The 57,671-nt window shown below is 47.7% G+C and carries 48 protein-coding genes and 1 pseudogene (1 of these 49 running past the window's edge); 23 read left to right on the top strand and 26 right to left on the bottom strand.

The window, feature by feature from the left end; genetic code table 11:
* The 3 genes from C9J03_RS08935 to C9J03_RS08925 form a co-directional block, all read right to left on the bottom strand.
* Positions 1-403 carry the 5' portion of an adenosine deaminase gene (locus tag C9J03_RS08935; RefSeq protein WP_044620727.1) on the bottom strand. It extends 617 nt beyond the left edge of the window, so 403 of the gene's 1,020 nt are visible here — the first part of the coding sequence; the start codon lies at positions 401-403; its stop codon lies off the left edge, out of view.
* A gap of 181 nt (positions 404-584) precedes the next feature.
* The gene (locus C9J03_RS08930; RefSeq protein ID WP_039465613.1) at positions 585-863 is read right to left on the bottom strand and encodes a hypothetical protein; all 279 of its coding nucleotides are present in this window, start codon (positions 861-863) and stop codon (positions 585-587) included.
* Between the two features lie 232 nt (positions 864-1,095).
* Positions 1,096-1,875: a lipid-binding SYLF domain-containing protein gene (locus tag C9J03_RS08925; RefSeq protein WP_044620726.1), complete on the bottom strand. Its 780-nt coding sequence runs from the start codon at positions 1,873-1,875 to the stop codon at positions 1,096-1,098.
* Positions 1,876-2,166: 291 nt separating this feature from the next.
* Between C9J03_RS08925 and C9J03_RS08920 the strand changes: the two genes are divergently transcribed.
* Together C9J03_RS08920 and C9J03_RS08915 are read left to right on the top strand one after the other, a co-directional pair.
* Complete coding sequence (locus C9J03_RS08920; RefSeq protein ID WP_197078565.1) at positions 2,167-2,601, top strand: hypothetical protein; 435 nt, start codon at positions 2,167-2,169, stop codon at positions 2,599-2,601.
* A 172-nt stretch (positions 2,602-2,773) separates the two neighbouring features.
* Complete coding sequence (locus C9J03_RS08915) at positions 2,774-3,238, top strand: hypothetical protein (protein ID WP_044620725.1); 465 nt, start codon at positions 2,774-2,776, stop codon at positions 3,236-3,238.
* A gap of 113 nt (positions 3,239-3,351) precedes the next feature.
* Here C9J03_RS08915 and mog read toward each other — a convergent pair whose 3' ends face one another.
* Positions 3,352-3,885 (bottom strand): molybdopterin adenylyltransferase, encoded by a 534-nt coding sequence (mog, locus tag C9J03_RS08910; protein ID WP_039465743.1) that lies wholly within the window; start codon positions 3,883-3,885, stop codon positions 3,352-3,354.
* Positions 3,886-4,015: 130 nt separating this feature from the next.
* Positions 4,016-5,464, bottom strand: coding sequence for an NAD-dependent succinate-semialdehyde dehydrogenase (locus tag C9J03_RS08905; protein ID WP_044620724.1), 1,449 nt, complete (start codon positions 5,462-5,464; stop codon positions 4,016-4,018).
* Between the two features lie 250 nt (positions 5,465-5,714).
* Between C9J03_RS08905 and C9J03_RS08900 the strand changes: the two genes are divergently transcribed.
* From C9J03_RS08900 to C9J03_RS08885, 4 genes are all read left to right on the top strand, one after another.
* Positions 5,715-6,638, top strand: coding sequence for a M14 family metallopeptidase (locus C9J03_RS08900; RefSeq protein WP_044620723.1), 924 nt, complete (start codon positions 5,715-5,717; stop codon positions 6,636-6,638).
* A 141-nt stretch (positions 6,639-6,779) separates the two neighbouring features.
* Positions 6,780-8,309 carry a hypothetical protein gene (locus C9J03_RS08895; RefSeq protein WP_044620722.1) on the top strand — a complete coding sequence of 510 codons (1,530 nt, stop codon included), beginning with the start codon at positions 6,780-6,782 and terminating at the stop codon, positions 8,307-8,309.
* Between the two features lie 98 nt (positions 8,310-8,407).
* Positions 8,408-9,697, top strand: a complete 1,290-nt coding sequence (locus C9J03_RS08890; RefSeq protein ID WP_044620721.1) for an alpha/beta fold hydrolase — start codon at positions 8,408-8,410, stop codon at positions 9,695-9,697.
* Positions 9,698-9,914: 217 nt separating this feature from the next.
* Positions 9,915-11,783, top strand: a complete 1,869-nt coding sequence (locus C9J03_RS08885) for an ATP-dependent zinc protease family protein (RefSeq protein ID WP_044620720.1) — start codon at positions 9,915-9,917, stop codon at positions 11,781-11,783.
* A 367-nt stretch (positions 11,784-12,150) separates the two neighbouring features.
* Here the strand turns inward: C9J03_RS08885 and C9J03_RS08880 are convergent, their stop codons facing one another.
* A complete protein-coding gene (locus tag C9J03_RS08880) occupies positions 12,151-12,738 on the bottom strand; it encodes a sugar O-acetyltransferase (protein ID WP_044620719.1) in 588 nt (195 codons plus the stop codon).
* Positions 12,739-13,418: 680 nt separating this feature from the next.
* Between C9J03_RS08880 and C9J03_RS08875 the strand changes: the two genes are divergently transcribed.
* Positions 13,419-14,744 (top strand): SLC5/6 family protein, encoded by a 1,326-nt coding sequence (locus tag C9J03_RS08875; protein WP_044620718.1) that lies wholly within the window; start codon positions 13,419-13,421, stop codon positions 14,742-14,744.
* Between the two features lie 490 nt (positions 14,745-15,234).
* A pseudogene (locus tag C9J03_RS08870) lies at positions 15,235-16,668 on the top strand (chitinase); the annotation flags it as partial.
* A 77-nt stretch (positions 16,669-16,745) separates the two neighbouring features.
* On the opposite strand, the gene C9J03_RS08865 reads toward C9J03_RS08870, so the two are convergent.
* Complete coding sequence (locus C9J03_RS08865; RefSeq protein ID WP_044620717.1) at positions 16,746-17,123, bottom strand: RidA family protein; 378 nt, start codon at positions 17,121-17,123, stop codon at positions 16,746-16,748.
* Between the two features lie 182 nt (positions 17,124-17,305).
* On the bottom strand, positions 17,306-18,202 hold the full coding sequence (locus tag C9J03_RS08860; protein WP_044620716.1) for a LysR substrate-binding domain-containing protein: 897 nt from the start codon (positions 18,200-18,202) through the stop codon (positions 17,306-17,308).
* A 180-nt stretch (positions 18,203-18,382) separates the two neighbouring features.
* Between C9J03_RS08860 and C9J03_RS08855 the strand changes: the two genes are divergently transcribed.
* A complete protein-coding gene (locus C9J03_RS08855) occupies positions 18,383-19,297 on the top strand; it encodes a DMT family transporter (RefSeq protein WP_044621834.1) in 915 nt (304 codons plus the stop codon).
* Positions 19,298-19,343: 46 nt separating this feature from the next.
* Here the strand turns inward: C9J03_RS08855 and C9J03_RS08850 are convergent, their stop codons facing one another.
* A complete protein-coding gene (locus C9J03_RS08850; RefSeq protein WP_082060440.1) occupies positions 19,344-20,363 on the bottom strand; it encodes a bile acid:sodium symporter family protein in 1,020 nt (339 codons plus the stop codon).
* 198 nt (positions 20,364-20,561) lie between these two features.
* Between C9J03_RS08850 and C9J03_RS08845 the strand changes: the two genes are divergently transcribed.
* Positions 20,562-21,368, top strand: coding sequence for an AraC family transcriptional regulator (locus C9J03_RS08845; RefSeq protein ID WP_044620714.1), 807 nt, complete (start codon positions 20,562-20,564; stop codon positions 21,366-21,368).
* A 90-nt stretch (positions 21,369-21,458) separates the two neighbouring features.
* A complete protein-coding gene (locus C9J03_RS08840; protein ID WP_044620713.1) occupies positions 21,459-21,956 on the top strand; it encodes an SRPBCC domain-containing protein in 498 nt (165 codons plus the stop codon).
* A gap of 67 nt (positions 21,957-22,023) precedes the next feature.
* Here C9J03_RS08840 and C9J03_RS08835 read toward each other — a convergent pair whose 3' ends face one another.
* Positions 22,024-22,923: a LysR family transcriptional regulator gene (locus C9J03_RS08835; RefSeq protein ID WP_044620712.1), complete on the bottom strand. Its 900-nt coding sequence runs from the start codon at positions 22,921-22,923 to the stop codon at positions 22,024-22,026.
* A gap of 128 nt (positions 22,924-23,051) precedes the next feature.
* Between C9J03_RS08835 and C9J03_RS08830 the strand changes: the two genes are divergently transcribed.
* Together C9J03_RS08830 and C9J03_RS08825 are read left to right on the top strand one after the other, a co-directional pair.
* Complete coding sequence (locus C9J03_RS08830; RefSeq protein WP_044620711.1) at positions 23,052-23,360, top strand: monooxygenase; 309 nt, start codon at positions 23,052-23,054, stop codon at positions 23,358-23,360.
* A 7-nt stretch (positions 23,361-23,367) separates the two neighbouring features.
* A complete protein-coding gene (locus C9J03_RS08825; protein ID WP_044620710.1) occupies positions 23,368-23,739 on the top strand; it encodes a hypothetical protein in 372 nt (123 codons plus the stop codon).
* Between the two features lie 153 nt (positions 23,740-23,892).
* On the opposite strand, the gene yghU is transcribed toward C9J03_RS08825, so the two are convergent.
* A complete protein-coding gene (yghU, locus tag C9J03_RS08820; protein ID WP_044620709.1) occupies positions 23,893-24,759 on the bottom strand; it encodes a glutathione-dependent disulfide-bond oxidoreductase in 867 nt (288 codons plus the stop codon).
* Between the two features lie 288 nt (positions 24,760-25,047).
* Here yghU and C9J03_RS08815 point away from each other — a divergent pair, with 288 nt between their 5' ends.
* Positions 25,048-26,049, top strand: coding sequence for a substrate-binding domain-containing protein (locus tag C9J03_RS08815; protein ID WP_044620708.1), 1,002 nt, complete (start codon positions 25,048-25,050; stop codon positions 26,047-26,049).
* 52 nt (positions 26,050-26,101) lie between these two features.
* Here C9J03_RS08815 and C9J03_RS08810 read toward each other — a convergent pair whose 3' ends face one another.
* The 4 genes from C9J03_RS08810 to C9J03_RS08795 form a co-directional block, all read right to left on the bottom strand.
* Positions 26,102-27,679, bottom strand: a complete 1,578-nt coding sequence (locus C9J03_RS08810) for a glycoside hydrolase (protein ID WP_231580617.1) — start codon at positions 27,677-27,679, stop codon at positions 26,102-26,104.
* Positions 27,680-27,724: 45 nt separating this feature from the next.
* The gene (locus tag C9J03_RS08805) at positions 27,725-28,687 is read right to left on the bottom strand and encodes a hypothetical protein (protein ID WP_044620706.1); all 963 of its coding nucleotides are present in this window, start codon (positions 28,685-28,687) and stop codon (positions 27,725-27,727) included.
* A gap of 22 nt (positions 28,688-28,709) precedes the next feature.
* Positions 28,710-30,062 carry a melibiose:sodium transporter MelB gene (gene melB / locus C9J03_RS08800; RefSeq protein WP_044620705.1) on the bottom strand — a complete coding sequence of 451 codons (1,353 nt, stop codon included), beginning with the start codon at positions 30,060-30,062 and terminating at the stop codon, positions 28,710-28,712.
* Positions 30,063-30,131: 69 nt separating this feature from the next.
* Positions 30,132-33,188, bottom strand: a complete 3,057-nt coding sequence (locus tag C9J03_RS08795) for a beta-galactosidase (RefSeq protein ID WP_044620704.1) — start codon at positions 33,186-33,188, stop codon at positions 30,132-30,134.
* A gap of 426 nt (positions 33,189-33,614) precedes the next feature.
* Between C9J03_RS08795 and C9J03_RS08790 the strand changes: the two genes are divergently transcribed.
* From C9J03_RS08790 to C9J03_RS08780, 3 genes are all read left to right on the top strand, one after another.
* Entirely contained in the window at positions 33,615-33,926 is a 312-nt protein-coding gene (locus C9J03_RS08790) for a discoidin domain-containing protein (RefSeq protein WP_044620703.1), read from the top strand.
* A gap of 110 nt (positions 33,927-34,036) precedes the next feature.
* A complete protein-coding gene (locus C9J03_RS08785; protein ID WP_044620702.1) occupies positions 34,037-35,653 on the top strand; it encodes a phytoene desaturase family protein in 1,617 nt (538 codons plus the stop codon).
* Entirely contained in the window at positions 35,626-36,885 is a 1,260-nt protein-coding gene (locus tag C9J03_RS08780) for an FAD-dependent oxidoreductase (protein WP_044620701.1), read from the top strand. The genes C9J03_RS08785 and C9J03_RS08780 overlap by 28 nt, the downstream gene beginning before the upstream one ends.
* An 88-nt stretch (positions 36,886-36,973) precedes the next feature.
* Here the strand turns inward: C9J03_RS08780 and C9J03_RS08775 are convergent, their stop codons facing one another.
* From C9J03_RS08775 to C9J03_RS08745, 7 genes are all read right to left on the bottom strand, one after another.
* A complete protein-coding gene (locus tag C9J03_RS08775; RefSeq protein ID WP_044620700.1) occupies positions 36,974-37,609 on the bottom strand; it encodes a 2-dehydro-3-deoxy-6-phosphogalactonate aldolase in 636 nt (211 codons plus the stop codon).
* Positions 37,599-38,522: a 2-dehydro-3-deoxygalactonokinase gene (locus tag C9J03_RS08770; RefSeq protein WP_044620699.1), complete on the bottom strand. Its 924-nt coding sequence runs from the start codon at positions 38,520-38,522 to the stop codon at positions 37,599-37,601. The genes C9J03_RS08775 and C9J03_RS08770 overlap by 11 nt, the downstream gene beginning before the upstream one ends.
* Positions 38,523-38,583: 61 nt before the next feature.
* On the bottom strand, positions 38,584-39,729 hold the full coding sequence (locus C9J03_RS08765) for a mandelate racemase/muconate lactonizing enzyme family protein (protein ID WP_044620698.1): 1,146 nt from the start codon (positions 39,727-39,729) through the stop codon (positions 38,584-38,586).
* Between the two features lie 12 nt (positions 39,730-39,741).
* Entirely contained in the window at positions 39,742-41,010 is a 1,269-nt protein-coding gene (locus C9J03_RS08760) for a TRAP transporter large permease (RefSeq protein ID WP_044620697.1), read from the bottom strand.
* An 11-nt stretch (positions 41,011-41,021) separates the two neighbouring features.
* On the bottom strand, positions 41,022-41,519 hold the full coding sequence (locus tag C9J03_RS08755; protein ID WP_044620696.1) for a TRAP transporter small permease: 498 nt from the start codon (positions 41,517-41,519) through the stop codon (positions 41,022-41,024).
* Between the two features lie 67 nt (positions 41,520-41,586).
* Positions 41,587-42,498, bottom strand: a complete 912-nt coding sequence (locus C9J03_RS08750; RefSeq protein ID WP_231580615.1) for a TRAP transporter substrate-binding protein — start codon at positions 42,496-42,498, stop codon at positions 41,587-41,589.
* 197 nt (positions 42,499-42,695) lie between these two features.
* On the bottom strand, positions 42,696-43,421 hold the full coding sequence (locus C9J03_RS08745; RefSeq protein ID WP_044620694.1) for an IclR family transcriptional regulator: 726 nt from the start codon (positions 43,419-43,421) through the stop codon (positions 42,696-42,698).
* 406 nt (positions 43,422-43,827) lie between these two features.
* Between C9J03_RS08745 and alaE the strand changes: the two genes are divergently transcribed.
* Together alaE and C9J03_RS08735 are read left to right on the top strand one after the other, a co-directional pair.
* On the top strand, positions 43,828-44,283 hold the full coding sequence (alaE, locus tag C9J03_RS08740; RefSeq protein WP_052829573.1) for an L-alanine exporter AlaE: 456 nt from the start codon (positions 43,828-43,830) through the stop codon (positions 44,281-44,283).
* 322 nt (positions 44,284-44,605) lie between these two features.
* The gene (locus C9J03_RS08735; protein WP_044620693.1) at positions 44,606-45,481 is read left to right on the top strand and encodes a 5'-methylthioadenosine/S-adenosylhomocysteine nucleosidase; all 876 of its coding nucleotides are present in this window, start codon (positions 44,606-44,608) and stop codon (positions 45,479-45,481) included.
* 74 nt (positions 45,482-45,555) lie between these two features.
* Here the strand turns inward: C9J03_RS08735 and C9J03_RS08730 are convergent, their stop codons facing one another.
* Positions 45,556-46,572 (bottom strand): LacI family DNA-binding transcriptional regulator, encoded by a 1,017-nt coding sequence (locus C9J03_RS08730; RefSeq protein ID WP_044620692.1) that lies wholly within the window; start codon positions 46,570-46,572, stop codon positions 45,556-45,558.
* A gap of 408 nt (positions 46,573-46,980) precedes the next feature.
* Here C9J03_RS08730 and C9J03_RS08725 point away from each other — a divergent pair, with 408 nt between their 5' ends.
* The 4 genes from C9J03_RS08725 (at position 46,981) to C9J03_RS08710 (ending at position 54,911) form a co-directional block, all read left to right on the top strand.
* Entirely contained in the window at positions 46,981-48,249 is a 1,269-nt protein-coding gene (locus tag C9J03_RS08725) for an oligosaccharide MFS transporter (RefSeq protein ID WP_039465548.1), read from the top strand.
* Positions 48,250-48,333: 84 nt separating this feature from the next.
* Positions 48,334-50,589 carry a beta-galactosidase gene (locus tag C9J03_RS08720; protein WP_044620689.1) on the top strand — a complete coding sequence of 752 codons (2,256 nt, stop codon included), beginning with the start codon at positions 48,334-48,336 and terminating at the stop codon, positions 50,587-50,589.
* Positions 50,590-50,700: 111 nt separating this feature from the next.
* Complete coding sequence (locus C9J03_RS08715) at positions 50,701-51,990, top strand: carbohydrate porin (RefSeq protein ID WP_044620688.1); 1,290 nt, start codon at positions 50,701-50,703, stop codon at positions 51,988-51,990.
* 53 nt (positions 51,991-52,043) lie between these two features.
* The gene (locus tag C9J03_RS08710) at positions 52,044-54,911 is read left to right on the top strand and encodes a beta-galactosidase (protein WP_044620687.1); all 2,868 of its coding nucleotides are present in this window, start codon (positions 52,044-52,046) and stop codon (positions 54,909-54,911) included.
* A gap of 90 nt (positions 54,912-55,001) precedes the next feature.
* Here C9J03_RS08710 and C9J03_RS08705 read toward each other — a convergent pair whose 3' ends face one another.
* The 3 genes from C9J03_RS08705 to C9J03_RS08695 all read right to left on the bottom strand — a co-directional run bounded on the left by C9J03_RS08705 (position 55,002) and on the right by C9J03_RS08695 (position 57,549).
* Positions 55,002-56,018 carry a LacI family DNA-binding transcriptional regulator gene (locus tag C9J03_RS08705; RefSeq protein ID WP_044620686.1) on the bottom strand — a complete coding sequence of 339 codons (1,017 nt, stop codon included), beginning with the start codon at positions 56,016-56,018 and terminating at the stop codon, positions 55,002-55,004.
* A 90-nt stretch (positions 56,019-56,108) separates the two neighbouring features.
* Positions 56,109-56,375 (bottom strand): SemiSWEET transporter, encoded by a 267-nt coding sequence (locus C9J03_RS08700; RefSeq protein ID WP_039465535.1) that lies wholly within the window; start codon positions 56,373-56,375, stop codon positions 56,109-56,111.
* 10 nt (positions 56,376-56,385) lie between these two features.
* On the bottom strand, positions 56,386-57,549 hold the full coding sequence (locus tag C9J03_RS08695) for an iron-containing alcohol dehydrogenase (protein ID WP_044620685.1): 1,164 nt from the start codon (positions 57,547-57,549) through the stop codon (positions 56,386-56,388).
* Between the last annotated feature and the right edge of the window lie 122 nt (positions 57,550-57,671).

Raw genomic sequence — 57,671 nt, 5'->3', positions numbered from 1 at the left:
TAATCAAGCCTGATGAGACGCCCAGACAAGCTTCGCCATCTGCCAGGGCACGGATGATCCCTTCTATCACGGTTTCAAAAGCGACACCGTTTTGACTATGGGTTTGGGGATCAAAGAAAACCTCAGTGTGGAGAATATGTTCTCTCTTGCAGCGTTCTAGGTAAGCATAAGTGAGGTCGTAAAAATCTTGTTCGGTTCGCAGTACTGCCGCACCTTGGTAGTAAAGCTTGAGAAAAGCTTGAAGATCATCAAACTGATAAGCCGCCTTGAGTGACTCAACTGAGGAAAAGGGAAGTGCCACATTGTTCCGCTCGGCCAACGCGAGCATCAACTCTGGCTCAAGAGTGCCTTCAAGGTGAAGATGCAGTTCAACTTTGGGTAGCCCACTAATAAAGCCTTTCATCACACGCCTCCATATAGAGAGCAAGTCACCTTACCCTTTATATCCAAGTCGCTTCAGAGACTTGGTTGAACCAAGCCAACTCGCTCTTTAGGAGCTCATCTGCTTGAAGACACTTGGATATACATGAAAGTAGTGTAGTTAAACTTGAGGTCTTCCCCAAGTGATGGACTAGCCGTTATATTCAGTATCGCTGCCACTGGCCACGCATCATCAGTCCGCCGATAGCCATCATGGCGATACCGCTACTAAGCAGCAATTGGTATTTATGCTTAATTTCCGTTGCCGCATAATCGGGACTGAATGCATGAAAATAGTCCCCGCCCCCCGATGAAATGAAGGTGTCCATATTGGAGACAACCTGTGTCTGCCCAATCATTCCGCTGATGGTAATAAAACCAAAAATCAAAGAAACGCTACCGATTAGCAGCGAAAGAAATCCCCAAGTACGTTTTGTGTCCATTTCTAGCCTGATTTTTTTACTTTTGTTTATATATAAAGACGTCTGACGCCTACTAGAACTTAACATAACGCGTAGTAATAAAATTATCAGGCTCTATTGATAATTTTGTGGACAAGCATCAAATAAAGACTATGAATGGTTACAACCTAAAGCAGTTATATAGGCAATAACGGTACGAAAACCAATACCTGCCAATAGATGCTCAGTACTCATCATCCGCAGGTGTTCCGCGCTATTCAGTCAAGTCGGTATCCACCCAGTACTTCGATCCTGAGATATTGGCATCGAGCAACAAGCCTTTCTCGCCAATTTGGTAAATGGCCATACCGCCATTGTATTTGGCGGTCAGCTCGGCGCTTTCAGTACCCGCCACAACGCCTGCTTCCGAAGTTGCCTCCCAGCCTTCGGTCACAAAGCCCTCAAAGGTGTGTTGGTCTTCGAAGAAAATCACTTGCTGGTAGAATTTCCCCCCCAAGCCAACGGCCAACCCGGCACCAAACATCTTCATGTAAGTGTGTTTGTCCGTTTCGCGGTTAACCGCCACACCCGCGCCCTGGTTGGTATGGAGCATAAGAGAGAACTTACGCGAATCAAATACCGCATAACCATAGGCGCTATCAAACAGCAATTTGGCTGAAGGCTGCTCGTTGAATAGGCGCACTAAAGCGGTATCGGCCATGGTATCCAAGGCCAGGCGAGCGTCTTCCGGGCTCTCAGGCTCGAGCATCTCATCCAACTTGGCATCGGCCACATCCAGCCACTCTTTGCTTTTCTCGATAGAGGCGTCCGTCCACTCGCCCGCCGTGTTATAGGCATCCTCACCCCACTCCGAGACAGAATCCCAAGTCTCCTTGGAGAAATCCGACACGGAATCCCAAGCTTCTTTAGAGCCCTTACCCACTTCCTCGCCAAGTTTAGAGGCAGCGTCTTTGATCTCATCCCAGCCAGCATGGACTGGAGATGAAGTGGCCATCACGAGTGCCAAAGCAATAACAACTTTATTTAGCTTCATTTTGTCTCTCCTAGCGCCTTGTCACCCTAAGCTAGCAATCGCAGCTTACGATGACAATAAAGCTTTGCACGTTGTTGTTAAGAGTAGCGACTCTGCTGAGTGTAACAACAAGGTTTTCAATGCTAATTCTAAACGAGTCCGTTATGACGCCGTGTAAAGTACGCATTGGGAATACTCCCCTCTGAGGGCTCTTTGATAAAGATGATAGCTGTAATTGACATCAATCATTGTCAATAAGGCATAACTAATATAGCATGAACTAAATAAGTAAAACCTAATTTAGCAAGGTAAATGGAGAAGTGGCAGATGTTCATGATAGAGCTAAATGATACAGGCTGGAGATACTGGCTGATAACGGCTGTACTGCTTAGCTACGGAGTAATCGCCGATCCGATGGGGTTTGTGTTTGCTATAGGCCTGACCGTCATTCATCTACTCCACTTTATCATCAACAAACGGAGTATTACCGCATTTCCGATACAGGTTCGATTCTGGTACTTATCGTTGCTGTTGTTGGCACAGTTCGAGGGGCTGGCTTGGATATATTGGATCCCGACGATAGGCACTTGGGCCCAGGTACTATTTGGATACTGCGCCATGGCGCGTCTTGTTTCACTGTTGCCCTGGAATCGCAATGAACTTTTTTCAATTGCTCTGCTCAAACGAACAATACTTGCCCGCCCAGTTAAAGGTAACATCAAGCAAAAAGTTGCCACTAGCAGTTAATCGACCGAGGGGCTGACAAAGGGATCGGAGTCTGAACCCTTTGTCCTATAATGGCTGGCAGTAGTTTTGTATTGCTTGGCCTAATATCCCTCCACTTCGGCCCATTTCCCAACGGCCATGTGTTAGCATGCATATTACAACCTGTTATTTAGCTGGAGGGAGCTAGTTATCGATGAACAAGATACTTTTTCTAATCACAGGCCTGTTGACCTTTACATGTCCAGTTATTGCCGATGACTTTGTGACTATAGATGCATCAGAAAACCCGCTGTTCCAAGCCATTATTGAGCCAGTCAGAGTCGGTCACGGTCATGAACAAAGAAGTACTTTTGCAATCAACATGGAAGATTCTGCCACCTTTAAACTGGGGGATGACGGCGCAGATAACAGCACAATATTCGTGACACGTTCGGATATACCTGACAAAGATTATACTGTCTTTCTTGACACCTCCGTAATATTTGCAAGTGACGAGACAATGGGATTTATCCGCTCAGTCCAGAAACTGTCAACGCGATTACCTTTGTCTGACGGCGAGCGCATAAGGATCGGTGGAAACCGGATGATTACCGAACAAGATGGTGTCACCAGCGAAGTCGTTACTGAAGTGTGGTTTACCTTAAATAAGTCTGGGTGATTCAATAGAAGGGGTACGGAACAAGAAACATTGTTAGCCGAATACCCAATATTACATACAAAAACGCCGACAAATAACGTCGGCGTTTTATCAATCAAGCTACTGAGTGTTCTTTACTTTTTCTTCGGACGGAAAGGCTTCATCACCGCTTCGTTACACTCGAGGTATGGCCCTTCCATCAGATCGATACAGTAAGGAATAGCTGGGAACACGGCATCCAGGCATTCACGAATCGATTTTGGTTTACCCGGCAGGTTAACAATCAAGCTATCGCCACGAAGGCCAGCGGTCTGGCGCGACAGAATTGCGGTCGGTACAAACTTCAACGACTCAGCGCGCATCAGCTCACCAAAGCCCGGCATCATGCGATCACATACCGCTTCAGTAGCTTCTGGGGTCACGTCACGCTTAGCAGGACCGGTACCGCCTGTCGTTACAATAAGGCTGCAGTCTTGCTCATCGGCCATTTTGATCAGCGTCGCTTCAATCACATCCTGCTCATCAGGAATAACTTCGTATACTGGCTCCCACTCCGAGGTCAGGTAGTCATTCAATGTATCGATAATCGCCTGTCCAGAGATATCTTCATAAACACCTGCGCTGGCGCGGTCGCTAACAGTCACGATGCCGATTTTTGCTTTAGTCATTGGTTGTTCCTCAGGCTGAGCCTTGTAATCCATCTCTACTTTCATGCAAGCAGGAAAGAAATGTTTCGTCATGCATGCAAGTTTAAAAAATTCTCTTGAATTGTTAAACACCTAATCGGAGTTAACTCAGCTACAAACCGCCCATTAGGGTATATTTAGTCTCCAGAAAATCTTCCATTCCTTGCCTTGCGCCTTCGCGGCCCAGGCCTGACTCTTTAACCCCACCAAAAGGCGCGGCCTCAGTGGAGATCAAGCCTTCATTGATACCAACCATCCCATACTCCAGTGCTTCGCTGAATTTAAAAGCACGGGACAGTGATTGGGTATAGGCATAGGCCGCCAGTCCCGAGCTGGTGTGGTTAGCCCGACGGATCACATCAGCGTCGTCACTGAAGCGGAACAAGGCTGCGACCGGACCAAAAGTTTCTTCCGTGGCAATCCGCATGGTGTCATCCATTTCCGTCAATACCTGCGGCGGGAAGAAATGGGTACCTTCTGGCTGGGGCTCACCATAGGCGAGCTTAGCCCCCTTGGCCTGCGCATCGTCGACATGAGCTTGAACTTTCTCGACCGCGGCAGCATTGATCAGAGGCCCAAGGTTCGCGCCGGGCTCAAAGCCATCAGCGACTTTCAGAGCTTTGACCCTGTCGACCAACTTGGCTGCAAACTCGTCATAGATACTGTTATGGACATAAATACGGTTGGCGCAAATGCAGGTTTGCCCGGCATTGCGGAATTTGGCAATCATGACGCCATCGATGGCTTTGTCGAGATCAGCATCATCGCACACAATGAACGGGGCGTTGCCACCCAGTTCTAAGGCTAACTTCTTCACCGTATCAGCCGACTGCGACATCAAGAGCTTGCCGACACCCGTTGAACCGGTAAACGAAATTTTCTTCACTGTCGGGCTTTCGGTCAGCGCACCGCCAATGGCTACCGCATCGCCCGTGATCACGCTAAACAAACCGGCAGGGATCCCGGCTCTACCGGCCAACTCAGCCAGCGCCAGCGCCGTCAGCGGTGTATCCGGCGCCGGTTTGAGTACCACCGCACAACCCGCAGCAAAGGCAGGACCACATTTACGGGTGATCATCGCGGCCGGGAAATTCCATGGTGTGATAGCCCCGACCACACCAATCGGCTGCTTGGAAACCAAAATTCGCGCATCTGGTTTATGACTAGGTATTAACTCACCATAGGCGCGTTTCGCTTCTTCGGCATACCATTCGACGAAGCTCGCGGCATAAGTTATCTCCCCCTTGGCTTCCGCCAGCGGTTTCCCTTGCTCAGAGGTCAGGATGGTTGCCAAATCTTCGGTATTTTCGACAATCAGTTCATACCAGCGGCGCAATACTGTCGCCCGCTCTTTTGCCGTTCGTGCCGCCCAGTCGCCCTGAGCCTTATCGGCCGCATGAATAGCCGATGATGTTTCCTGTTTGCCCAACGCAGGTACTGTGGCTATCAACTCTCCTGTTGAAGGGTTGGTCACCGATGAACAGGCATCATCAATCGCGGTCACCCAGTTACCTGCCACGTAGCAGGCCTGTTTCAATAATTGGGGATCATTAAGCTTCACGGAATATTCCTCTCGACGGCATCAGTTTATGTGACAGCATAATGACTTAGCGGAAATTAATGAAGTTAGCTTGATCGTGTTTTCTCACACTGGTGACAATTTATGACTGAGTACCCCGACAATTCGTCACATCTGCTCACAAAATAGTAACGAACTAATTATATCAGCACATTGAATACGATTGCGTCGGCATACACAGTCAATTACTCTGTTTGAACAAAGACAAATACACACAACAAAAGACAATCTAATGAAACGCGAACACAACTATCCGATCGGGACTCCGGGCAAGCCATGGGGCGATGAAGAAAAAGCACAATGGCTGGCACAAACAACCATCAAGCGCTCGTACCAGCAAGAAGTCGTCTCTAAAATCCAGGCGCTTGAAACAGACTTCGACCTCTTCCAGTACGGCGCACTAAGCTACGACGTCGATAAATACCCGCTCTTAGCCATCAAAACCCGCAACTGGGATAGCAGCAAACCAGTTGTGCTGGTAACCGGTGGCGTGCATGGTTACGAAACCAGTGGGGTACACGGTGCGCTGCAGTTCGCTGCAACCAAAGCTGCGCAATACAGTGACCGCTTCAATATTGTGATTGCCCCTTGCGTGAGTCCATGGGGCTATGAAGTGATCAACCGCTGGAACCCGAACACAGTCGATCCAAACCGCTCCTTCTTCGCTGACAGCCCTTCCGAAGAAGCAGCCAACCTGATGAAAATGGTTGCGAGCCTTGACGGTGAAGTATTGGTGCACATTGACCTGCATGAAACCACAGATACCGATGAGTTGGAGTTCCGCCCTGCCCGCGAAGCGCGCGACGGCAACCTGTATATTGAGGACGGGGTACCCGATGGTTTCTACACCGTAGGCGATACGGAAAACCCGCAGCCGGCCTTCCAGAAGGCGATCATTGATTCGGTGCGCAAGGTGACCCATATCGCGCCACCGGACGCCGATGGCAACATCATTGGCAGCCCAGTCCAGCAAGAAGGCGTGATCAACTACCCGCTCAAGGCTCTGAGCCTATGTAACGGTATGACTGACTGTACCTATGGCACCACAACGGAAGTCTACCCAGACAGTGACCGTGCAACACCAGCGCAGTGTAATGACGCCCAAGTCGCCGCCATCACAGGAGCGCTTGACTACGTTATCGAACAGTTGGGCTAATTGTCGCTCCGCGTTAGCGACCGACGCCGAGCACATATAAAGCAGGAGCGAAGCGCTCCCGCTTTAACCCACCACCAATTCAATGAAGCATCTATAATTTAAGACTTTAACAAAACCAGACTAAGTCGAATTTAGGTGGCTATGCGCATACTCATTGTTGTCACATTGGCGGTCGTCATGGGCGCGTGCGCGACAACCGACCCTGCCATTTATTCTCATAGTCTGCAAAATTGCCTCAGCCACTTATCCACATTCAAAAAAGAGGTGAGGCGGCAACAAGTCTCCGACGTACAAGTTGTTAGCCATCAGGCATTTCCCTACCTCGCCTTTGACCGCTTTAGCCAATCGCAACTAGCGGGACTCGTCACCGTTAAAGACCGCAGCCAGTGGCTCGACTATACGGCACAACTTGCCGCCCGCCAGCGCCAGGCCGAGTTCAACAACCTGGTTGTTAACCACTTCGAGCTCCCCGTACTGGATCACTGCGCAAGCAAGCTCACCGAAGAAGCAAAACACAATGACCAAGTCTGGTCGACAATTGTCCAGCAAGAGATCACCATCGCTGATAGCTACGAGCCATGGCTCCGCGTGTTTGGTCTCTACCCGATCAGTAGCCAGCTCGCCCAGTCAGCCATCGACAAAGAGAAGAAGAGGATCTTGCTCGGATTCCACGCGCCAGAACAGAGCAAGCTCGCCGTTCAATACCGGTTAGCGCAGAGGCCGACCGAAACAAACCTGCTAGCCCGCACGACAAATACCCAAACTCCGAGGGCAAACACCACCATAAACCAAACACAAATAGAAGCATGGTTCAGCCGTGCCCTTTCTGATTCCACGTTGGACTGGCCCATGCTGAGCGACAGCCAGATTTCACAGCTGCATGTGTACTACGCCCCCTTGATTGCCGTGGAGAAAAGCTCGGACAGAGCCTTTCGGCCCGAGGATAATATCCCGGGAACCGTACGCTATTTGCCACTGGAGCAAAAGCCAGCAGTCGATACCTCACAGCCGGCCATCTACCTGCACCACAGCTATACCCGGCTGTATGGCAAGACATACCTCCAGCTAAACTACAGCCTTTGGTTTACCAGCCGCACACCGACCTCATTGCTTGATCCCTACGCCGGACAATTTGACGGGGTATTGCTAAGGCTCACTCTCGATCACCGTGGCCGGCCCCTGCTGTTAGATTCAATCCACCACTGCGGTTGCTACCACATGGTTTTCAACCTGAGCGAAAATTTCACTTTTGCCAATGCCCCCCCCGATATCGAAACACCTTTGCTGTTTGAGCGCATCGTTGCTTCATATGACGCAATGCCACCGTCATGGTCGGTGACCCTGTCACATGGCGAGCATATGATCAAGCAGCTGGATTGGCATGAGCAAGACCCAGCCACGGGAGCTCAAACCCAAGCTCTCACGCCTATCGACTATGATCAATTACGCCAACTGCCCACCAACAAGCAGAATACGATTAGCCTCTTCGATCATCGGGGATTACTGCCTAGCAGCGAGCGCCTAGAGAGTACCTATCTCTGGCCATTCGGCATTCCATCTGCGGGGGCGACACGCCAGCTGGGCCACCATGCCATTGCCTTTATCGGCATTCGCCATTTCGACCAGCCTCGATTATTTGAACAGATTGTCCGTCCGGTCAACGCTCCCTAGCTCCGCCTGAGAGTCTGGCAAGATGAAAAGGTATTAGGATTGGTGTTAGGATAAGCTTTTGCTTTATCAGTCTGTTTTCGCCAGTAAAGGAGCTACCTGTGCAAACCTCTTTCATTGATGGTGATGTTCTCTACCGTCAGCATACCTTCGAAGTCCCGCTTGATTACAGCCAACCGAATGCTCAGACGATCTCGGTCTTTGCCCGTGAAGTTGTCGACCTTGGCCGTCAAGACGATGCTCTTCCATGGTTAGTTTATTTCCAGGGGGGGCCAGGATTTGCTTCACCTCGCCCAGACTGCCGCTCTGGTTGGCTCAAGCGGGCGCTAAAACAGTATCGCGTTCTACTGCTGGACCAACGCGGTACCGGCAACAGCACAGTGATCAGCCATCAAACACTGGCACACCTGTCAGCTTCCGAGCAAGCTGACTACCTGAGTCTTTTCCGCGCTGACAATATTGTCCGTGATGCAGAAACCATCAGGGTAAAACTTGGAGTAAAGCAATGGGCAACGCTAGGCCAAAGCTTCGGTGGCTTTTGCTCGCTGACATACCTCTCTTTCTTCCCGCAGAGTTTAAGCCGCGCCTATATTACCGGCGGTGTCCCTTCGCTGATCCGCCACGCCGATGAGGTTTACCAGGCGACCTATCAACGGGTACAAGACAAGAACGTTGCCTTCTTTGTCCAGTTCCCGTCTGCTCAGGCACAATGCCAAAAGATTGCCGATCACCTGCTGGATAACGACGTTCGCTTGCCTAACGGTCAGCGCTTTACTGTCGAGCAGTTCCAGATGATAGGGATCAACCTTGGCCGCAGTAGTGCCAATGTGCCTATGTACTACCTACTCGAAGAAGCCTTTGTCGAGGCTAACGGCAAGGAAACCCTCAGCTATGGCTTCCTCAACGCTATGCTGGCCGAGCAAAGCTACCAAACCAACCCTATCTATGCGATTTTGCATGAATCCATTTACTGCCAGCACACAGCTTCTAATTGGTCGGCACACAGGGTACGCGATAGCTTCCCACAATTTAATTACCACAAAGGCGAGACCTTCTACTTTACCGGAGAGATGGTCTATCCGTGGATGTTTGAGCAATTCAAATGCCTGCAGCCACTGCAGGATGCTGCCAACTTGCTTGCCGAACGGACTGACTGGAATGATTTATATGATGTGAAAGCACTGGCAAACAACACTGTACCGGTCGCCTGCGCGGTCTATGCCGAGGATATGTATGTCGAGATGCAGTACTCGCTGGAAACGCTTAAAGAGATCCCTAACAGCAAAGCGTGGATCACCAACGAGTATGAGCATAACGGCCTGCGTGCCGACGGTGAGCGCATTCTCGACAGGCTGATCCAATTAGCAGATAGCGTGGCGAATTTGCCGTAACTCGGGTGATAGTGAGTCCCTGTGCGGCACTTGGTCACACAGGGACAGCTGTGCATCAAACTGATTTAAAAACTTTTTTCCACCTGTATTTTGCAAATTTCCTGTCAGGATTTCTGAATCTTAGCTGAATTAGTGTCAATAACCCCCTTAGTGATCACTGTTAAACAGTACACTTGCAGTTAGTAACTCCCCTTCGCTAATTAAATACAGGAAACCTATGACTTCCCTACGACTGTTGACCACACTGTGCTTGGCAGCCTTTACCGCCTCCCCCGCCGTAGCGCAAAACACCCAGTATGAAAACATTGTCGAGAGCCGTTCCAAAATTGACAATAAAGTGGTTTTAGGCCGCACCGAGCTTGTGTATTTTCCTGCTATTGCTTCACTCAACGACATTGGTATTCCGGCCAAGATCGATACCGGTGCGGATTCAACCTCTATCCATGCCGAGAACATTGTCATTACCACCAATGAACCGATTTTCAAAGGATTAAAAGGCGACGAGCTGCTCGATGCTATTGCCGTTGAGTACGATGCGCTCGGCACTACCCTGCTACGCGATAGGGAAGATAAAACCAACATCATGGTTAGCTTTGACATCCGGCACCCTTATAGCGGGGAGTTGATCCGGCTTGAAAAACCGCTATTCCGCTTAGCTATGATAAAAAGCCGAGGCGATGGTCATTTGGCCCGTCCGGTGGTTGAGCTCGACCTGACCATCGCGGGGCAAACAGTCCGCACCGAAGTCAACCTGACAAACCGTGACAAGTTTTCCTACCCTATCCTGATCGGCAAGACGTTCCTGCGTGATACCGCTTGGGTCGATGCCGGATTCAATTATCTTCAAGCGCAACCTGACGCCCACATTATCGGCCGTAAGGAAAGAGCAACCATAGGCAACGTACCGCTGGATGTCAGCACCACCTTCGAAAACCGGTACAGTATTTTACACGCCCTGGATATTAAGGTTGATGAAAAGAAAAAGGCTGTAAGCTTCACTCTTGAAGGTCGAGATAAATCCCGCCAGGCGATGACCCTGCCGCTTAGCCGCATGCTTCGCTTTAGCAATGTACAAAGACCAATGGTCTATTTGCCGGTCAAAGTGGGGAACGTAGAGCAATATATTCAGGTCTATCTGAAAGATCGCTCGAAGAACCAGAGCCAGTTACGCTTGGGGACTGAGGCGCTTAATCAGTATTTCGTGGTCAATTTAGGGGCTAGCTATCTCGGTAAGTCGGACCTGGCTCCTATCTCATCGGTCGCCAAAGATGATTCAATATTGATGATCAGCGGAGAGGAAACCATCAACATCGACGGGGTGAGTATCAACGCCGGTCCTTCAGACCTTATCAAGACGCCACTGCTGAAAGTCTCGCAGATTGACGAAAGTCGCTCCGAGTATGGTCGGATGATCCAGTACACCATCAAGGACACCAATGGCAAAACTCACCAACTGGACAAGCCGCTTAAGAGAAAAGTACGGGTAGGTGATCAAGTCCGGCCGATAGTCGGGACTGAAATTTCACTGCCATCCTCACTGCTGCTGCGTGACATTGCCCTGGAAACTCAAGAGCAAGACGATAGCACGTACAGTAAGCTAGAGATCAGCCCGGATTTGATCCCAGGCGCTTTGTTAGTCAATACCCGCACCACCCAGCTTCTCGACAAGCATGCGCCTAGCCAGGCCGGTTATATCGAGCAACTGAAGATGGACAATATGCAGTTCCCGGTCAAACTGGATACTGGCGCAGATGTTAGCTCCATGCATGCCACCGACATCAAAACCTTCGAAGAAAATGGCAAGGAGATGGTCACCTTCACCTACAGTAACCACCAAGGTGACCAGAAGACCTATACGCGTGAAGTCGTGAAAACCATGCGGATTAAAGCCCGTGCCGGAGAAAAACCAAGCACGCGTTATGTTGTGAATATGACGGTGAATTTGGATGGAATGGAAAAAGAAATCAAGGTTAACCTGCGCGACCGAAGCCGGTTCGAGTACAGCATGATTTTGGGCAAGAACTTCCTCAAGCACAATATCGTGGTCAGCAGTGATGAGCAATTTATCCTGACCAAGCCAGACTAAGGGGACGTTAACCTTGCATACACAAAGGAGCTGCAAAGCTCCTTTGTTTTTCTGTTTGCCTTTTCTCCCTAAGCTACTCCCATACTTATCTGTCTGGATTTGGTCATAGGGCAAGAGATTCCGAAAGTAAATCATTGTCAAAGTGCAGGACTTTTTGCGTCGATTAATTACAATTAATTAGTTAATGAATACTATCTTAGGGAATGAGTATGAACACTCGGAAACTGGTGTGGTCCATAGCAGGCATGCTGATTACGTTTCCAACACTGGCTGTTGGTATCTCAGAATGGCTCCACTGTCCGCTCATTGAACTCATGTACTAATCATGGTGTTCAACACCGGACAGCGGAACGCACTCACGCCTTCATCACTCAATCAGCTCTGCTTTTTTGTCGTTGATAGCTAGGGTACGAATCGGCTTTGCCGGTGAGCCGACACATACGGTATTCGCAGGCAGATCTTTCGTTACCACACTCCCGGCACCGACAACCACGTTATCGCCAATGGTAACGCCCGGACAAACGGTCACATTGGCCCCAATCCATACATCACTACCGATAGTGATCGCCTTGGCAAACTCCTCGCCAGAAGCTCGCTCGACCGGGTCAAGCGGGTGACCAGCCGTCGCAATCACCACCCCAGGCGCCAACAAGCAGTTGTCACCAATGTTAATCGGCGCGCAGTCCAAAATGGTACACCCATGGTTGGCATAAAAGCCCTTCCCCACTTTGAGGTTGTAGCCATAGTCACAGTTAAACGGCGACTCTATCCATGCATCGGTCTCCTTGCCCAACAGCTCATTAATTAACGCCTGGCGAGCGTCTTTATCTGTAGGGCATGTTTGGTTCAGCGCGAAGCAAAGCTTCTTTGCTTTTTGGCGGTCTGCGACAAGCTCTTCATCCCACGCTTGGTACATCTCACCAGAGATCATCTTCTGTTTTTCTGTTAACGCCATGATTGGATCTGCACCTCATCAATCCGGCAATGCCGGCTAAAATAGAAGCCGATATTATTCCCTAGCGCTTTGGCTATTGCTCTTGTTACGCAGGTTTTCGTTGCCAAAAACTCGTGTAGATCACATTCGGCGTTAACGTTTGGGAAAGTTCCCACACCAAGCAAAAACTACGTCAATACCCAACGAGAATCCATTCACTGTAAAACTGACTCAAGCAGCCGGAGCAGCAAGCTACTATTCGCCTCAAAGAGGCCATCGATAGCCTCCCGCTTCATAGTAATCGAGGACAATCCCTGGTGGCCTTATTGACAGCCTGATAAAGAATGTTGAAGAACGTGAACTCAGGCACGTTTTATGGAAAAGCAATTCCAATGAAATCACTGACTTTTTTATTCTTTTTTTGAAGTGTGCCTAGCTTTATTGACACTTTGCATGACAAAAGTCAAAGCCCGAAAATTCATTTCTGCATTCTTCAAATTAAGAAAAAAAGATGCTCGTTTTTCTTAATTTTGGCAAAAAGTGAGAATGTTTTTCTCCACAAGCTAGCACTATTATGCCTGCACAAAAGTTTCAACTAACATGGGCTGATTAAATGGTTGATGCTGCACTTCAATCTTGAGTTCCATTACATCAATCACTTAGCCCGTGCAGTAATAATAATAACCCTACATGGAGTAGCTATGAACACGCAAACAGAAACCCTTACCGGTGCCGCCGAACATCTCCCTGCGCATATAAAAGCAGGTATGACCGAATCGGAGTGGAAGCAAGCCATCAAATTCGACAGTGTGGATATCGGGTGGGTCGTCATGAGTATCGGCATGGCCATCGGGGCAGGTATCGTATTCTTGCCCGTCCAAGTCGGTATCATGGGCATTTGGGTATTTCTCCTCTCTTCTGTCATTGGCTATCCTGCCATGTACTTGTTCCAAAAACTCTTTATCAATACCCTGGCTGAATCAAAAGAATGTACCGATTACCCGGCAATCATTTCCGGCTACCTAGGAAAGAACTGGGGCATCGCCCTCGGTGTACTCTACTTCATCATGTTGGTGATTTGGGTACTGGTCTATTCGCTGGCCGTTACTAACGACAGCTCTTCCTACCTCCACTCTTTCGGAATAACAGAAGGCTACCTGAATGAAAATGTCTTCTACGGTCTGGGCTTGATCTGCGTGCTGTCGTTCATTGGCAGCAAAGGTGAGAAGCTGCTGTTTAAACTGTCCGGCTTCATGGCTGTCACCGTACTATCGCTGGTTGCCGTGATGGGATTGCTACTGGTCGCTCGTTGGGATTTCAGCAATATCCCCGCCGTTGGCGAGTTCCTGCCAATGTTCAAAGATGCCATCATTACATTGCCGTTTACCCTGACCTCAATCCTGTTTATCCAGTCACTGAGCCCAATGGTGATTTCATACCGCTCTCATGAGAAATCAATTGAAGTAGCGCGCTACAAAGCCACCCGCGCCATGAAGGTCGCCTTCAGCATTCTGTTCGTGATTGTATTCTTCTTCGCTATCTCGTTTACCTTCGCCATCAGCCAAGAGCAAGCCATGGATGCGATGAACAAGAACGTGTCTGCACTTGCTATTATCGCTCATTACTATTCAGGCAGCTGGGCGACAGTGGCAGGTATCGTGATAAACATCTTTGCTGTTGTCACATCATTCTTCGGGGTGTTTCTTGCTTTCCGCGAAGCGTGTAAAGGTTTGGCAATGAACCTCTTGCTTCGCAAGTACAAGGAAGAAGAGATCAACAAGGAATGGGTAAACAAAGGCGTCATCACCTTCATTATCCTGCTAGCATGGTCTGCGATTGCCCTGAATGCCCCCATTCTGTCTTTCACTTCCATCTGTAGCCCCGTATTCGGCTTGGTTGGATGCTTGATCCCAGCATACCTTGTGTACAAAGTACCCTCACTGCATAAGTATAAGGGGGCTGCGACATACATGATCATCGCAACGGGCATCCTACTGTGTATCTCGCCTATCCTGGCCTTCATCTGATATAACCCGTGACAACAAGCCCACAATCGCTACTCGCCTTGTGGGCTCTTTTCACACCGCCCCATCACGACACAGCTTCCAAAAATGCCAGCACTCCTCCTCCACCCAACAAGAACAAACCGAAGTGACTCGCACAATGTAAAAATGCTTGCCTGTAACACAGCCAGACAATCCCCTACTTCAGCAGAAATCAAAGCCAGTTATTAGTAAATAACCTCGCAAGAAATCAAATACTCGGTTTTTTAAGCTGGAAACTGAACGTAAATGAAGTTAATCAGACTATCCCAGCAGGCCTAACTCATCATCCCCAATCACTTTATAGTTAGTGGGTTTCAAATACATTGTGCTCGCAAATAGGGCTCATCATACCTATGACGCTCATGCACACCCTGAGTCATTTTGAGCGACACTGTCAACATCAGAAGTCACGCAGGTCCAGCATGGAATAGCACAATACAGAGACTTAATTCTGAATTAAAGGAATAATGACATGTTGAAAAAGAACACTCTCGTTGCCCTGATAGGCTGCGCGATGACCGCCAGCAGCTTTGCTATGACTATCGAGCCAGATCCGAATACCCCAGGAGGCTATCTTGTCTTGCGTGCCGATGTACTGGCCGCAGAGCAAGCTAAAACGGCTGATCCCATGTATGACATCTGGGCCAAGGCTCTGACTACCCTGCCCAATGACAAGGTGGAGGCCATCCTACCGGGCTTGGCTTCGAACCCGGCCAACGTGATCCGCGCCGAGAAAGTTTTTCCGGAAACTGAGTGGCACTACCTCACCCAGATGGCTGCCCCAGAATACACCTATACCCGATTCCTTCGAGCTATCGGTAAATTTCCAGCATTCTGTGGTGATTACACCGACGGGCGCGACGCCGACGCCATCTGCAAGAAGTCCATCATAACGGCATTCGCCCACTTTGCTCAGGAGACCGGCGGGCATATCGCCGTCGATAATACCTGGGATAACCCGCTCGGGCTGGAAGAATGGCAGCAAGCACTCGTGCATGTCCGCGAAATGGGATGGTCGGAAGGGCAACCAGGCTATACCACCGGCTGTGGCCAGAATGACTGGCAAAATAAAAAATGGCCATGCGCCGAGAACCAAGGTTACTTTGGCCGCGGTGCCAAGCAGTTGTCCTATCACTTCAACTATGGTGCCTTCTCTGAAGTCATGTTCGACGGCGATGCGACCGTACTACTCAATAACCCCGGCCTCGTCGCAGACTCCTGGCTTAACTTGGCTTCTGCCATCTGGTTCTTCATGACGCCCCAGGCCCCTAAGCCTGCCATGCTCCATGTGATCGACCGGACATGGGTGCCTTCGCAGCGCGAGATCGATGCTGGCATCGGCTATGGATTTGGTACCACCATCAACATCATCAATGGCGGAATAGAATGTGGCGAGCATAATGCTGATAAGGGGCAGCCGGTAAACCGCATCCGTTACTGGGAAGGGCTATCCAACCACTATCAAATCGAAGTCCCCGCCGATGAGAAAAACACCTGCTGGCAACAAACTCCGTATGCCAGCTTGAACCTTCAAGGAGCAACCGATGTCCTTTATACCAACTGGGACGGTGACTGGACTTATCATGCCGACCGCCCTGGTGGCGTATCGTTCGAGTGTAAGCTGGTAGGCTACCAGACGGCTTACTCTGCTTTGGTTGAAGGGGACTACGAACTGTGCGTCTCCAACTTCTATGAGTCACACGCTAACTGGCCAGCAGTGAAGATTGTAGATCAACTGGACCCCGTTGATCCGCCGGAGCCACCTGTCGATGGCGACTTCCCTGCCTGGGATGTCACCAAAGTCTATCTGACCGGCGACAAAGTCAGCTACAAAGGCGCTAACTATGAAGCGAAATGGTGGTCACAGGGCAACGAGCCGACCCAAGGTGATCCTTGGAAGCAGATTTAATTTTCAGTCTCAGCTCAAACAAACGCCCACCAATCGGTGGGCGTTTCAATGCAAGTTGGCGCTACATAAGAGGATTACCCCTTCACAGCGATCACTTCAATTTCTACTTTCGCATCAAGTGGCAGGCGAGCCACTTCCACACAACTACGGGCTGGGCAGTTTTCACCAAAAAATGCCGCGTAAACTTCATTGACCGTTGCAAAATCGTTCAAATCCTTGACAAACACAGTCGCCTTCACGATATCTGCTTTAGTCATTCCGGCTTCATTCACAATGGCTTCCACATTGGCCAGTGACTGTTTAGCCTGTGCTGCTACATCTTCTGGCATGGTGTTTGTTTCTGGATTCAAAGGAAGTTGGCCCGAGGTGATCAGCATATTGCCGAAGTGCTTACCTTGTACATATGGGCCAACAGCCGCTGGGGCATTCACGGTATTGATTGTTTGAGTCATCGTATTTTCCTTTTTGCGGTACTGGACTTAGTAAACATCAGTGGCGTCTTCACTAAGCCCTCATCTTGGATAGAAATATACCCAGCAACCAGGAGAATTTGTTTTCTTTGTTCTCTGCAAATTGTTTGAAAAGTGGAATATTTTTCTCCTACTAATCGTAACGCGTTAGTTGCTATTCACTGTTAGGCCGCCCCAAATTGCGTTCGAAACCAGTTTCTCAAAGTAAGCACACTCTCTTCTCTGAGCTTTTCCGGCAAACAGACAAAATAGAATTCCTGATGAGGGTTCAATACCGGTTCGCCAACCTGTACCAGCATATTGTGCTTGATGTCATCCCGCACGAACTGTTTGTGGGTGATCAAGACCCCTAACCTTCTTATTGTTGCCTGTACCGCTTGCACCGAAGCGCTAAAGGTTAAGTTTTTCTGTTGGCTTGGCACCACTAACTGATGGTGTTCACACCACACTTGCCAGTCATTTTGCCGACGTGGATTGGTCGCAAAAATAGCCGGGTATTCCGCCAATAGCTGTTGGGGCGTTGCCTGTTGGTTTCCTTCCAACAGGTGCGGGCTGCACACCATAATGAGTTCATCGTCACCCAGCTTTTCACAGTAATAGTCCTGCCACTCATCGGTCGTGCCGTGGAGCAAAGCCACATCAACCCCCTCCCTCTCCAAGTCAAAGGCATGGATGATGTTGGAAATACGGATATCAATATGCGGAGCGTATACGTTGAAGTCAGGAACGCGGGGGATCCACCAATGCAGCGCCAGGGAGTTGACCATATTCAAGGTAATACGATTACCTTGTGGCTTACGGGCAATCGCCTCACTGGCTTCGACAATCTGAGCCAAGGCTGGTGCGACTTTGCGGTAATACTTGCGCCCCACCGAGTTGAGCTCTACCCGCCGCCCGACCCGACGGAACAAACTTACATCAAGCTGAGCTTCCAAAGCCTTTATCGCTTGGCTAACGGCTGAATGACTAACACTCAATAACTCGGCAGCTTCCGTCATACTGCCGGTTTCTGCGACAGCGACAAATGCATAAATTGATTTTAGGGGAACCAGCTTTCTCATATGTAAGTTTTTCTAACAATTTCAGTCAGTATTACTCGCTTTTTTCCATCGTACAAGCAACCTAAAATCAAACCATATAAAGCCCTGGCGCAGTTCCAGTACTCAAAGGCATTCATGGCCAAAACCAGCCCTACCAGTAAAAAATACTGCCCTTTTTATTTAGAATTGGAGAACAAACACATGCCCACAGACCTCAGGCCTGTTCTTTTCATGCTGATCTCTACTTTGAGTCTGTCGCTCAATGGCCTAATGGGAAAATTACTGACTGACAGTTTCAGCATCGAAGTGCTCGGTTTCCTGAGATTCTTCCTTCCCGCTACAATCATGCTCTTGATGCTTAAAGCATCCGGCTGGGTTGTTCCTAATAAACACAATAGCCGTCCCATTATCATTCGTGCTCTGTGCGTAGTCGGTAGCCAGCTCTGTTTTCTGGCAACGTTGAACAATTTGACCTTGGTTGAAAGTGTGGTGCTATTCAGTACCGGGCCATTATTTATTCCAGTGTTAGAAAAACTGATGTATCGCACGCCTATTCAGGGTATCACTTTAATGTGTCTGACAATGACATTTTGCGGTGTACTGCTTCAGGCCGGAAATCCAGCAGGAATAGAATTACGGCCTGAGCTGCTCGTTGGCCTGGCTGCCGGTGGGTTCAATGCCCTCTCTCAAGTAACCTTGTTCAAGGGAGCTAAATCGGATTTGCCACCAGCGGCCCTTAATGGATGGTGCTTTATGCTGGCAGCATTCATCATACTCCCTGTCGCCACTATCAAGGTTTTCTCCGCTGGTAGCCTGCTGGTTGCCTCCAACCCTTTTGACAGCAATACGCTGATGGTACTACTCGCAACACTGGCAATTAGCATAGTCAGTACCCAAATGTTTCGCGCCAAAGCCTATAAGCTGGCCTTCTCTGGCTCCCAGTTGGCACCTCTGATTTTCACCAATTTGTTGTTTGCACTCATTTGGCAAGTGAGCTTTTTTGATGAAACCCTCAGCATAAATAAGGTGGCAGGAATTAGCCTCATCGCTCTGGCGACGGCCATCAATACCTTTGCCCCCAAATGGCTCCAGCAACACCGAGCAGCCGCTCACTAGAAAAATCCCCGGCAGGTACACTCCCGGGGATTGCCAGTGCGAGCCATTATCTCACTTTAGCTGGTTGAGAAGCCGCCTGCACTTCATCACTGGCCTTGGCGTAGCGATTAGCCAGAATGGCACAGTAGAAGATCTGGATTTGGTGGTAGAACATAATCGGCAGCAGCATCATACCCAGCATAGGGTTGGCACCAAAAATCACTTTCGCCATCGGCACCCCGGCTGCCAAGGTTTTCTTGGTACCACAAAACACAGCGGCAATTTCATCTTCCCGGCTAAAACCGGCCTTGCGGGCAATCCACTGCATGCTATGCACCACCACCAACAAGATTAACGTGGCTGCTAACAGCGTCATGGCCAAAGTACTAAAGGCAAAATCTGTCCAGATACCGTCCTTGACTGAATCGCTGAAGGCGTTGAAAACGATAAGCAGGATCACCCACTTGTCGATTTTGTTGATGACTGCCTTGCGCTTTTCCAAGAAGCGAAGCAGTACCGGGCGCAGCAACTGGCCGACAATCATTGGCAGCAGCAGCATGGACGAAATCGATACCACGGTATCAACAACGTCCATCTCGACCCCATCCATCCCCATAAACCACTGGATCAATAACGGCGTGATCAATACCCCCAGCACACTGGACAAAGATGCGTTGAAGATTGCCCCCGGGACATTGCCTTTCGCGGCGCTGGTCATGGCAACCGAGGAAGAAATCGTGCTCGGCAGGACAAACAGGTAGCAAAAGCCAAAGGCCAGCGCCGCCGGCATCAAGGCATGGAAGATATTGCCGAAAATCAGCCAGAGCAGAGGGTAAGCGACAAAGGTTGCGCTCTGAACGAAGATATGCAGCTTCCAGTTGGTGATACCCGCCCTGATCGCCTGCGGCGACAGGCCAATACCATGGAGGAAAAAGATAACGGCAATCCCCACGGCGGTCACTTTATCCAAATGGAGTACTCCACCCGACTGCCCGACCGAGGGCATCACTGCAGCGAGCGCCACCGCAATCAGCATTCCCGTTAGAAACCATTCTTTTCTAAAGTAATTTATTACTTGTTCAATCACTTGACTCACCTTTCATACCAAACTTCAACCTTCCCCACCTCAGCGAGATTGATGTGGCAACATGCCATCGGTTGGCAACTGTACGGTAATAGGATACGCTGGTCATGATTTCCTGCTATCGCAAATAAGATAACTTTTATCGGTAACAGGACAAAGCAACCTAAATTTTTATTCGCCAACCAAGATGGAAGGCTCGGCATGAGCAAGCAGACAAGCATCAAACCCCAGAGGCAGTACCGGCCAGTACCTTCGCTATCGGCACTTCCCCGCCCGGTCTATGCCCGTGTCGAAAACTGGCAGCAGTCGGGCAGCCAGACCCACTGGCATAGCCATGACTGGGGGCAATGGTCTTATGCCGTTGAAGGCATGCTCATCGTCCATACCCGGCAAGGCCAATATGTTGCTCCGCCACAGTTCGCGATTTGGATCCCCGAGGGAATCGAGCACAAGGTGATTTCCAACGGCGCCGCGCAAATGCGCAGCCTGTATATCGAGACCAGTTCGCTCGCCGAAATAGAGTGGCGCAGTCCTAGGGTGTGCAGTATTACACCTTTGGTCCGTGAACTGACTCTCCAGTTCTGCTCCCTTTCGGCCAATTATGATTGGGCCGGAGCAGATGGCCGATTGGCACAGGTGCTGATCGACCAAATTGCCAGCCTGCCACCCGCATCAACCCAATTAACCATGCCCAGCGACAAGCGACTTACTACGCTCGCTGAGCATCTCCAGCAGCATCCAGAAGAGCCAAGGGACATCGAGCAGCTCGGCGAGCTCGTTGGTTTGTCAGGACGAAGTGTCAGCCGGCTATTCAAGCAGCAAACCGGACTGACCTTCCAGCAGTGGCGCCAGAGGGCGAGATTGTTAGAAGCCTTGAACAAGCTGGAGTCGGGCCATGCCGTCACCCGCGTCGCCCTAGAATGTGGTTACGACTCCGTGTCTGCGTTTGTTTCTATATTCAAAAAACAATTTGGTGTGACCCCGGGAAAATACCTGCGCCGAGAATAACGATTCGCTCGCGGCCATTGCGGCAGCCAACTAGTGCAAACACGCTATTCGTATTAGTCTTTAAAGACCTTACAGTAAAAGGCGCTGACAATGACGACCAGCAAGGAAATCCATTGGCCTGAATATTACCACCCAAAGAATGCGCAATTGCATGTCAGAAACGAAACGCTCATTCCCGCCGAGGCCGAAACCATCTGGTCATGTCTCATCCATGCCCCATGCTGGCCGCAATGGGGACGAGCCCAAACCTCGGTTCAGATCCTCAATGGCGATGGTGTGGAGCTGCACAAGGGCACAATCTTTCGCTGGAAAGCCCGCACACTGCACTTTGATTGTACGGTGGTAGAGTATCTCCCCCATAAGCGGATCGCCTGGAAAGGCAAATGCGGTGATGTCGACATGTACCATGCTTGGCTGCTGGAGCCCACCGACAAGGGCTGCCTTATCTTGACTGAGTCGACCCAACGCGGCGGCATGACTTGGCTGACCAAGTTTTTCACCAGCCGCAATATCCATTCCTACCACCGCAGATGGCTGGATGAACTCAAGCAGCAACCAGAGTGCAAAAAACACAAAAAACAAGACTAACAATGGCCGAGATACGCAAACTCGATATTGAATAGCAGCCGTCTGAGTTCAATCCAGAGAAGGTTTGTCAGTTGAGCCTTTTTCTACCTGCATTCAGCAACATATCATAGAAACATTTTGCTGCTGGGCCTGTTTTCACGCCTTTGGGTAAAGTCAGGTGCAACGGCACTTGATAACGTTCGGCGTTTTCTATGCTGAGTACTACCATGCTGTCACCAGCACGGCTTTTTACGATGTGCTCTGGTAAACGGCAGAATCCCACCCCCTGCTCAACGGCTCGAAAAGCATGGTCGAAATTATCGACCGTGATTCGCTGGCGAGATTTCAACCAGCCAATATCTTGCTTACTGTTTCTATCACGTTCACCGCCTAAATCACGGACCACAATCTGGCTGGCGGTAGAGAGATCGCCAAAGCAAAGTGACGTTTTTTGTGCCAGAGGATGATGTGAAGAGATAACTGGAACCATGGAAATCACCCCAAAAGCTTCAGCAGGGTAGTTGGTAACCGGCAGATTAATGATAGCGATGTCCGCTTGCTCGCTAGTAACCATTTCTTGGGTCTTAGACAGCGAGGTTTCCACAACCTGAATCGACGTCGTGCTGTTTTGCGACAAGTATTCCGCCATCGGGTGATATAGCCATGCCGGATCACAAAGGTGATCGATAGCAATCGTGATTTCAGACTCTATCCCTTTGGCTATCTGTTCGCTCATCACCTCCAAATCACGCGCCTGCTCAAGCATGGCATTGGCCCTGCGCAGTAACGCCTGCCCCTCCTCCGTGAGAACGGCCCTTCGCTTTTGCACTTCTACCAATGAAACCCCTAATTGTTCTTCGAGCTTTTTCACCGCATAGATAAGCGTGGTATGGCTTTTGTTCAAGTTGGTGGCCGCTGCCTGAATACTGCCAGCACGATCAATCTCCTGCAGCGTCAGCCATTGATCGAGAGTGGTCTTTAATCTCATATGTCTAAATATTCCACATTTACCCGCAATATTATGAACTTTTCTGTTGGTTTTTTATAGATCAGAATGATCCCACAATTTAAAACGAAGCCGATGAAGCTGGCTTGTTCCAATGTGGAGATATAACAATGGCGAAACTACTACAGGTTGATTTTGAGTTTAGCGGTCCGTTTGGTAAAGAACTGTCCAGTGCATTAGCTGGCCTTGCCGAGTCAATTAACAATGAACCGGGCATGATCTGGAAGATCTGGACAGAGAGTGAAAACGATCAGCTAGGTGGCGGTATCTATCTGTTTGAAGACCAAGCGAGTGCACAGACATACCTAGATATGCACACAGCTCGTTTACAGCAAATGGGGATCAATAAAGTTCGGGGGAAGATTTTTGACATCAACCAACCGCTAACCTCAATAAATGAAGGCCCGGTCAATCAGTGAGGCAACGATGAACAACAAAACCTTTTTAACTCTGCATGGCGCAATTTACCTCGTCTTTGCCCTGGCGCTGTTCTTTGTACCAGGCCTAATGTGGCCAATGTATGGTGTCGAGCTCAATGACCAATATGCGTATTTCCTCTCGCAGCATACCAGTATCTTTCTCGGTGGAATCGCCGCAGTCAGCCTGATGCTCAGAGACATTGCGCCCAGTGCAGTGGCAAGAAGACTGTTTGCCGCTTTACTGGTCAACAACACTCTCGGTGCCATAATTACTGTTTATGCTGGCGTTAAGGGAATATTTACTGGCTTCGGCTGGAGCGATCCCGCTTTCTTTACCCTGCTTTCAGTACTGAGCTACCTACAACTGAAAAAACAGTAGGCTATCACCCTCATTGCCGAGCACATATGCTCACAACATAAACGCTTTGACCATCGAACCCACTACCTTTTCGGTAGTGGGCAACCCCAAGGTGACAGCGGTTCGCGAGCAAGAGTAGCACCTTCACCATCATCGGGTACTTGCAAGCTTTATTTAAGATGAAGAAGGCTTCAGCGCCAGCACCTCATCAATATCACTTGCGCTGTGGCGTTCTGCCACCTGCTCCCACTCTTCCCCCCAAGTGCGGTTGACCATTCGGCCCCGCTGGACAGCTGGACGGACCTCGATTTCTTTCGCCCAACGTACGACATGGGTGTACTGCTCGACTTGGAGAAAATCCGCCGCATCATACAGCTTGCCAAGCACCAGGTTGCCATACCACGGCCAGATTGCCATATCGGCGATAGAATACTCATCACCGGCCACAAAGGCGTTGTCTGCAAGCTGCTTGTCGAGTACATCAAGCTGGCGCTTGGCTTCCATGGCAAAGCGATCAATTGGATATTCAAGTTTCATTGGCGCATAGGCATAGAAATGGCCAAAACCGCCACCGAGATAGGGTGCAGAGCCCTGGAGCCAGAACAGCCAATTCATCACCTTTGTTTTGGCGTCGAGCTGTTGGGGAAGGAAATGGCCAAACTTCTCAGCCATATAAAGCAAGATTGCCCCAGACTCAAATACATTAATCGGCTTTTCTACCGAGTAATCGACCAGCGCGGGAATTTTAGAATTGGGGTTGACCTCGACAAACCCAGATGAAAACTGCTCACCATCGCCGATGCGCACCAAATGCGCATCATACTCGGCTTCTGATACCCCAGCAGCCAGCAACTCCTCCAGCATGATGGTGACCTTCTGGCCATTCGGCGTACCCATCGAGTAAAGCTGCAAGGGGTGAGACCCGATAGGCAAAGCCTGCTCATACCTGGCCCCTGCATCAGGCCGGTTAATGCTTGCCCACTCTCCACCATTTTCATTGTCGTACGTCCATACTTCAGGCGGGTTATATTCAGCCCCCATACGCTCATCCTCGCTTGCTTAATAGCACAACACCCAACTCAGCAATATCACCGCAACCGCCGCACCATTTGCCGTCGCTTAACACAACCGTTGGCCAAGTGTTTAGCATAACGCAAAACTCTTGATTCGCTATCCGCAGTCAAAGCGATTGAGAGACTCGGCTTTAACAAACAAACACCAGCCGACAACATGTGAAATGAGATTTGATTCTGAGGAAGATAAGTATAGTTGCAGCCCTTTTATGATATACTTTCAGCCCTTTAGCAAATCGAATAAGCAAGTTTCACCATGGCAAATATCAGAGATGTCGCAAAAGAAGCCAATGTTTCCGTCGCTACTGTTTCTAGGGTAATCAACAGGCTGCCACACACTAGCAAGACAGCGATTAAAGCGGTTAATGAGGCGATGAAAAAGCTTGGCTATAACCCGACAGAAAAAAGCAAGTCTTCCAATGCCCACTCTGCGCATTCCATTGGTGTCTTAGTTGCCGATGTATCGAATTCATTTTATGGTTTGATGGTAAAAGCGGTCGATAAAGTGGCAAGGGAGCAAAAGCGCCAGATCCTCATCAGCCATGGTTACCATAATGCAGACTATGAGCGTGAAGCGATAGAACTGCTGGTTAAAAATCGCTGTGAATCTCTCGTTGTGCATGCCAAGGGCTTGAGTGATGAAGAACTCATCAAGTTTGCCGATCAAATCCCTGGCTTGGTGATCATCAACCGTCATATACCCGCCATAGCCGACCGTTGTATTTCACTCGATAATGTCAAAGGCAGCTATCAAGCAGTGAGCTACCTTATTCAGCAAGGCCATAAGAATATTGGCTATCTTGCATCAAGCCATAACATTGATGATTCCATTGACAGAAAAGCAGGCTTTAGACAAGCGCTGGTAGATAATAACCTCAAGTACTCCGATGCCTTAGTTGTGTCAGGCGAGCCCGATGAAGCCGGAGGAGCGGAGGCGATGAGTAACCTGCTCGCTAAGAACCTGCCAATTACTGCAGTAGCAACCTACAACGATTTTATGGCCGCCGGCGCTATTTCAGTCCTGAGAGCCAATAATATTCGTGTGCCGGAAGACATCTCAATTATCGGTTATGACGATGCCGGAATTGCGACCTACCTTCAGCCACAACTGACAACAGTCCGCTATCCAATTCAAATCATGGCTGAGCAAGCAGCGATGCTGGCAATCGAGTTGGCATCAATGCAAACGCCCGATGATGCGGCAAACAATGTCTATATTCCGACCTTAGTTCCAAGAGACTCTGTCGCCAAACAATAAAAAAAGTCCGCTATTTGATAGCGGACTTTTTATTAACTGGCAGTACTAGTGGTTATAGCGTTGCCACGAAAGTGACTGTCGAACGCGGAGGTACGACATACTCGGCGTCTTTCTTCGCCAGGGCGACTTCTTCGAGATCGTATTCCTTGTTCGTTACGTAAGTTGTCAGTTGGCTGATTTTGGCCTCGTTGCCAATATCAAGATCCACACCTTCCGCTGTATCTCCCATATTGACCATCACAACGACCAGCTCTTTGCCTTGTGGTGAAAGATAGGCTGACGCCATAAGCCCTTTCAAATCATCATAGCCACCAAGCTCCACACGTTGATAGCCTGGACGGATGAATCGGCTGTAGTTACCCACAGTCCACATCATTTTGGAATCTTGAACCGTATCAGCATCAAGCGAAGGCGCAATTTTCACCATACCATCTTTATAATCGTAAGGGGTCAGACCCAACCACCAATGCCAAGCCGATGCATTCAACCTGGTTAGGTCGCGGTGAATGATCCTGCCGACATGCAATGCGTAGTCCATGTCATTGACATCAAAACCATGACCGTCAAAATCACGGACGCCGCCCGCGCCGCCAAGAATACTCATTTCACTCATCCAGATTTGGGCATCTGGCGATACTGCCTTGACGTTGTCATAGGTCATATCACGCAGTTTACCGAGGCGATCTGACCAACCATCAGAGAAATAGCCATGCAACGAGATCTGGTTGCCGATAATATCGCGGATTTCCTCATCACCAAGTAATTCATCAATATAGTTGCGGTATAAACCGACCCCACGAGAATTCATTCCATTGGTCTGCGATGAGCCATTAAAGTTGCGTTTATAGGAGTCGCGCAATGCCGCGGTGTATTCCACAACCTCACCACCATCAATATGGATATCGGCACGCAGCCCTGCATCGGTTAGCTTCTTATCCAAGCTTCGATAAACCGCTTTCACTTCCTTCATGTTATAGCGGTTCCCCTCTTGGGTTTGCCCCTCCCATTCCCATGTTGGCTCGTTAATCGGACTGATATAGTTCACCGGCACGCCCACTTCATCACTGCGAAGGTAAGTCAGCACATCAACAAGGAAGTCTGAAAAATCATCAACATGCTCTGGTTTTAGGTTTGTTGAACCCACACCATCTGCCGCTGTCGGGTGCGCCAGGCCATTTTTGGTCAAGTAATACGGTGGGCTATTTGAAAACGCGATAAAGTTATTCACGCCCCGCTGGTGAGCCTCTTGCATGAAGCGGATTTGACCTCGCTGCTTAGTTGGGTCGATCTCACCCCCTTGCTCAGGAACGAGTAGCTCGGCCCGACGCAATGGGTCACGGATGAAGCTCTCCGCGCCCTGCTCTGCACTACCGGCTCCGATATTAAAACGCCATGCTGATAAGCCAATACCTTTATCAGTGGAAAACAACATATCAGCTAGGTTAGCAATCGCCTGTTCATTGCCTTCAGACTGCCATTTGTTAATCGTAGGGTTGATAGACCAGGCATCCGACGCTCCGAAACTGTGGATGGTCTGCTTAGTGTCATTAATATCAATATCGAGCGTTGAAGCAAAGCCAGGTGTAGACAGTACTGAAGCAACTGCCATGGATAATAATAATTTTTTCATTTTTTATCTCGGGTACTATTTATTTTTAATGAAGAGCATCATGTATTAAAAGCTACGACGATAGGCCAACTTTACGAAAAAGTAGTCATCCGTCCACTGTTGCTGATTCCAATCATTCTCGAAGTTCTCTTTATCTTCCGTTTGATAATAGGTTTCAAATAATAGTTTTGATTTATCGTCGAGCTTATAATCTCCCCATAAACCAGCACGTATTCTCAGCTCATCCTTATTCCCGTAGCCCACACTTTCGGCTTCACGATGGAACGTGTAGCGCACAAAAGGGGTTAATGTCAGATCATTGAATCTTTGGGTATAATTTACGCGTAGCTGCCATTCAACTCGCTTATTTTCTTCCCAGTACCGATTATCATCACCATAATCATTCTGCTTGCTTACTTCACTGTATAGCGTTGTTTGTAACGTTTTATCCCAAGACAGATGCGTGCGCAGGCCAAAATCTAGCTCATGGTAGTAGTCCCAGTAGTCCTCTCTGCGATCGTTATTGGCAGGATCTTGGCAACCGTTCTCACCGACACAATCCTCTCCTCGAGGGCGATTGTGGCTACCGACAGGAGCAATAAACCCGTCAAGGATCAGTTCGTAGTCCTCGGCTAGGCGATACGCCATGTTATTGTAGAATCTATATTCGGTACGACGCGTATCATTGGCATACATCTCGTTACGTATTTGAAATTTCGGTCCCCACCAAAGACCAATATCTTCGTACCATTCAGACAAGCCAATTGCTAGATCCTGACGGGCACGGTTATTCCAAGTTCGCTCATCACTCTGGTCCATATGACGATAACTAAAGTTAGCGTATAAAAACAACGATGAATCATCGACTGGATTAAATTCGAAGGCAACGTATGGCACATGGTTCGTACGCTGAGGTTGGTCCCCCCAATCTTCATATTCACTACCGATTTCAACATAAGCCGAATATGCAGATGTCGATGCAAGTAACGAAGCACAAGCTAAAAGTGTAGGGCTACTAAGGTGTTTCATAATTTTCCCTTTATATTGTTATTTATACTGCTGTAATTTTTTCAACGACCATACGCTGGTATTCGCCGTTTAACTTATATGTTTTGACGTAGATAAATGCACTCATTGCGACCAACAATGTCGGAATACCAATCATCAAGATGCGCAAGCCAAGAATTGTTTCAGCTGCCTGCTCAACATTCGGAACGTAGCCAATCATGGTAAGTCCGATACCCACGAAAAAGCCTGACAGGGCCCCGGCGAATTTCACCAACATAGTCTGAACCGAGAAGATAATACTTTCGCTGCGGTGGCCAGTTTTATACTCACCATAATCCACAACATCTGCCAGCATAACCGTTGAAAGACCATTGGATAGACCGCCACCGAATTTCAATGCCGCACCGGCGACACCAACCAAAATGCCATTTTCTGGCGCGAACAGGCCAGTAAAAATAAGTACTACGCTACAGAGCATTGGGAAGCCACATGCCACCAACCACATATGCTTTCGATTAATGATGTTACACAAGCGAGGGAATAAAAATACACCGGCAATTTCAGCCACACCCGAAAGTAGTGCAAACATCGGGAATAAGTCTTCTCGGCCAATAGCATAAGTAAAGTAGTAAATAGCAAATCCACCAACCAGCTGGATGGCAATATTAAAACTTAAGACAACGCCGATGAGAGATTTAAGCTGGTCGTTTTCACTAATAATCTTCTTCACATCATGAAGACTAAATTTTTCGGTGGTAACTTTTTTATCTTTTATGACTTCTTTGACATTAAAGAAAGTAATGAGCGCACTGGCAATAAACGCAACGACAATTGCAAGACTCAAGTATAAAAAGCCACTGCCTTTGTCTTCACCACCAAAGAAACCAACCACATAGAGGCCATAAGTACCCATTAACATCCAAGCAAAGCTGGCAAACAGGCGCGGCCATACCACCAGCCTTTCACGCTCTGCCCGTTCTTTCGACATGGATGGAATCATCGACCAATATGGAATATCCATGATGGTATAGGTAATACCCCAGAGTATATAGGTAACCGTGGCGTAGACATATAAAGCCATCCCCTCGAAGTAATGGGTGCTAAACACCATCACCAGAAATACCGAGTTGACTAAGGTGCCAATGACAATCCAAGGCCTAAATTTACCAAATCGTGAACGGGTATTATCTACCACCATTCCCATAATAGGGTCTGTTACGGCATCAACAAACCTGGCGACTAAAAATAGTGTACCGACAAATGCCGCAGGAATACCAGCAACATCGGTATAATAAAACATCAGGAATATATAAATAATCGAACAAGCAAAGTCTTTACCTAAAGCCCCTAAGCCATAAGACACTTTAGTTTTTAACGATATTACGCCTTCAGACATAATGTAACCTTTGTTATATGGATTGAAAATACGCCTGCCTATTTCTAGGCAGGCAGTTTTGTTTATTTATTATTTCAAAGTGATAGCCCACTGATATTCAGGCTGTTCTAGTCGATATTTCGGTAGTACACTCGGCGTCCAAGAATCATCACCGCCAAGCCCCATATGGAAACCATCAATATACACATACAAGCCATCATGCGGCTGAAGCTCGAAGGTATGTTTGGCTTCGGCTAATTGCTGTTGTCCATATTTCGAGACACTGAAATGGAATTGCCCACCAACTTCGACCGTACCAAGCTGCAGGCTGGTACAATCGCAGCGCAACCCATTATCGCTAGGGAAAATATATGGCGTATGCATCTGTGTTAATGGCTGTAGCCAACGGCCAATGTCAGCACTTGCCTTGCGATCCGGGTAATTCTCGTGAGGACCCCGCCCTTGCCACATGACTTGCTCAGGTGCGGTATTCAAGCGCATCACGGCGCCTATACGCGGCATCGGAGGCAAAGCCGGATCCAATTTGACATCAATATTTACTCTCACCTCACCATTCCCGACAAAATGCCATGTCCAGCAGGTAGTGATTAACAAGTTGCCCTTGCTCGAGTAGCCATGATGGGCAATCACTTCACCTCGCTCTGGCAAAACCTCCAGTGACAGACAACGATGGCTCAAGTCAAACAGTCCAGCCTGCTGCCAACGAACCACCCAGGCATTTGGGTCTTGGTAGTCCACTTCACTGATACCGATATCATTATCTATTGGAGCGCGGAAGAAATTGTCAACCAAAGGTGAAAAGAGCTGCGGTACCTGATCCTTCTCCCACTGCGTGAGCAAACCTGTCGATTTACAAATCTCCCAACTCTGCCCTGCCGACATCACTTGCCAGCTTGTCTCTGTTTCGGTAAAAGCAGCATTGCTTGAGCTCTTAGACACGGCAAGTTCACTCGGCAACTTCTTAGGCAGAGCACATTGATGCTGGGCAACCGTATGGTTCGCTGGCGACCAACGGGTTTCACCGCGTTGCACCACCGAAATATCAAGGTAGGCTTGCTGAGACATATCAACAGACTGCTCGGCCAGCACATATTCACCACAGCTATTTGGTGCCAGATGCAAGTCCTGCTCACCCGCTGTAATTACTTCACCTTCGCTATGGATTTTCCATGAAAGGTAATGGTCAGCTGTTGCCACAAATAAGTGCTCGCTGTGCACCTTGACAGTAAGTGGCTGGAAACTAACAACCTCAAACTGGAAAGGCTGGTGTACTCGCTTGGCCTCAAGTAGTGAAGGGTGAGGAGTGCGGTCGGGGAATACCAGGCCATTAATGCAGAACTGGCGGTCATTGATTTCATCACCGAAATCCCCCCCATAAGCCCAGTACTGCAGGCCATCATCACTGGTTTTTTCCAAGCCCTGATCGACCCAGTCCCAAATAAAGCCGCCCTGAAGACGCTTGTGTTTCCTAAAGCAGTCCCAGTATTCCTTATAGCCCCCTAAGCTATTACCCATCGCATGGGAGTACTCACAAAGAATAATTGGCCGGTTTTCATTTGGTAACCCCACCCACTTTTCTAGAGACCACTTGGGATCATCGCTATGACCTTGCTCTTGATCGCGGTCGGTTCTCGCATACATTGGGCAAATAATATCGGTCGCGGCGGTATCGGAGCCTCCTCCCTCATATTGGATCGGGCGGGATGGGTCACGACGTTTAGTCCACTGGTACATCGCATCATGAGCAGCACCATAGCCAGACTCATTGCCTAGCGACCAGATAATAATGCAGGGGTGATTGTAATCCCGCTGTACCATGCGGATCATACGTTCAAGAAACGCATTCGCCCAGAGAGGATCATCGGCCAGATACCTCATTGGAGAAACACCATGGGTTTCAATATTCGCTTCATCAATTACATACAACCCCAGTCGATCGCAAAGGGAGTATAGGCCTGGCTGATGAGGATAATGAGAACAACGTACTGCATTAAAGTTATTCTGCTTCATCAACTTAAGATCGTGCTCAACCATTGCTAACGGCTCAGCATGGCCTTTGGTCGGATGATGTTCATGCTTATTGACGCCGCGGATCACCAATGGCTTACCGTTCAGGCACAGTTGCCCATCCAGCACTTCAACCTTTCGGAAACCCACGTCATAAGCTTCACTTTCGACATCACCGCCAACTGGATCAACCAAGGTTACAACCACACGATACAGGTTAGGCTGTTCCGCGCTCCACTTTTGAGGATTGCTAACGTCTAATTTGAGCATGCATCGGTCTTTGTATGCTCCCCTTTCATCGATTGGCTTCGTTCCCATCACCATGCTTTGGGTCACAACGACACAGTCATCGCTATCGTAAAGCGTGGCGCGAACCGAGTGATTATCAGCACAGTTAGCCTGTACCTCGACTTTCAAGCTGCCATCAAGGTAATTGGCATCTAAGTCGGGGGTAACATTGACGTCTGATATATGGGATAACGGTTTATTGAGCAGTTTTACTGAGCGGAAAATACCGCTCAACCACCACATGTCCTGCCCTTCCATATAGCTACCATCACACCAACGCATAACCATTACAGCAAGGGTGTTAGTTCCTTCAATCAAGTAAGACGACAGGTCAAATTCAGCTGGCAAACGACTGTCTTGAGAATAGCCAACCCAGCGCCCATTACACCAAAGTGAGAACGCACTATTTACCCCATCAAACACGATGCGTGTTTGTGTTTTCTCCTGCCAGCCTGATGGCACGTTAAAGGTTCGATAGTAACAACCTGTTGGATTGTCTTCCGGCACAAGAGGAGGGTTACACGGAAAAGGGTATTTTACATTGGTATAAATCGGGCGGTCGTATCCTTGCAGCTGCCAGTTACCTGGAACAGTAATTTTACTGCTCTCTGCGAGACCTTGCTTATGCCATTGTTCCGGAACACTTTCTGGCGATTCGAACAGCGCAAAATCCCATTCACCATCGAGCGGCATTACGGATGAGCTGGATGAATCTTTCAATGCTGCTTGCTCGGAGCGCCAGCTAAATAAAGGGGCATGCCCTTTCAAGCGGTTGATCCCCGTCACTTCTGGCGACTGCCAAATTTTATGTCCTGTCGTATTTAACATCATACTGCCTAATTAATACCGAATGAAACTTGCAAGAATACTAACCACATACCGGAATAAAAGAAGTGATCAACCGCACATAACTGTAACTGTTACAGAAAAATATTCATTGAGCAGCAAATAAAGCACAGTCACGTAATCAAGAAAAAAACACACAAACGAATACAAAACAATCAATTACCGCATCAAAAAGCCATAAAAAGCACAAATAATCGACAAGAATGCTGTTCTTTCCATTCCAGACATCATGGCCCTTGGGATATTGAAGCCAAGCCACAAACTGATACCACAGGAGGTGTTACAGTTTTTGTTACAGTGATTGTTGCAGGATAAGTGTTACATCACATCGAGGTAATACCCTAGGCTTCTAAATCAGATCTCAATGGGGCAAGAGGCAGTGCAAGCTTAAGGATGACGGGCTGGCCGACAATGTCACGGCCTTTACATTTTCTGAGTTCGGCCAAACTATGTTTCGACAAACCACACCAGCTTCACACCTTGAAAGTGGCGCAAAACAAAGGAGACCAACGTCAGTACTTCTTTACCGTCGAATATAGCGAGGACGGAACGGTATTTAACAGGCTCACCGAAATCATTACGCCGGGAAATAATGATCTGCTCGTTGAACTACCTTTAGGGAGTGTTTCGGCCCAAAGTATCCGCTTAGTCTGTAACGGCAACAACGACCCAGACGACAAGCGCCTAAGGGAATGGAACAATTTCAGAATCATTGAGGCATAGACTGCTACTATTAGAGTGAGATTTTACCTAGCGGGTTGTATGGATTGATGGACTTGTCTAACTTGCTGGCACTTTGATGATAATGCAACCTTAACTAAAAGGTGCACGATATGATTGGCAGAGGGTACAAGGATTACATTAAATCGGCTCAGGCTACAGACACACGGATCTTTGATACCATCATAATCGGCTCTGGGACCGGTGGAATGAGTGCCGCTTCCTTTTTAGCCCAAGCCGGCAAGCGCGTGCTTCTGCTAGAGCAACATACCGTACTCGGCGGATATTCCCATACGTTTAGCCGCAAGGGATATGTCTGGGACGTTGGCTTACATTATGTGGGGCAAGTTCATATCAAGGGCACTGCACTAAACAAGGTGTTTCGCTATATTTCGCAAGACCAGCTCCAATGGGCACCCCTCGATGACATCTATGACCGGGCAATCTTTGGTGACGACGAATACGAGTTCCCGAGAGGACGGGAAAACCTTAAGGCGAAACTAAAACAATACTTCCCCGCCAAGCAGGACAAGGCCTCGATCGACAAGTACTTCGCTTTACTCGATCAAGCCCAACAACTTGGTAGCGGCTATTATGTCGAAAAAACCCTCCCCCCGTTTCTAGCCAAACTCTTCGGCGACTTTCTCCGCCGCAGCACACTCAAGCTATCCGACAGAACCACATTGGAAGTATTAAGGGAAATCACTGACAATCCCAAGCTGATTGGTGTATTAACCTGCCAATATGGTGATTACGGTTTAGAGCCATCGAAGAGCAGCTTCTATATGCATGCTCTGCTTGCCAATCACTATATGGAAGGGGCCGGTTATCCTGTAGGCGGGGCTTCGAAACTCGCCGAGTGTGTTGTTCCAATTATTGAGCACTCGGACGGGGTGGCCCTAACCCAAGCCGATGTGCGCGAGATTATTGTCGAAAACAATAAAGCAATAGGCGTCCGCATGAGTGACGGTGAAGCCTTCTACGCCAGTACGGTTGTCAGCGCCACCGGCATTGTCAGTACCTACTCATGCCTGCTGCCTAATGAAGTACGCCAGCAGCACCAGCTCGACACCCTCATAGACAAGTTCGAGCCTGCCACGGCACATGCCGGATTATATATCGGCATCAAAGAGCCGCCATCGGCACTGAACTTGCCCAAATGCAATTACTGGATTTTTCCCCAGCAGTACGATCATGACCGAGGGCGCGCTGAGTACAAGGATTTCTCCTGCCCGCTTCCGGTCGCGTTTGTCTCGTTCCCCTGGGCAAAAGATCCTGCCGCACAGCAGGCACACCCCGGCAGAAGCACCGCCGAAGTGGTGATTCTGGTGCCCTATGGCTGGTTTGCCCAATGGGAAAATACAACATGGCAGAAGCGGGGCGAAGAGTATAATGCGCTCAAAGAGCATCTCGCACAGCAAATGTTAGAGCAGCTGTACCGTGTGGCTCCGCAGCTGAAAGGAAAAGTCGATTATTACGAAGTCTCGACCCCGCTCAGTACAAGCCACTTTTCCCACCACCAGCAAGGTGAGATCTACGGTCTCGCCCACTCACCGCAACGCTTCCGGCAAAAATGTCTGCGCATACATACCCCGGTAACCAATCTATTTCTCTCGGGGCAGGATGTGATGACGGCAAGCATCGCCGGCGGCACCATGGCAGGGCTACTTTGCGCGTCGACAATTTTAAAGAAAAATTTACTATGGACCGTCAACAAAACAATGAGATAGATCTGAATCAGCGCATTGCCATCCTAGGGGCTGGCGCGGCAGGGCTCACTGCTGCTGAAGCTCTGAAACAAAAAGGCTATCAGCATATCACTGTCTTTGAGCGCACCGATCATGCCGGCGGAAAATGCCTCAGTGTCGATATCGCCGCAAAAACCTATGAACTTGGGGCGGGAATTTTGACCGAGAATAACACCGTGCCTCTTCGGTTGGCGAAAAAGTATGCGATCCCCTTTGAACGGGCACATTTTGGCCAGAGTATCTTCGTTGACCAGAACGGCCAGCCCATCCCTTCGCAGTCATTGGCGCTCAAACTCAAAGTGCTTTGGCAACTGTTCTTTCGCTATCGGCGTATACTCAAACGGTACAACGAGCTGGCGTCCCCCGGGTTTCGCAATCTTTCCCCGGCAATTACCTTGCCCTTTGATCAATTTTCAAAAAAATACAAAATTAGTGATTTAGCCAATGTCTTCAGTTTATTTCTCTCCAGCTTTGGCTACTGTTATTCCGATCATGTGCCAACCGCCTATGTCCTTAAGTACGTCAACTGGAAAACGATTGTTGCCTACTTAAAAAATCAAGTGTACACCTTTCCCAACGGCATACAGGGGCTATGGACCCGTGTCGCCAGACAGCATGATGTTCGATTCAAGGCAGAAATAAGCCAAATCAGCCGGGCTGAAACCATAACAATTGACACAGAGTCCGGGAGAGAAGAGTTCGACAAACTGATTGTGACAACGCCTTTGGACGAAACCGCGTTGTTTATGGACTTGAGCCTGCAAGAGCAGACACTGTTTAAAAAAATCCAGTACCTGGACTACCAAACCATTCTTTGCACGGTTAACAATTTTGTTGAAAAAACCGGCTACGTGCCAGAGAACTTTTGTCGAGAGCGAGAAGGCCACCCCGTATTTTGGTACTACCGTCATGCCGGGCAGCCCGTCTACTCTTTTTATGTTCTAACCGATAAAAACATCAGCGAAAAAGAAGTCACCGACAACCTGCGAACGTTTGTCCATCAAATGGGTGGCGAAATAGAGTCTGTCCATCAATTCATTCATTGGAAATACTTTCCCCACGTCGAAACCGATGAGCTTAACAAGGGGTTTTACGACAAGCTCAATCAGCTACAGGGAAACCAGCACACCTTCTACGCCGGCGAGATCCTCAATTTCAGCTGCGTGGGCTTCACCAGTGAATATGCCGAATACATCGTAAACCAGCATTTTTAATAAGGGCTGAAAAGACTGTCGTCCTATCAGCCACACTTACTACTTTATTAATGCGGCTTGCACCGGCACTTAAATCCCCCTTATCGGGTTAATAGCAAGCCTTAAACGCTTCAATATACGCTTTAGCGTTGCCCCGGATCTGCTCTAATGCCATACCCGGCTTGTAAAGCGCCGCACCAAGGCCAAAACCTTGCGCGCCAATCTCCATGTACGGCTTCATACTATCTACACTTGGGCTGATGCCACCGACAGGCAAACAAATGGTGTCTGGCGGCAATACGGACTTCAGCGCCTTGAACCCTGATGTCCCCAGCATAGTGACCGGGAACAACTTGAGGCCGGTCGCTCCGGCTGCCAAGGCCGCGAACGCCTCAGTTGGTGTCACAACACCCGGGAAGGTCACGCACCCAGCCTCGACAGACATTTTAACTACCTCTTGATGATAGTTGGGCGTAACGACCAAGTTAGCCCCCGTATCGATCACTTGCTGGGCAAGTTCTGGCGTTGTCACTGTACCGGCACCGATGTAGAAATCGCTACCGAAATGGTCTACCAGCTTTTTGATGCTCACTAGCGCGTCAGGGCTATTGAGCGGGACCTCAATCATGGTGAAGCCCTCTTCAATAAGCACTTGTGCCACATCAACCACATCAGACGGTGTGACACCACGGATGATTGCCACCAACGGCAGGTTATCAGCTAAGTTAAATGGTTTAGTGGTCATGTTTCATTACCTCCTGGATAGCAGCCATTCCGGCAATGAAACAGTCATCGCCATTAATGTAAGTTGATTCAATATCTAGTGCCTGGCAGGCAAGTTGGTAGCGAGCACATAGCTTGCTGCCACCGACTAAATACACCTGTTTTTGTTGCACAGTTAGGGCTTTAAGCTCATTGCCAATCAGCACACCCGAGAGATAATCAGAAACTTCGTCTTCGGCAATGTTGTTGAATAAACGGTGAGTACGAGCCATGAACAAGGTATTGGTAAGCTGTTCAGCCTGTCCGTCTGCCACCCCTTTCAAAAAGGCTGTATGGTTAAGCGGCAAAGTATTTTCAGGTAAACCTCGTGCCAAAATGGTGTGCTTTGAAACCACTGAAAATAGCTCGCCCGTCATGTAGGACGAAAAAGACGTTAGTTCGCCATTGCTTAGTACTGCATGCTTACTGTGAGTGCCCGGCATAACTGCAGTTAAATCCAGTCTGCCCGTTAGTCTGGCAAGACCAAACAGTTGAACCTCTTCACCACGCATGACATCAAACATGCCCGTACCGGACTGATGGCTGACACCAGGAACTATAGTTGCCAATGCCCCCCAAGGTAGCTCGAAACGATAGGCTTTATCGGCAAGCTGTGATGCATTTACTGACGTCGATGCATAATCAACATTGACCCACCCCTGCTGTGAACCCACCATACCTGCCATAAAAATTGGCAGATGCTTATACTCGGCTAGCCAGCCTGACAACACATCTTCCAGCTCAGAGGCAAACTCACCTTCCTTTACTTGAAGCAAGCCCAGTGACAGCTCAACCTTATCAAGTACGTCGCCTTTTGCGTCCATCGCAAAAGCGCGAAAGTTTGTTGTTCCCCAATCAATGACGAGCCAATGTGCCGGTATTTGTTTTTTAATCATTCAATAAGATCCCTACCATTGCCCCGCTATCACGGGGCAAAATATAAAAAAAATTAGAGCGTTAGTTGATCTTATAGCGTTCGATGATCTCACGATTAACATCTACGCCAATACCCGGTTTGGTCGAAATTTGCACCTTGCCATCAACCATATTGATGCCGTCGCAAATCAGATCCTTGCGGAATGGATGTGATGATTGGTCATATTCCAACATTGGCTCGATAGGATTAAGTGACAATGGTGCCGCTGGCAATGAAGCAATGAACTGCAATGATGCAGCAATGCCAATGCCCGACCCCCAGACATGCGGGATCATGCGGGTATTGTTCGCCTGTGCCATCGCCGCGATTTTCTTACACTCCGTAATACCGCCTGACGAGCAAAGATCCGGTTGAATAATGTCCAGAGCATTGCCTTCCAACCACGGGCGGTAACCCGTTTTGCCAAAAACCTGCTCGCCGGCTGCAATGTAGGTTTTCGACAGGTTCTTGATCTGCTGGTAGCCTTCCAGATCTTCAGGAGCCAGGAGCTCTTCAAGGAAATACGGGTTGTACTCTTCAGTTTCCTTGATGATGCGACGTGCCGCCCCGACACTGTAGGCCCCGTTGGCATCAGCCATGATCTTCACCTCCTCACCCACCGCTTCGCGGATAGCGCGGATCAACGCGATATCTTCCTCGATACCGAAGCCAATCTTCAGCTTGAACGCACCGAATCCCGATTCAACATGGCGGTGGGCTTCATCAATAGAGTCGGCAGGATACGTTGCCCCATCGACACGGTAGAAACCGGTCGCGTAAGGTGTCACCTCTTTACGGAACGCCCCACCAATCAATTTGTGGATAGGCTGGTTGAGTGCTTTACCCATGATGTCCCACAATGCGATATCAACACCGCTGATAGCATTAACCGCCGAGCCTCCTTGGCCGTATGGACGAGTCAGGTTGTACATCTCTTCCCACAGCACTTCGACATCAAATGGGTCGCGGTTTAGCAGTAGTGGCTTGAACGCATGCTCAATGAAAGCAGCGGCAATGTGAGGAGGCTGCAGGCCATGGCAAAGAGCTTCACCAAAGCCGCTAATCCCCTCGTCAGTCACAATTTCCACAATCAGCGAGCTACGGTTATGTACCCAGCCCTGCGAGAAATAAAACGGCTGCTCCAGCGGTACAGAAATCGCGTGCGGAATAACGTCAATAATTTTCATAGTGTTACCTTTTTAAATCAGAGCCAGAGACAGTTGCGGAATGAAGATGACAAATAGCAGGGCAATTAGCATAGCGACGAAGAATGGCACAATGGCTTTCGACAGACGCTCAACGGAGATCCCAGACACACTCGAGCCGACAAACAGGTTCAAGCCAAGCGGTGGGGTAATAAAGCCAATCGCCAATGTCACCACCATGATGATACCGATGTGCACGGGGTTAAATCCGAACAGCATGGCAACCGGTACCAGGATTGGTGTCAGGATGATGATCGCGGCAACCGTTTCCATGAAACAGCCGACAACCAGCAGAAGCGCAACCATCAGCAGAATAAAGACAATCTTGCTGTCAGAAAACGCCAACATGGCATTGGCAATTTGAGTCGGGATTTGCTCAAGGGCCAAGTACTTGCCGAAGGCTGTCGCCGTACCGACAATCAACAATACAATCACAGAAGTCAGCACTGACTTGGTGAATATTTGCGGCAGATCCTTGAACGTGATTTCCTTGTAGACAAACAAGCTAACAACCAGGCCGTAAACCACTGCAACCACACTGGCTTCGGTCGGGGTGAAGATACCGCCATAGATCCCCCCCAGAATAATCACCGGGATCAGCAGGGCAAGCTGGGCATGCTTAAGCTGCTCGAACACTTCTTTAAGCGAGAACGGTTCACCGGAGCCTTTGTAGCCTTTCTTCTTAGAATAAATGTACGCCCACACAATCAAACAGAACGTTACAAGCAGGCCAGGAACCACACCGGCAATAAACAAGTCACCAATCGATGTGCTGGCAGACACGCCGTACATCACCATTGGGATGCTCGGTGGGATCATCACCCCAATCGCACCGGCAGCCGTGACGACGGCGGTAGCGAAGCCTCGGTCATAGCCATATTTGATCATTGCCGGGATCATGATGCCACCCACGGCCGCTACCGTTGCCGGACCTGAACCCGAAATCGCCGCGAAGAACATACAGGTAATGATTGAGGCTATCGCAAAGCCACCAGTGATGTTTTTCACCAGCGAATTGGCAAAGTTCACCAAGCGCTGTGAGATACCGCCGCTTCCCATGATGTCACCGGCCAAGATGAAGAACGGCACTGCCATGATTGGGAACGAGTCCACCGATGTGATCAATGTGCTGACAAGAAAGTCGACACTCAAATTGCCCGTAGACAAAATCGTTACCAAGGTTGCAATACCCAATGCAATCGCAATCGGCACGGTGTAGATCACCAAGAAGGCAAAGGTTGAAAAAAGAATAAATATAGACATGCTTCCCTTCCTTATTCGCTGGCTTTTGCTTGTTGCAGCTTGAGTGCTTCAAGCTCATCAAAAGTGATGACCATCTGCTGGATCAAACGGAATGACGTAAGTGCAAAGCCAACGGGCCCTGCCAGATACACAATCCACATTGGCAACCCCAGAGCTGGCGATGTTTGACCAAGGTGATAGAGCTCCAGCACCATTTGAGTCGAATGGAACAGGATGAATGACGAGAAGGCAAAGAATACCAAGTCAGCCAATAGCGACAGGTATTTCTTTTCTTTTTCATCCAACAGCATTGCAATTGCATCAATCTTAATATGGCACTTACGCGAAGCGGCAAAACTTACACCGATATATACCAGCCAAATAAAACAATAGCGGGCAAGCTCTTCTGTCCATGACAGTGAAATATCTAATGTCCGGGTCACGACCTGAGTAAATATCGCGACAACCATGACAGCAAGTAAAATACAGGCCAGTGTATTTTCCAAGTATTTGTCTAACCATTTAATCATAAGGTTTTCCTTATTCCGCCCGGCATCACTTGCCAAGCGGAAATACCGATAGAGTGGTTTATTTTAATTACTGAACTGCTGATTCTTTTTCTGCTTTGGCGATTTCTTTAGTGAATGAATCAATAATGTCACCACCGATCACATCACGGTATTTATCAACCACAGATTCAGTCGCCTTGCGGAATTCACTGCGCGCTTCCGGTGTAAGTTCTGTCACCTGCATATTGGCTTTAATAGTTGCCAAGCTATCATTATTGACACGACGGTTGACTTCACGCTGGTAGTCTCCGGCTTCAATCGCCGCCTGGCGCACTGCCGCCTGATCATGAGCACTTAGCTTGTTCCAACTTGCCTCGCTGAAAATAAGTACCAACGGAGTATACACGTGGCCAGTATCTGTCATCTGCTTCTGTACTTCGTACAGGTTGTTGAGGGCAATATTCGGGTATGGGTTTTCCTGGCCATCAACCGTTCCCTGCTGAAGAGCGGTAAATAATTCGTTGAATGCCATTGGCGTTGGCGTTGCGCCAAGAGCCTTCCACGCATCAAGGTGAAGCGGGCTTTCCATGGTACGTACCTTCAGGCCTTTCACATCATCAACACTGGTCACCGTACGGCGCGAGTTGGTAAGATGGCGGAAGCCATTTTCCCAAAAGTCCAGGCCAATCAAGCGACGGGATTGAAGCATTTCCAGCATATCACCGGCAAAATCGCTACGCAGTACTTTATCGGCAACGGCTTCATTCGGAATCATAAAAGGAAGATCAAAAACATTATATTCCGGATAAAAGTTTGCCAATGGCGCCGTCGATGGAATCGACACATCTAGGGTGCCCAATTGCAACATTTCAATGGCTGCCCGGTCATCGCCTAATTGTGCTGACGGATAAATATCAACGGTTAAATCAGTTGTTTTTTCTACTAATTCTTTAAATTTACTTGCACCATCATAAATAGGATGCTGGGTATTAGAACTCATACTAAAGCGCAGCGTTTTTATTTGTGACTCACAGGCTAAATTTGTGGTATTTGTTGTGTTATTGCCATTCGTTACAATAGCGGCACCAATAATGGAGGCGATAAAAAGCCCACCAATGGCTAGAATTTTACCTGATCTAGACATAGTATCTTCCTAATAGGTCTTTATATATAACGATAGTTCGTTATGGGTAGAGTTTAATTAAGTTGTTCAGATATCTTCTGACTATATGATTTCATTAAGGGAATAAGTGCCTGCATTCTTTCATCAGGCATATACTCTTTAATACTGGTAACGGAAATAGCAGCAATAATATTGTTGTATTTGTTGCGAATAGGTACTGCTACACATCGTACGAGATCTTCATTATCTTCAAGATCAAAGCTGTAATCGTTCTTGGAGTATTCTTCCATTCGTGAAAGCATGGCTTCCAGATCAACGCCCTGTTGTTTTTTGATTAGGCGTTGCCACTCCATTTTCGGCATATCAATCATCAACGCCTTCCCCACGCCGGTTGCCGCCATCGGCAGCCGGTCACCCACTTGGGAACGCAGTTGTATCGCCCTTTCGCCCGGGATCTTATCGAGATAGAAGATCTCGTCTTCGTCTTTGATCCCGAGGTGCACAGTGTCCTTCGTCTCTTCTGCCAATGCACGCAAAAAAGGCTTGGCAATTTCTTTCAGCGGCATATCTTGCTGGGCGCGGATCCCCAGCTGGATCATCTTAGTGCCCAAGACAAGACCGATACCCTTCACTTCTCGAATGTAACGGGCTTCAATCAGCCCCTGCAAAATACGGTGAACAGTAGACTTTGGTAAATCCAGCAGATCGCAAATATCTTTTAATTGGCGGTGGCCATCGGCAATCGCGTCGATAACCGCGATGGCTTTGTTTAATGCCTGATTGCCTTGTTTTGAACCCATACTCACCCCCCCAATCTCTGATGGTGTAAATATAGCGTGCTGCAATTCGATAAAATGTGATGATGGTCAACGTTCCATTTTGCGGAATACTGTTCCCACATTGTGGAACCCCCACATGATAGTCACTCGGGTTCACTCACAACCGGTATTTCCCTGTCAGATAATCGAACAAAAAATGGCTCGCCTTTAATTTATAAAATATTAAATCATTTACAAAAAACAACCATTCATCCTGCCTGTTAAATATTGTTCAGCAGATATGCAACTAAAATTAACTTCCCCTCAAAGGCAATGTTGACGTATAGCAATCAGTAAAATAACATCGCTAACCACATGATTTGAAAGGTTATTGCCATACCCACTTTGCATAATCGTGTAATATCCTTAAAAGCAATACGGAAAAAGCATGGAAGCCGTACTCTCCTCAAGAAAAAAACAACGGTTGGTAAACTTCGCGGCCGATGTGTTTGCGCTCAATACCTTTTGTTATTTTATCTCTATCCCTATCGAGTTGGGCTTTGCACAAATGAGTTTGGCCACCCATCTCAGCGCCCGATTTATAGGGCTCTTCATCATCACCGCAACTGCACGGCCTTTTGGAATATGGCGTGATTGGATTTTTAAGAAATGCCGACTCACTAACAACAATAAAGGTGTTATCCCTTACTTAGTGGATACCTTTGCCTACCTTTCATTTGAAATGCCGCTGTATCTCATCAACCTTTCGATAAGCGGTGCGACCCCCGAGCAAATGCTAAAAAGTGTTCTCATCTTCTGTTTAATCGCCGGTGTTGTCGGTCGGCCATATGGCATTTACCGGATATATATCAGAGAAAAAATCTTCAAGATCAAAGCAATCTAAAATAGGACAAAATAGGTAGAAAAGAAATGGATGTTAAAGACTATTCAATCTCCAGTGTCAACGAAGCCTGAACCGTTCATATAATGCAGTGAGGATGAATGGCTGTTGTAAACCCTAATTGAGAGCAAAAATCACTAAATATGCAACTTTCCTTACTTTATTTCACCGATTCAAGATTATTAACTTTTATTCTTACTTATTAGCAACTTACCCATCCCCAGACACATCTAGTTACAATCACCGATAGTGACGCAAACGATTGCGCCGTGTATATTCCGAGCCGCATAAATTAAGCGTTTAAGCTATATACAAGGATCACCCCATGCTATCGCAAACTAAAAAAGTGTTTTTCGTCGTAGGAGCACTTCTTCTCTCTACTGTTGCCACAGCTTCAACCGTGAAGAGTGTAACCGTTCCAGCTAACACAGCCCCTAAGCAACCAATCCTAATTCAGGGCCCGATGCCTATCGAAGCGGAGTACTTTGCTGATTTGCTAAAAAATGTTCGCATCGAACACAGCGGCAACTTCACTTTCTACATTGGTACGTTGAACGACTACCCGATTGTCGTCACCAAAACCAGCAAGGGTGTTGAAAACACAGCTGCGGCGACTGCAATTGCTATCGAGCGCTATAAGCCCCGTGCCATCATCAACCAAGGTACATCTGGCGGCCACGATAAATCACTGAATGTAGGTGATATCGTCCTTGGCAAGCGTTCTTTCAACGCAGGTAATTTCAAAACCCCTGTACTGAGTGAAGGCGAAGGCTCAAACCCAATGAATTGGATCCCGATGGATGTGATGGCCTCTGAAGGCAGCGCGGGTGAAGGCGACGGTGCGGTGGATGCAGAAAAAGTCCGTTACTACGAAGCTAACCCAGAGTTACTGGCTTCAGCACATGCGGTAAAAGAGACGCATAAGCGCGGTAAGGTTGTTGAAGGGACTATCGGCTCTGCCAACTTCTGGAACAATGAAATCGACCGCATGAACTGGTTGAACAAGCACTTCGGTTCTAGTGTAGAAGAAATGGAAACTGCGTCTGCAGCAATGATGGCTGAAGCTTACGGTATTCCATTCCTGGGTATCCGTATCCTATCGAACAACCTGACCAACGGCGGCAAGTACGACCCATCAACGGCGACTGACAACCAGAAGTTTGTTAAAAATGTAGTACTGCACTACATCTCAACGCTGTAATAAGCCTTCCAAGCAGACAAACAAAGAGCCTCACTTGAGGCTCTTTTTGTTCTTGTCTAAACAGAAAGCTGTCTTCACTCAACTCCTGGTGTAGAGCCCCTTATAAATAATTCGCTCGGAATACTCATTGCCAGCTGCATCAAAGGCTGCTGTTTAACCAATGAGTCAACCCTTATAAGAGCCTCCTCCCCCATGCGTGCATAGGGTAACTCAACAGAGGAAAGTTGTGGTTCTAACTCCCGACCATGACTTGCATTGTCATAGCCTATAACGGCTATATCCTTACCAACCCTTAGTCCTGACTCGTTAATTGCCTGATAACATCCCATTGCCATGTAATCACTGCAACAGAAGATAGCATCTGGACGATTTGCTAAAGCCAGTAAATTCAAGGTTTGTTTATAAGCTTTGTTTAGCGACCAGTCTCCCTCAACAATGTAAGCTGATTTAGGCACCAAATTATGATCGATTAAGGCCTGCTTGTAGCCTTCTAGCCTCTGGTTAGAACATTCCATCCAAGCCTCTCCGGTGATAATGGCAATGTTCTTGTATCCCTGATGCAACAAGTGCTCCGTTGCAACATAGCCGCCATGTAAATCAGCTGGCAAAATAGATGGCAGGGATGGATTATTTTTGGCACTGCAGTTCAACAATACTGTTGGCAGTTCAGATTTGATTTTCAGAGCCAAATCACGACGCGTTACTGACGAAGCGTAAATCACCCCAACATACGTTTGGTTGCAGCTAATTTCAGCCTGAATTTGCTGTTCTAGGTTTGGATTGTTACCAAAGTAGAAGGTAGAAATCAGATAATTGTACTCCCAGGCAGAGTTCCAGATGGTACTGATAGCATCCATAAATGGGTCGTGATCAGAAATGGAGTCCAAAATTAGGGCAATCTTCTTCGGCTCCTGACTTCTTGAAAACGATAACTTCTTGGCATAACCCAGTTCATCGGCTACCGACAGCACTTTATTGCGTGTTTCATCAGAAATCTGTATAGATTGAGATTGATTGAGTACCAAGGATACCGTTGTTTGTGAGACATTAGCTGCTCGGGCGATATCCATCATTGTTACTTTTTTTGCCATTATTTACTTCATTATGCCCGCTGCGATTGAGAAACTTTACCATAAATTCGACACCTTGACATAGTTAGCTCCTACCAAGCTTACAAGCATTAAACCGCCACCCTCAAACACTATTAGACTTTACGGTTACCTTCGAGCTTAGGAGACCTTATACCCACAATACTAATATTATTACCAAAAAGAAAGCTCAAAACCACACCCTCACCCCCCTTTAAACACATGTAAAAACGATAAAAGTGTGCCAAAGATCTCCTATTTACTAATATATTTAGTTGGTAGTGTGACAAAAACCCAAAATGCACAACTAATATTTTGATCGTTAACACTAATATTATTAGTATTTGTTTATCGACGTAAATATCGGGGTTATCCCCTTTACCTGCAGCTTTGAAAATGGATGGAGTTACAATGAATACCGACTCGAACAAATTAGCCATGGCGAAAATATGCCTCGCCTATTTTTTCTACAACTTTTTCTGGTCACTGAGCTCTGGCTCATTATTTGCCGTATGGCTCAATGATCGAATTGGCATTGACGGTTCACAAATTGGTGTGCTCTTTGGTTTACAAACTGGACTCGCAGTACTGTTCAAACCGGCCTTTGGCTACATGCTAGACAAACTTGGCTTGAAGAAACATCTAATGTACTTTATTGCCGCTCTCAGCTTACTTATCGGCCCCTTTTATATCTATGTCTATGGCCCATTATTGGCAGATCCATCGACCTTCAAGTTTGGTGTCATTATCGGAGCCATATATCTTGGTCTACTTTTCCAGGCTGGTAGTGGTGTCATTGCTTCCTACAGCGAGCGCTTTGCCCGCTGCCATGACTATGACTTTGGTCTTGTTAATGGTTTTGGTATTGCAGCGTGGGGGCTATCAGCCATCCTTGCTGGCTTCCTATACAACATCAACCCTGATTTGATCTTCGTTGCTTGTAGTGTTGCTGCTGCATTGATGCTGATGTTCATCGCTATGCTGAAAGTCAAACATCTTGATAATGCCGACAACCATGTTATTTCAGCGGAAAAAATCGAAAAACATGATGTTATCCAACTGCTGAAAAACCCTAAAATGTGGGCCTTTATGACTTACGCGGGCACCATTTCTGTTGTCTTCTGGACATCAATGTCCCAATTTACCCGCTACTTTGTCAGCTTCTTCGAAACTCAGGAGCAAGGCATCACTTTTAGCTCCAACATGGATGGTATTACGGCTTTCTTCCTGTTCTTTGTCAGTGCAGCGGTGCCATTTGTTATCAGGAAAATTGGTGCAAAAGGTAGCCTGATCCTCACCGCCTTCGGTATCACTTCTTTCCTACTTCTTATTGGTTATGCCGGTCTTGGTGAGAAGAACCTCTACATGGCGGTCTTTGCCAAACTACTGTTCGGTATTGTTAACCCACTGCTTATTGTTTCTGTCTTTGCTTATATTGCCGAGCAATTTAACAAAAAGGTTAACTCATTCACTTATATGTTTGGTTTCCAGGTCGTCAACAACATCTTTACCGCCATTGCAGCACCGGTAATGGGCGTTATGTATGACACCCACGGTTTTGCCTTGAGCTACATCTATTTCGGTCTATTTGCTGCAGCCGCGACTATTCTTGCCTTCTTTACCCTCAGCAGCAAAAAATCCGCTGTTGATACTAATAAAGAATCGCTAGCAGCAGCTTAACGACCAATGGAAAGGGCATTTCGGTGCCCTTTCCCCTGTATTTACAAAAAGCAACCCCACTCCCGCACCCAATGAGGTTTTACTGTGTCTACTTCAATCATTGAACCCACACAAAAAGTGCCTTACCTCAAAGAGCACCGTTTACTCAATTTCTCTCGAGAATCATTACCCAATGAACTTATGTTTCTCCATACCGATGCTTTTATTACCCCTGTTGGTGAAAATCAATACGGGGTAAGAATAACTAGCCGTGCCAAAGATAACTTTTACACCGCTACCAATCTTGTACCGGAAATGCCATGGGATTGGAGTCAGCTCCCTAATTTCAGTTTTGCTTTTGATGCTTCAAACTTAGCCAATCACTCAACCCAAGTGTTTATTAATATCTTTAATACACAAGATGAAATGCACAGCCGTTCCATCACTATTCCTGCTTGCCGTAATCCTAGAACGTATATTTGTGAGCTAAAAGGAGATTACTTACAAGGTAAAACCAACCATTATTCCGGTCTGCGCTCCAATCCTGCACCTTTTGACACACCTTACGAATATGCAACTTGGATGTGGGGTGCTATCAATATTGATTTAACCAGCATCTGTAAAATTGAACTCAGCATTCATGGCTCGTTACTTGATCATGAGCTGGTATTAAGTAATTTCCGCCTAATCCAATCGCCACCCACCAACCCTGATTACCTAACAGGGATCATTGATAAATTCGGCCAGAATGCCAATGTCGACTATGTTCAGAAAGTACATTCTGAATCCCAACTTCTAGCATTAAAAGATGCTGAATTGGAAACATTGAAAGCAGGAAAAATGCCCCAACGCTCAACGTTCAGTGGCTACACCGGCGCTAAACAATTTGAAGCAACTGGTTATTTCCGCACTTTGAAGATCGACGGCAAATGGTCTTTGATCGATCCAGAAGGTTATCCGTACTTTGCAACGGGTATCGACATTATCCGTCTTGCCAATGCCTACACCATGACTGGAGTTGATTACGATCATTCAAAGATAGAGCAGCGCCAAGCCGATGATCTCACCCCGGAAGATTCCATTGAAAAAGTTACCGTCTCGAGCGAAGCAAAACAAACAGCCTTTATCGCCAGCGATATGCGCAGGAATTGTTTCAACTGGCTACCTAGTTACGACGACCCACTGGCAGAGCATTACGGTTACATGCGTGAGCTGTGGGAAGGACCAACAGCACAAGGCGAAACCTTCAGCTTTTATGCCGCCAACTTGCAGCGAAAATATGGCGAGAACTACCGTCAGATCTGGAGTGATGTCACCATAGATCGCATGCTCAACTGGGGCTTTACCTGTTTGGGAAACTGGGCTGCACCCGAGTTTTATCGCAACGAAAAGATCCCTTTCTTTGCCAATGGTTGGATTATCGGGGACTTTAAAACCGTCAGTAGCGGTGATGACTTCTGGACTGCACTACCCGATCCGTTTGATCCACAGTTCGAACAGCGTGCCATCGCGACTGTTCAGCAAGTCAAAGCAGAAATCCAAGGCTCACCATGGTGTGTCGGCATCTTTATTGATAATGAAAAAAGCTGGGGACGAATGGGTACGATCCAAGGCCAGTATGGCATTCCTATCCATACTTTGAGCCGTGATGCCGTTGAGTCTCCAACCAAAGCAGTCTTTATGACGGTGCTACAAGAAAAATACCAAACTATAGAAGCATTGAACCAGGCTTGGTCCACCCAATTCACTTCATGGGAAATTGTCGCCAAAGGTGTCTGTGATTTAGCGCATAACGAGGCCCAATGTGAAGACTATGCCCTTTTATTGGAAACCTATGCCTCAGAATATTTTCGTATTGTCAGCCAAGCCGTCAAGGCAGAGTTACCCAACCACTTGTACTTAGGTGCCCGTTTTGCCGACTGGGGAATGACTCCAGAGGTGGTCCGAGCCTGCGCCAAACACGCAGATGTGGTCAGTTACAACTACTACAAGGAAGGATTGCACCCAGAACCTTGGACGTTCCTGGAAGAAATCGATATGCCAAGCATCATTGGGGAATTCCACTTCGGGGCCCGTGATACCGGCTTCTTCCACCCTGGATTAGTCTCGGCAGAAAGCCAGGATGAGCGCGGGGAAATGTATGAGCGCTACGTCCAAAGTGTTGTTGATAATCCTTACTTTATTGGCTGCCACTATTTCCAATATATTGATTCGCCTATTACCGGGCGCTCTTTTGATGGGGAGAACTACAACATAGGCTTTGTCTCTGTCACAGACGTCCCCTATGACGGCATGGTAAATGCTGCGAAAACCATTAATAGCTCCCTTTATCAACAGCGATTTAATCAACTAACAAAATAATTTTTAACAATAAACGCCCTGGCCTTTTAGTAGGTCAGGGGTTTCTGCACCTGATTTTCACACAATGATCAATTTTTAATTTCTACGCTTACATATTCACAAGGAATGATGATGAACAAAACATTACTAAAATATACGGCACTTTCCAGTTGTGTATTATTTGCTTTAACCGCCAATGCCAATGCCAATGAAGAGGGTTTTACATTCCATGGTTACGCTAAAGGCGGAATCGGTATTACCAATGACGATATTCTTAGCCCAGGTGGCTATGATTGGGCCAATAATGGTGTGAACATTTTTCGCCTACCCGGTAATACCTATACCAACTCTTCCGGTGGCCGTCTCGGTAATGAGGCCAATTGGCTTGAATTACATCTAGGTTACGGCTGGGCGCAACAGAACGACATGGATTGGGCAATTCACTCTAACATTGTTCATGGTGATGGCGGCTTGGCGCTTGATGAACTAGCCATCAAGAGTGCAGGGGTTGTTCCATCCAACCCAGAAGCAACCATCTGGGCCGGTAAGCGCTACTTCAACCGGGTAGAAACCTTCCTGACCGATTCTCAACCGATGTCCAATGATGGATTGGGCTTCGGGATTGAAAACTACGACCTCGGGTTTGGCAAGCTACACCTAGGTGTCACGCGAAACATTTACGAAGAAGCTCCGCAAGACGGTGCAGGCGAGTTGGTTGCCTTTACCAGCTCCCTCTCCTTCATTGAGCTCTCTGATAATCTGACCCTCAATCTTTATGCCAACTACGGCACACCTTTCAGTCCTGACTCAGAAAATAAAACTGATGACAAACCTAATGCCTACCAATTAGCCTCTAAGCTTTTGTTGCTAAGTCGTACGGGTTACGACGAGCTCTTTGTCCGCTATTCGAAAAACGCCTCTGGCTCAATGACCCGCAGCTGGGAAGCGTTGCCTGATTATCAAATTGGCGGCTTCTGGCAGGGTATCCATACTCTAACGGACAGCTACACGCTGTCATACATTTGGCAACATGAAACCGCCAGTTTCGATGAAGATGCCCGCCGTCGCAATGACATCCGCATCAAAGACTCCCACTGGAACGCTTTTGTTGCCCGTAATACCTATACCTGGAACTCGCGTACCTCGACCGAGCTGGAGTTAGGCTACGAGTTTATCGATATCACGGCCATCGATACTACCGATGATGGCACTAACTCGGGTTACAAAGCCACTCTATCGCAAAACCTTCATCTCGCTGGTGGTTTTTGGGATCGCCCAGTAATTCGCTTCTTTGTCACCTACGCCGAACAGGATGTCGAAACCCTTGCCTATGACCGTTGGGATCTAGACCTGAATAACGGAGTGACGACTGGCAAAGCCGATGCGTTAACCTTCGGCGCTCAATTTGAAGCATGGTGGTAACCCCTTGGGCCATCATCTTTGATGGCCTTTTTTGATTAAGAAAGGAATAAGTAATGCGGACTCGTAAAACAAAAATTGCCATTTTACTTTCATCGATCACCTTATCGGCAACGAGTGGACTGGCCCTCGCCGATAGCGATGCTAAGCAAGGACAACAGCAGAATGACTCATCAATAACCACTTTATCTGACGGTATCCTGTCGTTGCCTCGTGTAACCACGGAACATGTTCAACTAACACCTTTAACAATGACTTCAGGCAAGGATCGGCCTATTGGCTATACCATCTCCTTCGACGGTGTTTCAGCTGCGAACCAACACAACTTGTGGCCCAATGTAAAAATGACCCCAGACAATGGCACCTGGAACTGGAATGCCAAGGGAAGTTTAAAGCTCGACATCACAAACCCTGGAATCCAAGTCGCTAAAATCATCCTAAAACTGTCGGATAACCTCGGTGTGATCGGTAGCGCAGAGAATCAGCTCAATTATGCTGCCACGATTGCGCCCAATACCACCGAAACAGTAGAAATGCTGTTCAATGGCAGTAAACGTCAATTCGATGGTTATTGGGGAGGAAATCAACTTAATCTCAGGCAACTGGCTGAATTTCAAATATATGTCCAAGGCCCAATCGAGCCACAGACAATTATTATGAACAATATCGAATTAACCCATGCCACCGGTGATTTCATAGCAGCCGAAGAGAGAGTGATAAATGCAGGCCCTGTGCCTACCTTGGCACTCATCTCCGACTTCACCCATGGAGAACAAACAGGTATAGCCCAAGACCAAAGTACGGCAATCATTCCCCCTTTCGACAAAACAGCCAAAAACGGCAAACAATCCATAACCTTCCCAGCTACAGAAGACTACCCGAACCTTGTTATTCAACCTAAGCAGCCCTGGGATTGGTCTGAGCTCGGGGATTTCAACCTTGCCTTTGATATAGCGAACCCCATCGATGAGGCTGTCCAGTTATTCTTCCGGGTTGATCAAGCTAAAAATAGCCAGCAAGGAGGCACTGCAGACGGTGTGACAGACAGCCTTTCTGGTTTTGCAACACTTCAACCCAATAGCGACAGTACGTATTACCTGTCACTGGGACAATCAGCCGGGGCCATGATCTCTGGCATGCGCAGCGAGCCGCCAAAGCGCTCTTATGATGCCCATGCCATCAGTTATGGCTGGGGAGAAACCGCACTTAATACAAGCCATATCCATAGCCTGCAGTTATACCTACAGAACCCTACCAAAGATGCTGAAATCGAAATTGGCGCAGTCCGACTTATCCCGAACCTTGATGCCGACGTAACACGCTACCAGCATATCATCGACCAATATGGCCAATTTACCGGTGATGATTGGCCAGAAAAAATCCTCAACGATGAGCAACTCCAGCTAGCTGGCCAACACGCTCTGGAACAACTCGGAAATGCGACGCCAATGGCTGACCGCTGCCTTCATGGTGGCTGGAACAAAGGACCAAAATTAGAGGCGACAGGCTTTTTCCGCACCGAAAAACTCGATGGTAAGTGGACGCTGGTTGACCCTCAAGGCTGCCTATTCTTTATGACAGGGCTTGATAATGTCCGTATGGACGATACAGTCACCATCACAGGAATTGACTATACTAAGGGCGATCCAAATTATGCAAACATTGCTTCACCGTTACGCCACTCAATGTTCGAATGGCTACCCGAACGAAATGATCCCCTCGCTGTCAATTACGACTATGCCCCATTTGTTCATTCAGGTGCGTTAAGACAAGGCGAAGTATTTAGCTTTTACCGGGCTAACCTGATGCGAAAATACGGCACTGAAAAAGCCGAAGCGATGCAGATCTGGAAAGATGTTACCCTCGACCGAATGACTGAGTGGGGGTTCACCAGTTTGGGTAACTGGATCGATCCTATGTTCTACGGCAGCGAACGTATTGCCTATCAAGTACATGGTTGGATCAATGGCGACCACAAACGGATTAGCACTGGTAATGATTACTGGGGGCCTATCCACGATCCATTTGATCCGGAGTTTATTAATAGCACTCGCGAGATGGCCAAGGTAGTGGCTTCTCATGTCTCCATTGATGACCCATGGCTAATAGGCGTCTTCGTCGATAACGAAATCAGCTGGGGTAACGTAATGAATGAAGCCAACCACTATGGCCTTATCATTAACGCCCTAAGCTACGACAGCAAAGAAAGTCCGGCCAAAACCGCATTCAGCCAGCACTTGAAAGCCAAATACTCATCGATAGAAAAGCTTAATCAGGCGTGGCAAAGTAAGATCGAATCCTGGTCGGCCTTCGAATCTTCCTTTGAGCACCGCTCGGCACTGACACAAGGTATGCGGAAAGACTACTCCGAACTACTGCAGTTACTATCGGAACGATACTTTTCTATCGTCCAGGCCGAAGTTAAAAAAGTGCTTCCTAATCACTTATATCTAGGTGCCCGTTTTGCCGACTGGGGGGTCACACCAGAAATTGCTCGTGGCGCTGCCAAATACGTCGACGTGATGAGCTATAACCTGTATGCCAATGATCTCAACGACAGCAAGAAAGCCCATTGGAAAAACTTACTGCCAGAGCTAGATAAACCCAGTGTCATTGGTGAATTCCATTTTGGTTCCACCGATACTGGCCTATTCCATGGTGGAATTATCACTGTCGCTGATCAGGCTGAACGCGCAAAAATGTATACTCATTACATGGAGAGTGTAGTAAATAACCCATATTTCGTCGGCGCTCATTGGTTCCAGTACCTTGATTCTCCGGCATCCGGTCGAGCCTGGGATGGCGAAAACTACAACATAGGCTTTGTCACCGTGGCAGATGAGCCTTATGTTGAACTCATCGAAGCCGCCCAACAGTTTAATGCCGACCTGTACCACAAAAGATTTGAGGAAAAAACGCTCTAATCATAAGCACAAAAGAGGCCGAGCAATCGGCCTCTTTTCACCGTAATATAATGACGATAACTCACACCGCTCATTGAGCATATATGTATACTAGCGCTCATTAACTGTCGTGGACTCGCGGACATATAGTTCACTAGAAAAATTGATCAGATTCTGTAGCAAGGGCTGTTGTTGGATTAGTAAATCAACTCTCATCAGAGCTTCCTCTCCCATTTTAGAGTAGGGTAGCTCCACCGATGATAATTTCGGCTCCAACTCTAAGCCAAGAGGCGTATTGTCATACCCCATCACCGCAATATCTTCACCGATTTTCAAGTCATGCTCCTTAATTGCTTGGTAACACCCCATCGCCATATAATCACTAAAACAGAATATCGCATCAGGTCGGCTAGCTAATCCAAGTAATTTTTTCGTTTGCTGATAGGCGCTTTTTAACGACCAATCAGCTTCAACTTGGTATTCCTTTTTAGGAATTAACTGATTATCTATCAAAGCTTGCTCATAACCCATTAACCGCTGTTGTGTTGCTTCCATCCAAGTTTCACCAAGGACAACAGCTATATTCTTATAACCTTTTTTGATCAAGTGCTCTGTCGCCTTATACCCACCATGTAAGTCCGCAGGCATAATCGAAGGTATCGAACTATCAATACTAGTACAGTTTAGTAACACCACCGGCAAATTTGTTTTGATTTTTAATTCAATATCTTTACGTGTTTTAGATGAAGCGTAAATAATACCAACATATGAATTATTGCAAGAAATTTCAGTCTGTATTTGTTTTTCCAACACAGGGTTATTACCTGAATAGAAAGTTGATACAAAATAGTCATTTTCCCAACCTGCAGACCAAATTGTATTAATAGCATCAATAAATGGGTCGTTGTCAGAAACTGAATCCAGAACCAATGCAATTTTTTTGGACTCAATACGTTTTAGTACTGTCTCAGATTTTTTGTAGCCTAATTCAGCAGCTGCCAAATAAACTTTATCACGCGTTTCTTCAGATATCTGTACTGCATTTGAGCCATTCAATACCAATGACACCGTGGTCTGAGATACATTGGCCTCGCGGGCAATATCCATCATCGTTACTTTTTTTGCCATCTTTTACTCATTCTACAAATAGCAATGCCCGGTTAAATACCGGGCAATATATTACTGACTAACAGGCTTCGTCTTGCACAGCTCAACAATTCAAACCGTAATTTTATTAGCACTGACCGCTTTGACTTTTATATATAGAATCGGAATAATAAACACCAACACACAACTATTGCCAATAACGATTGATGGATCCCCTATTTGTAATCCGTATATAATCCACAATGATACACCAAGGAAAAACATAATATACATAGGTAAAGAAATACCGGATGTATCCCTAGTTTTTAGTGTTTTCAATGCTTGTGGAATGAAAGATACGGTCGTGAAAAAGGCAGCAATTAAACCAATGCTTACCATCAAACCCTCCTTACATTGCCGCTTCCAAAATGCGCTTCGACCAAGAGAGGTCAAGATCGCCCGTTTCAGATAACGCGGTCATATTATGTTTTTCTAGCAGACCCAATACTGGTTCTACATCCGTAAAGGTATAACCGTAGTCAGAGAAACGCGTCTTGAGGCCAAGCGAGCGGAAGAATTCTTCGGTTTTATCGATTGCCGCATCAATTTTCTCATCATCGGCACCTTCGGTGATATCCCACACACGCTCAGCATACTGCAGTAATTTCGCTGCTTTTTGCTCTTTGCGAACACGCCAGAGGGCTGGCATGATAATCACCAGGCTCGGTGCATGGGCGATACCGAACAAGGAAGTCACTTCATGTCCAATCATGTGGGTCGCAAAGTCCACCGGGACACCAGAACCAATCAGGCCGTTAAGTGCCATGGTTGAACACCACATTAAGTTTGCACGGGCTTCATAGTTTTCTGGTTGCTCCAGGTTATCCTGGGCCACTTCCACCAAGGTACGCATTATGCCTTCAGCAGTGCGGTCCTGGAAACGCCCTTCTGCAGGGAAGGTCACATACTGCTCGGCTGTATGGATAAAGCTATCGGCTATCCCATTGGCAATCTGAGACTGAGGCAAAGTGAAGGTATAAGTTGGGTCTAGCACCGAAAAGGCCGGATAGGCAAAAGGCGATGAAATACCTAGTTTGTCCTCACCGTGGCTGATAACCGCGTGTGGGTTCATTTCCGAGCCTGTTGCAGGCAAAGTCACAACGGTACCAACAGGAATAGACTGGGTAATACGCTCATCAGTCATTGGCGTCACGTGCAAGATATCAGCTTCGTTACCTATAAATGCCTCGTTATGCGCAGCAATTGAGATAAACTTCGCACCATCCATGGTTGAACCACCGCCGACGGCAAGGATAAAATTCACATTCTCACGGCGGACAATCTCCACAGCTTCCATTAGGATCTCAAACTTCGGGTTTGATTGGATTTTGTCGAACTTGATCACTTCGTTGGAAATAGTGGCCAGCACTTTATCCAACGTGCCGATTTTTTCAATAATTGAGTCGTATACCACCAGCACCTTCGCTTCTGCCGGGATATAGTTCGCCATGTTTTTCGCTGCCCCTTCACCAAACAAAATCCGAGTCGGGTTACAAAAATCAAAGTTATTCATGTTTGCCTCATTAATTAGAGTTTTGGAAAGTGCCAGCACTTAAGATTTGGCGTTTTACTTTGTATTTACAGATAAAATTCCAGTTCCAGCTTGAGTCATATTTATGACACAGGCCCCACCCC

This window comes from Photobacterium gaetbulicola, assembly GCF_003025515.1.
Taxonomy (GTDB): domain Bacteria; phylum Pseudomonadota; class Gammaproteobacteria; order Enterobacterales; family Vibrionaceae; genus Photobacterium; species Photobacterium gaetbulicola.
The sequence above is the reverse complement of the archived record's forward strand: the minus strand, read 5'-3'. Positions and strand labels throughout refer to the sequence as shown.

Coding starts and splice junctions, on each gene's coding strand:
- C9J03_RS08930 (WP_039465613.1), bottom strand. CDS start 863: ATGGACACAAAACGTACTTGGGGATTTCTTTCGCTGCTAATCGGTAGC.
- C9J03_RS08925 (WP_044620726.1), bottom strand. CDS start 1,875: ATGAAGCTAAATAAAGTTGTTATTGCTTTGGCACTCGTGATGGCCACT.
- C9J03_RS08920 (WP_197078565.1), top strand. CDS start 2,167: ATGGAGAAGTGGCAGATGTTCATGATAGAGCTAAATGATACAGGCTGG.
- C9J03_RS08915 (WP_044620725.1), top strand. CDS start 2,774: ATGAACAAGATACTTTTTCTAATCACAGGCCTGTTGACCTTTACATGT.
- mog (WP_039465743.1), bottom strand. CDS start 3,885: ATGACTAAAGCAAAAATCGGCATCGTGACTGTTAGCGACCGCGCCAGC.
- C9J03_RS08900 (WP_044620723.1), top strand. CDS start 5,715: ATGAAACGCGAACACAACTATCCGATCGGGACTCCGGGCAAGCCATGG.
- C9J03_RS08895 (WP_044620722.1), top strand. CDS start 6,780: ATGCGCATACTCATTGTTGTCACATTGGCGGTCGTCATGGGCGCGTGC.
- C9J03_RS08885 (WP_044620720.1), top strand. CDS start 9,915: ATGACTTCCCTACGACTGTTGACCACACTGTGCTTGGCAGCCTTTACC.
- C9J03_RS08880 (WP_044620719.1), bottom strand. CDS start 12,738: ATGGCGTTAACAGAAAAACAGAAGATGATCTCTGGTGAGATGTACCAA.
- C9J03_RS08875 (WP_044620718.1), top strand. CDS start 13,419: ATGAACACGCAAACAGAAACCCTTACCGGTGCCGCCGAACATCTCCCT.
- C9J03_RS08865 (WP_044620717.1), bottom strand. CDS start 17,123: ATGACTCAAACAATCAATACCGTGAATGCCCCAGCGGCTGTTGGCCCA.
- C9J03_RS08860 (WP_044620716.1), bottom strand. CDS start 18,202: ATGAGAAAGCTGGTTCCCCTAAAATCAATTTATGCATTTGTCGCTGTC.
- C9J03_RS08855 (WP_044621834.1), top strand. CDS start 18,383: ATGCCCACAGACCTCAGGCCTGTTCTTTTCATGCTGATCTCTACTTTG.
- C9J03_RS08845 (WP_044620714.1), top strand. CDS start 20,562: ATGAGCAAGCAGACAAGCATCAAACCCCAGAGGCAGTACCGGCCAGTA.
- C9J03_RS08840 (WP_044620713.1), top strand. CDS start 21,459: ATGACGACCAGCAAGGAAATCCATTGGCCTGAATATTACCACCCAAAG.
- C9J03_RS08835 (WP_044620712.1), bottom strand. CDS start 22,923: ATGAGATTAAAGACCACTCTCGATCAATGGCTGACGCTGCAGGAGATT.
- C9J03_RS08830 (WP_044620711.1), top strand. CDS start 23,052: ATGGCGAAACTACTACAGGTTGATTTTGAGTTTAGCGGTCCGTTTGGT.
- C9J03_RS08825 (WP_044620710.1), top strand. CDS start 23,368: ATGAACAACAAAACCTTTTTAACTCTGCATGGCGCAATTTACCTCGTC.
- yghU (WP_044620709.1), bottom strand. CDS start 24,759: ATGGGGGCTGAATATAACCCGCCTGAAGTATGGACGTACGACAATGAA.
- C9J03_RS08815 (WP_044620708.1), top strand. CDS start 25,048: ATGGCAAATATCAGAGATGTCGCAAAAGAAGCCAATGTTTCCGTCGCT.
- C9J03_RS08810 (WP_231580617.1), bottom strand. CDS start 27,679: ATGAAAAAATTATTATTATCCATGGCAGTTGCTTCAGTACTGTCTACA.
- C9J03_RS08805 (WP_044620706.1), bottom strand. CDS start 28,687: ATGAAACACCTTAGTAGCCCTACACTTTTAGCTTGTGCTTCGTTACTT.
- melB (WP_044620705.1), bottom strand. CDS start 30,062: ATGTCTGAAGGCGTAATATCGTTAAAAACTAAAGTGTCTTATGGCTTA.
- C9J03_RS08795 (WP_044620704.1), bottom strand. CDS start 33,188: ATGATGTTAAATACGACAGGACATAAAATTTGGCAGTCGCCAGAAGTG.
- C9J03_RS08790 (WP_044620703.1), top strand. CDS start 33,615: ATGTCACGGCCTTTACATTTTCTGAGTTCGGCCAAACTATGTTTCGAC.
- C9J03_RS08785 (WP_044620702.1), top strand. CDS start 34,037: ATGATTGGCAGAGGGTACAAGGATTACATTAAATCGGCTCAGGCTACA.
- C9J03_RS08780 (WP_044620701.1), top strand. CDS start 35,626: ATGGACCGTCAACAAAACAATGAGATAGATCTGAATCAGCGCATTGCC.
- C9J03_RS08775 (WP_044620700.1), bottom strand. CDS start 37,609: ATGACCACTAAACCATTTAACTTAGCTGATAACCTGCCGTTGGTGGCA.
- C9J03_RS08770 (WP_044620699.1), bottom strand. CDS start 38,522: ATGATTAAAAAACAAATACCGGCACATTGGCTCGTCATTGATTGGGGA.
- C9J03_RS08765 (WP_044620698.1), bottom strand. CDS start 39,729: ATGAAAATTATTGACGTTATTCCGCACGCGATTTCTGTACCGCTGGAG.
- C9J03_RS08760 (WP_044620697.1), bottom strand. CDS start 41,010: ATGTCTATATTTATTCTTTTTTCAACCTTTGCCTTCTTGGTGATCTAC.
- C9J03_RS08755 (WP_044620696.1), bottom strand. CDS start 41,519: ATGATTAAATGGTTAGACAAATACTTGGAAAATACACTGGCCTGTATT.
- C9J03_RS08750 (WP_231580615.1), bottom strand. CDS start 42,498: ATGAGTTCTAATACCCAGCATCCTATTTATGATGGTGCAAGTAAATTT.
- C9J03_RS08745 (WP_044620694.1), bottom strand. CDS start 43,421: ATGGGTTCAAAACAAGGCAATCAGGCATTAAACAAAGCCATCGCGGTT.
- alaE (WP_052829573.1), top strand. CDS start 43,828: ATGGAAGCCGTACTCTCCTCAAGAAAAAAACAACGGTTGGTAAACTTC.
- C9J03_RS08735 (WP_044620693.1), top strand. CDS start 44,606: ATGCTATCGCAAACTAAAAAAGTGTTTTTCGTCGTAGGAGCACTTCTT.
- C9J03_RS08730 (WP_044620692.1), bottom strand. CDS start 46,572: ATGGCAAAAAAAGTAACAATGATGGATATCGCCCGAGCAGCTAATGTC.
- C9J03_RS08725 (WP_039465548.1), top strand. CDS start 46,981: ATGAATACCGACTCGAACAAATTAGCCATGGCGAAAATATGCCTCGCC.
- C9J03_RS08715 (WP_044620688.1), top strand. CDS start 50,701: ATGAACAAAACATTACTAAAATATACGGCACTTTCCAGTTGTGTATTA.
- C9J03_RS08710 (WP_044620687.1), top strand. CDS start 52,044: ATGCGGACTCGTAAAACAAAAATTGCCATTTTACTTTCATCGATCACC.
- C9J03_RS08705 (WP_044620686.1), bottom strand. CDS start 56,018: ATGGCAAAAAAAGTAACGATGATGGATATTGCCCGCGAGGCCAATGTA.
- C9J03_RS08700 (WP_039465535.1), bottom strand. CDS start 56,375: ATGGTAAGCATTGGTTTAATTGCTGCCTTTTTCACGACCGTATCTTTC.
- C9J03_RS08695 (WP_044620685.1), bottom strand. CDS start 57,549: ATGAATAACTTTGATTTTTGTAACCCGACTCGGATTTTGTTTGGTGAA.